This is a genomic window from Sagittula sp. SSi028, from assembly GCF_048553715.1.
Lineage (GTDB): Bacteria > Pseudomonadota > Alphaproteobacteria > Rhodobacterales > Rhodobacteraceae > Sagittula.
Genome location: NZ_JBLZNC010000004.1, coordinates 335,908 through 390,797 on the forward strand (window position 1 = coordinate 335,908; position 54,890 = coordinate 390,797).

Consider the following 54,890-nt stretch of genomic DNA (forward strand, 5'->3'; position numbering starts at 1 on the left):
TGACAGCGCAGAACGCGTATTTCTGCATCGTGGCATTGCCGCGCGCCAGTTTCAGCGCACATTTGTTTTGGCGGATCACGTCGAAGTCGGTGAAGCTGTGATGGAGAACGGCCTGTTGCACGTCGATCTGACACAGAGCCTGCCGGACGCCGTGGTGCAGACCATCAAGATCAGGAAAGGATAAGCAAATGCATGTTCAATACGACTTTTCCAAGCTGATGGACGAAGGCCGAACCGTTTACGTGCGCTCCGTCCGGGCAGAGGATCTGCCCGAAGATGTGCAGGAACAGGTGGGCGAACAGGATACTTTGTATGCCGTACACCGTGCCGATGGCGAAAGGTTGGCACTGGTCTTGGACCGCAAGCTGGCCTTTGATCTGGCACGGCAGAACGATTTTGCCCCTGTGACGGTGCACTGACACCAACGACCCCGCCAGCGACTTTGGCGGGGTTTTCTTTGGCCCGCTAATGTGCGGCGGAAACAGTTTGGTCGTCGGTGGCTATGGGACCGGTCGAGATCATATGCAGCAACAGCCGCGCCTCTGTTGCGCCAAGTACAGGCCATCCGGCCCGAAGACGCTGCCGCCCTGAATACACGCTTTCCAATCTGATCCGGTCGCTTTGCGGCAGCATTCGGCGCGCCCATGGTCCTGCCTGAAAGGTCTCGCACCACAGGCCGGGACAGCGCAGCGCTGTATGGCGCCGGGTCATGAGGTGGACGTAGTTTATAGTCGCCTGTCTGCGTTGCCGTACCTGTGGCAGGTGCAGCAGGTGGCGCGCGGCAAGCAGCACGTGCTGGCTGCCAAACAAAAGCTGCGCCATTGGACTGGTCACCATCACGCGATGCAGCGGGGACAGCCGGATCACAGCGCGCGCACCCAGCACCCCGCTGGGGATCACCACAGGGGCGTTTATGCTGTTATGGGCGGCCACGCGGCGCTGCGCCGTCCAGATCAAAGGGCGTGGCCCCTGATAGGTCATGACCTGATCACCGTCGGAGAGGCTGTCCGCCCGCCGCCACCCATCCGGTGTCTGGATCGGTGTCTCCGGCGCGAAACACAGCATCCGGTCGACGGCATTGATCTGCGTTCCCGAATATTCCACACCGTTGAACGTGCCCAACCGCGCCGCCGTGATGTCGGCAGGGTACCAGCCGTCCTGTATATCGCTGTTGTGCAGCCGCACGCCCCATGCGCCGTTCTCCAGAACCGTCACGATCAGGTTCACCGAATGGTCGACCCCGTTCACGGTGATGGTGGAGTTTGAATAAACGGCGATCTCGTGCCCCTTGTTCAGGACACCGTCGATCACGATCCCCTCGCCGGGGGAGCGCACGCCCGTGTCATCACGGTCCTCATCATAGATGACGCCGTCATTGTCGGCATCGCGCAGCAGGTATTCCTTATATGTCGCCACCGAGAGGACCTGACCGTTCAGCCCGGCATCAAGGTTATCCTGATTGCTGGTGGAAAACCCTGCAAGCGGCCCGGGTTGTAGCCAACCCCAAGTGAGATGTTCAGCCATTTCCACCTCCGATGGTTGAAGGGAAGGCATAAGGTCAATTTGTGAAGATTGCCTTTGAACATTCTTTAAAATGCGAAAGGGCCGGACACTCGGTCCGGCCCCTTGCCAAAATGTGATGGGTGATGCGCTTATTCGGCGGCGATCAGCCCCATGCTTTCCAGCTTCAGGATGACCTGATGGGCGCAGTTGTCGACGTCGACGTTTTCGGTTTCGACCGACAGTTCCGGGTTCGCAGGCACATCATAGGGATCGGAGATGCCGGTGAATTCCTTGATCTTGCCTTCGCGCGCCAGCTTGTACAGGCCTTTGCGGTCGCGACGTTCGCATTCCTCGATCGACGTGGCCACGTGGACCTCGACGAATGCGCCGAACTGCTCGATGTCCTCACGCACCGCGCGACGGGTGGTTGCATAGGGCGCGATGGGCGCGCAGATCGCGATGCCGCCGTTCTTGGTGATCTCGGACGCCACATAGCCGATGCGGCGAATGTTCAGGTCACGGTGCTCCTTCGAGAAGCCAAGCTCGCTCGACAGGTTTTTGCGCACGATGTCACCGTCCAGCAGCGTCACGGGACGGCCGCCCATTTCCATCAGCTTGACCATAAGGGCGTTCGCAATGGTGGATTTGCCGGAGCCGGAGAAACCGGTGAAGAACACGGTAAAGCCCTGCTGCGAGCGCGGCGGCTTGGTGCGGCGCAGTTCCTTGACCACCTCGGGGAAGGAGAACCATTCCGGGATTTCCAGACCTTCGGCCAGACGGCGGCGCAGTTCGGTGCCGGAGATGTTCAGGATGGTCACGTCATCCTTGTCAGCGATTTCATCTGCGGGTTCGTACTGGGCGCGTTCCTGCACGTAGACCATGTGCTTGAAGTCGACCATTTCGCAGCCGATTTCGGACTGGTGCGCACGATACAGCTCTTGCGCGTCATAGGGGCCGTAGAAGTCCTCACCGGCAGAGTTCTTGCCGGGGCCGGCGTGGTCGCGGCCAACGATGAAGTGGGTGCAGCCGTGGTTGGCGCGGATCAGACCGTGCCAGACGGCCTCGCGCGGGCCTGCCATACGCATGGCAAGGTTCAGCAGCGACATGGTGGTGGTGGACTGGGGGTATTTGTCCAGAACCGCCTCGTAGCAGCGCACGCGGGTAAAGTGGTCCACATCGCCCGGTTTGGTCATGCCGACAACCGGGTGGATCAGCAGGTTGGCCTGTGCCTCTTTCGCGGCGCGGAAGGTCAGTTCCTGATGCGCGCGGTGCAGCGGGTTACGCGTCTGGAACGCAACCACTTTGCGCCAGCCCAGCTTGCGGAAGTATGAACGCAGCTCATTGGGTGTGTCGCGGCGGGCGCGGAAGTCATAGTGCACGGGCTGCTGGATGCCGGTCACGGGACCGCCCAGATACACGTTGCCCGCGGTGTTGTGCAGGTAGTTGACCGCCGGATGCGCGCTGTCGTCGGCACCGAACACTTTCTCGGCTTCACGCGACTTGTTGGGGACCCATTTGTCGGTCACGGTCATCGTGCCGAGGATCACGCCCTCTTGGTCGCGCAGCGCGATGTCCTGACCGATCTCGATCTTATCAGCAAAGTCTTCCTTAACGTCGAGCGTGATCGGCATCGGCCACAGGGTGCCGTCTGCGAGACGCATGTTTTCCACGACGCCGTTGTAATCCTCTTCCGACAGGAAGCCCTTGAGCGGGTTGAACCCGCCGTTCATCAGCAGTTCCAGATCGCAAATCTGGCGCGGGGTCAGATCGTGCGAGGTCAGGTCAGCGGCTTCGACCTTCAGTTTCTGGGCGCTGTCGTAGGACACGTACAGCTCGGGGATGGGGGCAAGGTTGGATTGCATCAGCGTGCTCCTGTATTTCAGTGGCATGAGGTCGCCCACAGAGCCGGTCAGCTCTGCGTGCAGCGCCGCATATTCGGCGAATTTCCGTGCGAGAAAGGACTGAACGAGCCGTTCCTTGGTCTCGCGGCCTGTCTCTGTCAGCGCGTAGGCGAACCGCTGGCGGCGATCATTGCCCTTGCGTTCGGACACAACAATAAGCCCGGCGTCCGTCGCGGCGCGCAGCTGAGCATTCAGCCGCCCGAGCGATACGCCCATAGCCTCTGCGATGGCGCGTTGGCTTGCGTCCGGTGCCCGGTCCAGCTGCCGCAACAGCACAAACAGCTGGTCGTCATCGGACGCAGCGGCTTTGGCCGTCAAGGTTTCGGGATCGGAGGGCATCAGAAGACTCGTTATGTGTTCACGCGTGAACACATGTCACCTTTCCCAAGGTCAGGAAACCTTTTTCTGCCCCGATGGGCCATTTTTTGCCTTCTGCGCGATGGCGTGACCCAAAAAACGCATATGGCCGGACGATCCCTTTGGATCACCCGGCCATGAAAGGTCGCATTTTATATGGATCAGTCTTCGCCGTCGCCCAGCAGGCCCCAGCCGTCCGGTTCGAACCCGTGGGACAGCGCAATGCGTGTGGCGACTTCCTCGCCCAGCCAGATGCCATCTGCCGAGATGATCTGTTCGAACAGAGTGGCCACGAGGTAGGGGCCATTGGCCTCTCCGTCGTCTTCCACCCATTCGCAATCGTAGCCTTCATCGGCCAGCGCCTTGGCCAGCGGCTGCCAGTCGCTTTTGGCGGCCGGAACGAGGAAGTAATCCACATCAGCGAACTCAGGCAGGCCGTGGGCCGCTTGCAATTCGGCATAGGTGGCGCGGGTCTCGGCGCGCTGGGCGTCGTAATCATGGGACATATCGGGCCTCTGATCCTGCTGGTCCAAATCTATCCGCGTGGTAGCGGGGATCACGTCCCTTGGCCAGAGGGGTGGTGGTGTGGCACGCCCCGCAGCCAGAGTGCAGCCAGTCCCGTAGGCAGCAGCAAGATCCACTGCGGCAGGATCAACAACGCCGACAGGCCGCCCATCCACAGGGCTGTCACCACAAAGATCACGCCGCCGCCAATCCAAAGCCAAGCCAAACAGATACGTGCCGCGCCGTCCCGGGCAAAGACCCATGCGGAGACCGCCAGAAACAGGCCAAGGATATGCCAACAGGCCGCCATGGTGCCACGCACCATCAACGGCAATGTGCCAGAGGTGACGGGCAGCAGCGTGTCAAAGGTGCCGACGAAGATGTGGACACCAGCGGTGAGCGCGGCAAGCGCGGCGGGGAGCAAGGGCAGCAGGCGAAGCATCGGGGTCTCACATCACAACGGGTTTGATACGACGCTCTACCATTGCGCGAGTTTGCACAACTGGACTGTGTGTCGCGGGCCGTACCACTGCGCACAAAAAAGGGGCCGGATGCGATCCAGCCCCTTTTGTCATGTCTGGTAAACCGCTGCGGTCAGTGACCAGCTTCGACGGGCGCGCCGTAGCCCAGTGGCTCGGTCTCGTCCTTGTCGGGGGTGGCGGGATCGTCCAGCCCTTGTTCGGCCAGCCAACGCTCGGCTTCCAGCGCGGCCATGCAGCCCATGCCGGCGCTTGTCACAGCTTGGCGGTATTTGTGGTCGGTCAAATCGCCTGCCGCAAAGATACCGGGGATCGAGGTTTCGGTGCTGTCGGGTTTGGTCACAACATAGCCGCCCATGTGGGTTTCCAGCACGTCTTTGACCAGCTCGTTGGCCGGAGCGTGGCCGATGGCGACAAACACACCTGCGCAGTCAATCTCAGAGGTTTCGCCGGTCTGTACGTTCTTCACGCGCACGCCTGTTACACCCTTGGGCATGTCGGTGCCCAGAACCTCGTCCAATTGGTGATGCCACAGGGTTTCGACCTTGGGGTGTTTGAACAGGCGGTCCTGCAGGATCTTTTCGGCGCGTAGCTCGTCGCGGCGATGGATCAGCGTCACCTTGGAGGCGAAGTTGGTCAGGAACAGCGCTTCCTCGACGGCGGTGTTGCCGCCACCGATCACAACGATTTCCTTGCCACGGTAGAAGAAGCCGTCGCAGGTCGCGCAGGCGGATACGCCAAAACCTTTGAACGCCTCTTCCGAGTCCAGCCCCAGCCATTTGGCGCGCGCGCCGGTGGCCAGAATGATCGAATCGGCGGTGTAGGTTGCGCCGCTGTCACCGTGGGCCACAAAGGGGCGCACGTCGAAGTCGATCTTGGTGATGATGTCACCGATGATTTCGGTGCCCATGGCGCGGGCGTGCGCCTCCATGTTGACCATCAGGTCGGGGCCCTGAATTTCGGTGTGGCCGGGCCAGTTTTCAACCTCGGTCGTCGTGGTCAGCTGGCCGCCGGGTTCGATCCCCTGCACCAGCAGCGGATTCAGCATGGCCCGCGAGGCATACACGCCAGCGGTGTATCCGGCAGGGCCGGAGCCGATGATAAGAACCTTGGTGTGGCGGGTATCGGGCATGGTCTGACTCCGGTCGTTCGCGTTTGGCCCTTGCATATAACCACTGCGCCGCGCTGTGCAATGCACGGCGGCGTGGGGTGGTTGCGGAGCTGTGACCGAAACTGCGGCAACGGGGTTAAGAAAGTTACGCATTTGCGAAATATTATTGCGCGCACCATGCGTAGCGATATAATTAATCGGAAATGCATGGGGTCCGTCGACCCGTGACGCTGCGTTGAATAATCCGTGACCTTGCGACTGTATCAGTTGTCGCGCCGATCACGCCAAGTGTTTGGAGAACCATATGCCGTTGCACCGGCTCGATCCGATTGATCGAAAAATCCTGTCCGAGCTGCAGGCCGATGGCCGAATGACCAATGTTGAACTGGCAAAACGCGTCGGGATTTCTGCGCCTCCCTGCCTGCGGCGTGTGCGTGTGCTCGAAGAGCAAGGATATATCCAAGGCTATCATGCGGATGTGGACAGTCGCGCGCTGGGCTTTGAGGTGCAGGTCTTTGTGATGGTCGGTCTGCAAAGTCAGGCCGAATCGGACTTGTCCGCCTTTGAGGGGCGCTGCCGTGATTGGCCGTTGGTCCGCGAATGTCATATGCTGAATGGCGAGGTGGATTTCATCCTGAAATGCGTCGCGCCGGATCTGTCGACGTTCCAGAGCTTCCTGACAGGGGATTTGTTGACCGCGCCGAATGTGGCATCGGTCAAGACGTCGCTGGTGATCCGTGGCGCCAAGGACGAGCCGGGCGTGCCCTTTGACGTGCTGGAAGATCGGTTGAGCCGCAGCGCCTGACCACGCTGCGGCCACCGCTTAGCTGTTTGTCAGCTTGTCGATCATCTCGCGCGATGTGCGCATGGCGCAAGTCTCGCCAAAATCGCCCAGCGTTTCGAGATGCGGGAACAACGCCATGAACAGGGCGCGGGTTTTTGCGCCGAACTGCTGGCTGGCGTCGTTGCCGGGATGGAATGTCTCGACCTCGACGCCGCCCACCTTCAGCGTGGTGTGGCGGCGCACCATCACATGGTACATCTCGACAGTTCCTGCCGGTGTGATGTCCAGATACCGGTCCCCGTCGATATAGTCGGTCAGCGGCGCCAGAACCGTTTCATTGCCAAGCAGCGATTTCAGTTTCGGATGGCGGACGACCATGCGCGCGGCGGGCCCGAACAAAAGATCCATCGGCGGCTGGCCCAGCCCCATTGCGCCTGATGTCACACGGGTCAGAGAGGTGAGAGAGGTGGCATCATCCGCGCGGTTCGGGATGTAGCTGGTCGACCCGATCCATGTCACAGGTTCCGGCCCCATGGCGGTCTGGATATAGTCGCCAGGCATCAGATCCTCGATCGCGACGGGGCCAGAGACCGTGTCGATCAGCGTGCCGCGCGCCAAAGCAGCGGCGCAGTTTTCAAACAGCGGCGTGGCCGGGGCGACGATCTGGTCAAATTCGGGCAGCAGGTCGGGGCGGAGGTAGGCAATTTCATACCGCCGCATCAATGTGGGGCTGGTGGTGTCACGGACGGCACTGGCAGGTGGCGTACCGGCATAAGACGCGGGAGCAAAACCGCGGTGGAGACTGGTCATGTGAACCCCTTATAGGTTGGTCACATCCGTGTTGGCCCCCACCAACAACGACAGAAGGACGATAATAAATTCGTCATCGTTGGTTCTGAAATAGCCCCAATCGGGGTGGTTCGTCAAAATTGAATCCAAAAACATACTGTTGACGGATCTAATACTCTGCGCGGCCGGCGACTGTTCCGTTTGCTGGAACGATGGCGCAGAAACGCACACAGGCGGGGTGTGGTGCCCCGCCTGTGTGCATCTGTGGTCTGAATTCTCGCGCTCAGGCGCGTTTCAAAGTTGGTGTCGTGTTGGGTTTGCGCGCCGCAATTGTGGCTTTGCGGGTGGACCCGCGTTCCCATGGCAAACGGGTTGTATCGCTCGCCTTGGCGGTGGCTACGATGGATTTTACAAAACGCGTTTTCATGCCGCTGGTCCTTCTGGTCCGAATGCTGGGGCGGTGGCCGCCTTGCCTTGGAACAGAAGATGGCGTCGGAATCAGGCGGACTTGTGACCTGATTGGGATAATACCGCAGCCATATCGTGATTGTTTCCGGTCATCGCTTACAGGCGAATCGCCGAGATCAACCGCCCGTAATCGGCCTCTTTGGCGTGGGTGGCGCGGCGGAATGAATAGAACCTGTCCGGGTCGGAGTAGGTGCAGTGACGGGTCCATTCGGCGGCAACACCGGCGGCGCGCAGCTTGTGCAGCCCATAGGCGGGCAGGTCGAACAGCATGCGATCGCCTGTTCCATTGGCGAAAAAGCGGCTGTTGTCCGGATCCTCTTGCATAAAGTTGTCCAGAAATTCCGGCCCGACCTCATAAGCGCCTTGGCTGATCGAGGGGCCGATGACCGCCACGATACAATCGCGTTCGGCCCCAAGGTCGGTCATGGCGTCTATCGTGGCCTCCAGCACGCCATCCCGCGCCCCGCGCCAGCCTGCATGGGCCGCGCCGATGACGCCGTTTTCCACATCGGCAAACAGCACCGGCTGGCAATCGGCGGTCAGAATGCCCAAGGCCACACCGGGCGTGGCCGTGACCAAGGCGTCCGCCTGCGGTTTCGGATCGGCTGCACCGTCCGCCACAGTCACCGCGCGGGCCGAATGGACCTGATGCACCGTGGCCAGATTGGACGGGGCCACGCCCATCGCATCGGCCACGCGGGCGCGGTTGATCGCCACGATATCGCGTTGGTCGGACGATCCGGTGCCGCAGTTCAGACCGGCAAACACCCCGGAGGAGGCACCGCCGCGTCGGGTAAAGAACCCGTGGCGCATCGGGGACAGGCTGTCGGATGTGATGATCTCAAGCGTCATGTGCAGCAAATTCAATCATATCGGGGTCATAAGGATCCAGTGCAGGGGGCGCAGTTTGCGTTGCCGGAAACAGGCCGAGCACTTTGAACAGTGATCCCATTTCAGATGGGTGCGTCAACCGGCGATGTGCGGCGATGTGGGTTTCCAGCGCATCGCCTTGCAGCCGGGTGGCAAGCGCTTGGGCGCGCGGCGTGATGCCGAGCCTCTCCAGAAAGACGCCCTGCGCGGTGGCGGCGCTATGGGCTGCGGGCTGCGCGGCCTGCGCCAAGGCCTCGAAATCCACATGGGCGGTCAGATCAGCCTGTCCCGGTTCTGCGAACGGATCGACGCTGCTGTGATTCTGCACCGCCTGAAAGGTGTCGCCGATGCTGCGCCAGCCGCCGTAGTCTACAATAAGCGCCGCGCCGCCATGGGTCGCGATCCGCACGCCGATGTCTTGCGCAATGGCCTGCGCGGGGGCGCAGGTCTCGACGATCTGGCCGGGGCGGGTGCCGTCCAGCCGGTGATCCAGAGCCTCGACCGGGGCGGGGTCGGTTAACCCGATGGCCAGACGCCCGTCATGCAGCCCGACCACACGTTCCTGCCAGCCGTTTTCGTGCCGTTGGAATTGGCGGATCGGCAAGGCGTCAAAGAACTCATTGGCCACAAGAAACAGCGGCCCCTCGGGCAGGGTGTCAAACCCGTTGTGGAAGATCGGGTCCGGAAGGCGGGCCTGCTGCTGCGCACGCAAGCTGGGCGAGGTTTCGATCAGATGCAGTTGCGCTGCCGCGTGAAAGCCCTGCACCTGTGCGGTGGCCCGCAGGATATCGGCCATCAGGGTGCCACGGCCGGGGCCGGCCTCGGCCAGAATAAACGGGCCGGGGGCGCCTTGGTCCAGCCACGCTTGCGCGAGGCACAGGCCGATCAGCTCGCCAAACATCTGGCTGATTTCCGGCGCGGTGGTGAAATCGCCGCGCGCGCCAAGCGGGTCTCGACGCATGTAGTAGCCGTGTTCCGGATGGGACAGGCAGGCCGACATATATTCGGCCAAGGTCATCGGACCCGTCCGCGCGATCTGGTGGCGCAGAATGTCAGCCAGCGGAGAGGTCATACGCGCCGCGACCTTATGAGGAACAGCAGCCCTGCAGCGATCATCGCCGTGCTGAGCAATTGGCCCTGCGTGATGCCTGCGCCGGCGAATTCGATGGCATAGCCGACGGAATCAGTGGCCGAGGTGAACTGTTCATCCGGCTGTCGGAAGAATTCCACAAAGATGCGGGCCGCCGCATAGCCGATAAAGAACACAGCCGCGATGGTGCCCGGGCGGCGCAGCGCGCCACGTGCTGCGAGAATCAGCAACACCACGCCAAGCAGCAGCCCCTCCAGCCCTGCCTCGTAAAGCTGAGAGGGATGGCGGGCGCAGAGCTCTCCCACTGCTTGGCCGCAGTTTTGCGCCGCAGGGCCGGGAAAGATCACGCCCCATGGCGCATCGGTCGGACGGCCCCAAAGTTCAGCGTTGATGAAATTCGCCACGCGGCCCAGCAGCAATCCCGGCGGTGTCGCCAGCGCGAGCATGTCGGCGGTCGACAAAACGGGGGCGCGGTTGCGCAGACACCAGATCCACGCCGCCACAACGACGCCGATCAATCCTCCGTGAAAGGCCATGCCGCCTTGCCAAACCATCAGGATTTCCGCCGGATGGGCGAGGTAATAGCCCGCGTTGTAGAAGAACACGTAGCCCAGCCGCCCACCGAGAATCACCCCGAGGATGATCCATGTCAGCAGGTCTTCGATCTGGGCGGGGCTGGCGGGGGGCTGCTCGGCGGGCCAAAGCCGGGGGCGTTTGACGGCAGCCACAGCGATGCGCCAGCCGATCAGCAGGCCCGCGATATAGGCCAGCGCGTACCAGCGCAGGGCAAAGTCCATGCCAAAGAGCGTGATGGAAAACAGCTCTGACGAAAGGTCGGGAAAGGGGATGGCGGCGATCATATGTCCTGATGCCTCTGGATTAAGGGAAAGGTCAACCTTGAGGGTTGTTGCATTGCGCCCCATATAGAAGACGAAATGCAACGTCGGAGTGACCCCCATGCAGACCCGCAACAAGGTTTTTGACGACCTCTCGCAGCTGATGACCAATGCCATGGGCGTCGCGCAAGGGGCAAAGGATGAAGCGGAAACCGCCCTGAAGGGGATGGTGGACCGCTGGCTCGCGGATCGTGATTTTGTCACGCGTGAAGAATTTGATGCCGTGCGCGGCATGGCGCAGAAGGCCCGCGAAGAAAACGAGGCGCTGAAAGCGCGTCTCGACGCGCTGGAGGCTGCGTCCAAGTAAGCTGTTGCGCTGAGCTTTGCTCAGCGCCGTGGGGGGCGGGCGCGGGTCTGACGACCCGCGCCCGCCCCTGGCGTTCCAACGTACCGGAGTCTGCCAAGCGTGAAACCGGTTTGACTTTGCCCGCCCGAGCAGGTGTCTGTGTTTGCGCAAACAGCTGTGAGGGGGCGACATGTATATCGGGTTGGATCTGGGGACGTCCGGGCTGCGGGCCGTTTTGGTGGCCGACGACGGACGCCTGATCGCCAGTGGCGCAGAAAGCTATGCGACACAGCAACCCCATCCCGGTTGGTCCGAGCAAGACCCGGGGTTGTGGACCTCCGCCGTTGATGCGGTCTTGAGCCAGATGGCCGCGCAGCACCCGAGCGCGATGGCCCAGGTGCGTGGCATGGGCGTTTCCGGTCACATGCACGGGGCCGTGTGTCTGGATACGAGGGGCGCTATATTGCGCCCTTGTATCCTGTGGAATGACAGCCGTGCCGGGGTCGAGGCCGCAGAGCTGGACGCGCGGCAGGGAGTGCGGGAGACGTCCGGCAATATCGTCTTTCCCGGCTTCACCGCGCCGAAACTGATGTGGATGGCGCGGCATGAGCCGCAGCTGTTCGAGGCATGTGCGAAGGTGTTGCTGCCCGCTGGCTATATGAATTTCCACCTCACCGGCGAATACTTTGCCGATATGTCCGATGCGGCGGGGACCGCGTGGCTGGATACCGGCGGGCGCGATTGGTCAGAGACACTGCTGGACGCCTGCGGGCTGACGCGCGCACAGATGCCGCGTCTGATCGAGGGGTGCGAGGTCGGTGGCACCCTGCGCCCGGATCTGGCGGCGCGATGGGGCATGTCGGATCAGGTCGCCGTGGTCGGCGGGGCGGGAGATAACGCGGCCTCTGCCTGTGGGGTGGGCGCACTGGGCGAGGGGACGGGCTTTGTCTCGCTCGGCACGTCCGGCGTGGTGCTGACGGGGCGCGACAGCTATGCGCCCGCCCCCGCAAGTGCTGTGCACAGTTTCTGCCATGCGGTGCCTGATCGCTGGTACCAGATGGGGGTGATCCTGTCGGCCACGGATTCGCTGAATTGGCTGAGCCGTGTGACCGGGGCCGCGCCGGCCACACTGGCCAAGGATTTGCCGGACCAGATCAACGGGCCGGGGCGGCTTCGGTTTATGCCTTATCTGTCGGGAGAACGGACGCCACATAACGACCCACAGGTGCGGGGTGGATTTCTTAATATAGAACAGGGCACGGACCGCGCGGCGATGACACAGGCGGTGATGGAAGGCGTGGCCTTTGCCTTGGGCGATTGTGCGCAGGCGCTGCGCGGCACCGGAGCCCAGTTAAATAGTTTGCTGGCGATTGGTGGCGGTACCGCCTCGCGTTACTGGCTGCAAACCATCGCTACCGTTCTGGATGTCACGCTGGAGCTGCCGGAGGCGGGTGATTTTGGGGCGGCGCTTGGCGCCGCGCGGCTGGCGATGGTGGGCACAGGCGCGGGATCTGTCGAGGATATCATGCAGCCGCCCAAGGTGGCCGAGCGCATTGCCCCACGGTCGGATCTGGTAGCGGCTTATCGGGAGGCGCACGCGGCCTTTGCCGCCTGCTATCCCATGCTGCGTGAGGTGTCCTGAGACCTGCGGCGTCGGGGCAATAGCCCCGACCTACGAGCGGGCAGGAACGATCTGCTGAACGATGCCCACGCCCAGCAGGTAGACAGAGGTCACAACCAGACCCCAGTGCGCCCAGCTTTCGGGGTGGAATTCGACCCAAGCGGCCCACCCTGCGAAGAAGGTCCATGCCAGCGCGACGGGCAGGGACAAGGCGCGCCAACGCGCCGTGCGCACCGGATGGATGAATTTCAGCGGCAAGAACATCGCCACAGTCAGCGCCACGACCAGCCCGAGAATGACCCAGAAATCCGGCTTTACCGCGAAGAGCACAAGGATCAGCATGTTCCAGCAACCCGGAAAGCCCTGAAACGAATTGTCGGTCGTTTTCATCCGGCTGTCGGCGAAATACATCGCGCTGGAAAAGGTGATCAGAATGATCGACGCCCAGCCGGTCCAGCCGGGCAGCAGCCCGCTTTGAAACAGGGCAAAGGCCGGAATGAACACATAGGTCAGATAGTCGATGATCAGATCCAACAGCACACCGTCAAAGCGCGGTGCATTGGATTTCACGTCGTATTTGCGCGCAAGCGGGCCATCCACGCCATCCACAGCAAATGCCACCACCAGCCACAAAAACATCACGGGCCAGTTTTCCTGAACCGCTGCCAGCAAAGCCAGCATGGCGAAAACCGCGCCAGTGGCGGTCAGCAGATGCACCAAAAGCGCGCGGGTCTGGGGGGAGGCGATGGTCATGCGCTCTGTCATGGCGGAAAACCGATGCAATGGCAATTCAGCCGATGGTTGCCCCGGCGTCGGGCTTTATGCCCTGTGCGTTATTCCGCCTGTGGCGGTTGCCGCATCAACTGCGCAAGGCCGTCCAGCTCTGAGCCCAAGCCCGACCGGATGTGTTCGGCGGCGCGCAGCCGGGCGGCGTCCGGTTTGTTCTGGTTCAGCTTGAAAGTGCTGGACACAGTGTCGATGCGTAATTCGAAGGGCAGGATCATGCGCAGAAACCGGGCCTTGGTGTCGGCAGTCATTTTGTCCATGGTCCAAGGGGTTTTGCCGGGAATGTCATCCTCAAACGCGGCGGATTGGCGGGCCAGCATATCGGGCAGGCGGTCCGCTGGCAGCCTGTGCAAAACGCCCGTTAGATGCACCGCTGCATAGTTCCACGTGGGCACCTGATCCTCGATCCCGTACCAGTCGGGCGACACGTAGCCATCGGGGCCACTGACCACCAGTGTCACCGGAAGGTGTTCCTTGCAGGCGCGGGCAATCGGGTTGGGCCGGGCCATGTGCAGCTCTGCCATATCGCCGTCACCGTTCAACAGAAACGGAAGATGGGAAACCAAAGGCGGCCCATCGGGGGACGAGGCCGTAAGCACACCAAAGCTGCGCCCGCGCGCAAAGGCGATGGCCTGCGCGTCAGAGGCTTGCCGGAAAGACGGATTGCTGTGCATATCGGTGCTCCCATGACCTGACGGCTATGGGTGGCACATGAAATCTGACGGGTAAAGCCTTCAGGTGCTGCCTGCAGTCCCCAGAAGTTGCGTGTCGGTCTGGCCGTGGATGGTGGCGCTGATGATCTGGCCAACGTCCTGCGGTGCGTCGAACAGCACTTCGGTGAACTGTTCGGTGCGGCCCAGTTCGGGGGATTCCATCAACACGCGATGGGCCGCTCCTTGCTGAGAGGCAAGGTGACGTGTGACCGCGCGGGCCCCCTCGGCACGCAAACGTGCCGCGCGTTCCTTGATCGTGGGACCGTCGACGCGGTTCGGGATCTTGGCCGCAGGGGTGCCGGGGCGGGCCGAGTAGGGGAACACATGCAGCCATGTCAGGTTGCACGCCTCGACCAGCGACAGGCTGTCGGCGAAATGTTCCTCGGTCTCGGTGGGGAAGCCTGCAATGATATCTGCCCCGAAGGTGATGCCGGGCCGCAGTTTGCGGGCCTCTTCGGTAAAGGCGATGGCATCGTCGCGCAGATGACGGCGCTTCATCCGTTTCAGGATCAGGTCCGAGCCGTGTTGCAGCGACAGGTGCAGATGCGGCATCAAGCGCGGCTCCGTCGCGATGGCCTGCATCAGATTGTCGTCCGCCTCGATCGAGTCGATGGAGGAGATGCGCAGGCGCGGCACATCGGTGAGCTTCAGAATGCGCATGACCAGATCGCCAAGACGCGGCTCTCCGGGAAGATCGGCCCCCCATGAGGTCAGATCCACGCCGGTGAGCACGACCTCGTTATAGCCCTCTTGGACCAGCCGCTTGATCTGATCGATCACAACCCCTGCGGGCACAGAGCGCGAGTTGCCACGGCCGTAGGGGATGATGCAGAAGGTGCAGCGGTGATCGCAGCCGTTTTGCACCTGCACATAGGCGCGCGACCGCGTGCCGAACCCGTCAATCAGATGGGCCGCTGTTTCCTGCACCGACATGATGTCGTTGACCATGACACGTTCGGTGTCACCGATGAAATTCGGGGTCAGGCGGGTCCATGTCTGGGGGTCGAGCTTTTCGGTGTTGCCGATGACATGGCTCACTTCGTCCATGGCGGCAAAACTGTCGGGATCGATCTGCGCGGCGCAGCCGGTGACGATCAGCGGCGCATCGGGATTGTCACGGCGCAGGCGGCGGATCTCCTTGCGGGCTTTGGCCACGGCCTCGGATGTGACGGCGCAGGTGTTGACGATCATGGCGTCGGTCAGACCGGCCTCGGTGGCGAGCCGCTTCATCGCCTCGGTCTCGTAGGCGTTCAACCGGCAGCCGAGCGTGGTGAATTTGGGTGCGTCGGTCATGCCAGCCACTCCGCCGTCAGCACGCCGGTAAAGACATGCGCGGTGGGGCCTGTCATCCAGACACCGTCGTCGCGCCAGTCGATGTGCAAGGTGCCGCCGTCAAGGTCGATGCGTACGCTGCGCCCGGTCAGGCCGCGACGTGCCGCCGCCACCGCCGTTGCACAGGACGATGACCCTGACGCCAGCGTCAGCCCGGCACCGCGCTCCCAAACCCGCATCCGCAGATGATTGTCCCCCACGACCGAGGCCACCTGCACATTGGTGCGCTCCGGATACAGCGGGTGATGTTCGATGTCGGGGCCAAAGCGGGGCAGATCGACCGCTTCGGCATCGTCCACAAAGAACGTGCAATGCGGGTTGCCCATGGAGGTGGCGACAGGATCGCCGTCGATGGGCAGATGCAGCGTGTCCACATCGCGCGCCAAGGGAATCTGCGCCCATTCGGTGACGGGATGGCCCATGTTGACGGACACAAGGCCATTGCCTGCGTCGATGGCCTCTAGCGGACCGTGGCTTGTGGTCAGGGTCAGCGCCTTTTGTCCGGTCTCCTGCATCAGAAACCGTGCGATGCAGCGGGTGGCATTGCCGCAGGCCGCTGACGACGAGCCGTCCGAGTTCAGAAACACCAGATGCGCATCGGCGGTCTTGGTTGTCTCGATCAGGGCCAGTTGGTCGAACCCCACGCCCATGTGGCGGTCGGCCAGACGGGTGGCCAGCTCTGGCGACACCGAAACGGCGCGCGCACGGCAATCGATCACGACAAAGTCGTTCCCCAGCCCGTGCATTTTCATAAAGGGCAAACCGGTATCGCGTGTGTGTTCCATCCGCGCGCATATACGCCTGTGAAGGCCTTTGTGCCAGAGGGGCAAACCCAGAGTTTACCGCAGCGCATAGCGGCCTGTCCTGTGCTGCGGGACGGTTTGTTGTGGGTGGGGTGACGCGGCTGGATACGAATCTGGTTAATGCCTGTTCCCACGGGGCCGATGGGCAGGGAAACTGCCCGCCTCGGGGTGTTTGGTTGTTTTAATTAATTAAAATCAATGACTTGTGTAAAAATAACGATTGGATGACAAAAAGCGGGAAAATCGGGTTGACGGTCTGGGCCGTAACTCTTAGACACCGCTCCACAGACAGCGTGGGCCGTTAGCTCAGTTGGTAGAGCAACTGACTTTTAATCAGTGGGTCGTAGGTTCGAATCCTACACGGCTCACCACTGAACCTCCAGAAAGATACCTGATTTGGGTATGTGGTGCGTTCAGGGGTGTCATATCTCGCTTGTACGAATCAGACGTATCATCTCCCGACCGGCGGGATGAATTCAGCGCAGGCGGGCTTCGCGGCTGTGTCCACTGCCTTGGGTCCATTGGATGGCACGTGTCCCGCTGTGTGCGGTGATCTGTGCCGGTGGCCTGACATAGGCGCGCTCGGTCGCTGCGATGCCGGTGAACTCGTCTTTGAGGCTTTCCGCTTCGTCCAGTGATGTTGCACTGCGGGCCGGAATGTCGCGCAGATCACCTTCGACCACCCGTGTCAGCAGCGCGATATAATCGCTCAATTCGTCGCGTTTGGCGCGCATTGTTTTGATGCGCGCCGTCAGCAGATTGGCCTGCCTGTCGGTCAGCCCGTTTTCCAGAATGTGATCAAACACTTCCAACGCGGGCAGCAGCAACTCATGCAGGACAGGGGCGGCAACCGTTTCGACCGAATCCATTGGTGTTGCGTTCGGGCGATAGCCGTTGGCGAAAACGGCACTTACATCTCCGGCGGTCTGCACAAAACGGATGCTGGCCGCAGCCGATCCGTTTGGACCAATACGGGTCAGAACCCGCAACCCTTTCATTTCCAGCCCCGGCAATGTCGCGGCAAAGTCCGACTCGCTGTGCACGGTCGTTTCCTGAGCGTCCCAGAGGCGGCTATGCAGGATCTCTGCGATCGCGGGAGCAAGGGCGGTGTCCAACGCTTTCGGCGAATCCATAGCCATACGTGTCGACATGTGGCCTGACCGAAAACGGGCGTAGGAGAATTTCCAAGGGCCATCAGGCCCGTCGCGCGTAAGCCAGAATTCCAATCCGCCGGTTTCAGAATGCGTTGGATGAGACATTGACGTGGCTCCGGACGTGAAAAGCACGCTACGGTTAACGTGTCGCAGCGATTGTTAAGTCAACGTAAACCTGAAATGGTGAAAATTGGATTAACGCGCATAACGCTCGTTGAGAATTTGATAACGAGGGCAGTATGGACGCGCAGAAAGACGGCGACAGTCAGGTCCAGATCGTTGTGGGCATCGCCGCATCGGCCGGCGGGCTAGAGGCGATGTCGCTTCTGGCGCAGCATTTGCCGATGGATCTGAATTGCGCCTATGTTCTGGCGCAGCATATGTCGCCGCATCACGCCAGCGTCCTGCCCACGCTGATTTCCAGAGAGACACGGCTGAACGTCAAGCAGGTCGATGGCGATATGCCGCTGGAGCCGAACACAATCTACGTGCCTGTGCCGCGTACGGATATCGAAGTGAGGGCGGGGAGCGTCCATCAATGTGAACCGTCCGGCGCGCATGCAGAGCCCAAACCCTCGGCGGATCGGCTGTTCCGCTCCATCGCAGAGCATTACGGTGAATGCAGTGTGGGCGTCGTGCTGTCGGGCACCGGCAGCGACGGGACATATGGTGTACAGGCCATCCGCGAGGCGGGGGGCATCAATATCGCGCAGGACAGCTCCAGCGCGAAATACGAGACCATGCCGTCCTCTGCCGTGGAAAGCGGGTCCATTGATCTGGTGCTGTCGCCGCGCCAGATCGGCGAGCAGCTGCGCAACATTCTCAAACGTCCGCGCGATTTCTCCAAGCTGCAGGCCCTGATCGAACAGCCCAAGGTCTATGACGATATCTTCCGTCTGTTGCAGGCCCAGACCAAGGTCAACTTTCGCCATTATAAGGAAACAACCGTCAGCCGCCGTATCCAGCGCCGGATGATTGCCATGGGGTTCGAGGATTACGGCGATTACGTCGAATTCTGCCGCAGCAACGCTGAAGAGCTCAATGCCCTGTTCCGGGATCTTCTGATCTCTGTCACGCGGTTCTTTCGCGACGCGGACCAGTTCGACGCCCTGCGCACGGCACTTGCCGATTATATCGCGCGCGTGGATCGCCGCCCGATTCGCGTCTGGGTTCCGGGATGTGCTTCTGGCGAAGAGGCTTACTCCATCGCCTTTATCCTATGCGATCTTCTGGGCGTGTCCCCCAAAGATGCCGAGCGTAACGTGCAGGTCTTTGCCACCGATCTGGATGTGGCGGCCTTGGCGCGGGCGCGAGCTGGGGTCTATCCGGCCTCCAGCGCCAATGGCATCCCCGAGGAATACCTTGGCCGGTTCACCACCCGTAGCGACAATCTGTTGCGCGTGCGCCCCGAGGTGCGCAAGCTGGTCCTGTTCTCGCAACACAACGTGTTCCAGGACCCGCCGTTTTCGGAAATCGATCTCGTCAGCTTCCGCAACACGATGATCTATTTCGAGAACAGCCTGCAGGATAAGGTCATGTCGCGCATTCTGTATGCGCTGCGTCCCGAGGGGCTGCTGTTTCTGGGCACCTCTGAAAACGTGGGCGAGCTGGAGCCCTATTTCGAGAATGTCGCCGAACGCACCCGTTTGTTCAGAAAGCGGGGCAGCAACTCGTTTGATCGCGATGCGCTGGTCCGCTTTGGTCTGCGCCCACGCACCCGTTCGGATCGGGGCAAAGGTCGGACATCGACGGCCAGCAAGGGTGAAGACGAAAACGATAACCTGTTCGAGGCGCTGGCCAATGCGGTCGCGCCCTTGGGCTTTCTTGCCAATGAACAAAAAGATCTGGTGCGCATCTATGGCGACATCAGCGCCTTCACCCGCGTCACGGACGAGGTGCGCGGTAGGCTGACCACCAACACCCTGATCAAGGAACTGGCGCAGGATGCCGCCAGCCTTATTCCGCTGTGTTTGAAATACGGCACCGCGCGGGATGGTCTGTGGCGCAATATCGAAGGCCACGGATTCAACCGCGTGCGGCTGCATGGCTATCCGGTGAAGCCTGCGCACGGCAAAAACAGCCATGTGCTTGTCGGGATCGAGGCGGAGCAGATTGAAAGCCCCGTGGCCGAGGTGGGCGTGGGCGAGGAAGCCGCTGGCTATATCACCTACGTCGAGAATGAGCTGGCTGATGCCCGCGAAGCGCTGCAGATCACGATGGAGGAGCTGCAAACCTCGAACGAGGAACTGCAATCCACCAACGAGGAACTGCAATCCACCAATGAGGAATTGCAGTCCACGAACGAAGAACTGGAGACCTCGAACGAGGAGTTACAGTCCACCAACGAAGAGCTGATCACCGTCAACGAAGAACTGCTGATCAATACCGATGAGCTGAACAAGCTGGTGGTGGAACAGGCGGCGATGCTGGAATGCATGCCGGTGCCACTGCTGGCGGTTGATCCGATGATGAACATCAAAAGCGCGTCGCATCGGGCGATCGAGCTGTTCGGCCTGTCATCGCGTGGCGCGCATTTTGGACATATCAGCCAGTTGCATCTGCCGTGGGCCGAATTCCCCGACCTGACCGAGATCTGCACCAATGTGCTGTCCCGGCAGGTGCCCGAAGTGGTGGAGTTCGCTCAGGGTGAGGGGGTGAACAGGCTGCGGGTTGCACCCTATTTCGTGCAGAACAACGATCTGATGGGTCTGATCGTCGTGCTGGAAATCGCGATCTGACGTGTGGTGCAGGGGCGGGGCATCCTGCCCCCGCACGATGTTTTCAATCAGCTTTTGCGCGGCTTGCGGCGCGGGGTCGTGTCCCCGCCACGGGCCCGCACGCTGACCGACGCGTTCGACATGTCGGGGCGCGGCTTGCCCTTGGCCGCGGGTTTGCCGCCGGCCGGTTTGCCGGAGGGTTTGCCGCCGGTGGGTTTGGGCCCCTTGTCGTAGGGCTTGCCAAAGCTTTTGCCTGCGGGTTTGCCACGCGGTTTGTCGCCATCTTTAGCGTAAGGTTTGCCCGCCGGTTTGCCAAAGGTTTTGCGCGGCGCGTCGTCGCGGCGCGGGCGTTCGCTACGGCTATCAGACCCTGCACCTGCTGCGGGGGCAGGACGCGGCTTGCGGTCAGGGCGGTCGCCTTCGGGGCGGTCCTTGCGCGCAGGGCGTGCGTCGTCGCGGGGTTTGCGGTCCGGACGCGGCCCTTTGCTGTCGCTCGAGAAGCTGCGTTTGAGACCGGAAGGCTTGCCGCCGGGGCGTCCACCGGGTTTGCCGCCCGGCTTGCCACGCGGACCGCTGGCCAGATCGGGGGCTCCGTCCATCGCGCGCAGCTTGATGTCTTTTTCCAGAATGCCCTGACCGTCCACGCTGTTGAGAACGCTGGCCAGCGCGGGCTCTGCGATTTCCACGAAGGTTTCGGTCTGGTCGACCTTGATCCGGCCGATCTGTGCCTTGTCGATGTTGCTGACGCGCAGGATCAACGGCAGCAGCCAGCGTGGCTCCGCGCCTTCGTTGCGTCCGACCGACAGGGCCACCCATTTCGACGGGCCAAAGGCCGCGCGATCAGGGCGCTCGCCGCGTTCCGCACGCGGGGCGGGCGTGCCCAGCTCCTCGGGGGCGGACAGCTGTGCCTCGTACAGGCGCAGGCACGCGGCTGCGATGGCCTCGGGCGTGTGGGTTTCCAGAAGTTGCGCGGCAAAGGAGCGCTCTTCGTCGCTCAGCTCTTCTGTCCAGGCGGGGTCTGCCATCAGACGCGCCTGATCTTTCTCGCGGATCTCTTCGGGTGAGGGGGCCGCGCCCCATTCTGCCGAGATCTTGGCCCACTTCAGGATGCGCTGCGCCTTTTTGACATCGCGGTCCGTCACGACCAGCGCAGAGGTCCCCTTGCGTCCGGCGCGGCCTGTCCGCCCAGAGCGGTGCAGCAGCGCCTCTGTGTTGGTGGGCAGATCGGCGTGGATCACCAGATCAAGGTTCGGCAGGTCGATGCCGCGCGCGGCCACATCGGTGGCTACGCAGACCTTGGCCCGACCGTCGCGCAACGCCTGCAGCGCATGGCTGCGCTCGTCCTGTGACAGTTCACCCGACAGCGACACCACGGCAAAGCCACGGTTGGCCAGACGTGTGGTCAGCCGTGCCACAGCGGCGCGTGTATTGGCAAAAACGATGGCCGTGGGCGAATCGTTAAACCGCAACAGGTTGATGATCGCGTGTTCCGCGTCATGCGGCGTGACCTGAATGGCGCGGTATTCGATATCGCTGTGCTGTTCGCCTTTGACCTGCGTGGTGATGCGTTCCGCATCGCGCTGGTAGCTTTCGGCAAGGCGGGCAATGGCCGGCGGCACGGTCGCCGAAAACAGCAGCGTCCGGCGGGTGTCGGGCGCCTCTGACAGCATGAATTCCAGATCTTCGCGAAAGCCGAGGTCCAGCATTTCATCGGCTTCGTCAAGAACGATGGCGCGGATGCCTGACAGGTCCAACGCGTCGCGTTCGATGTGATCACGCAGACGACCCGGGGTGCCGACAACAATATGCGCGCCGCGTTCCAGCGCGCGACGTTCCTTGCGGGCGTCCATGCCGCCGATGCAGGAGATGACCCATGCGCCGGTTTTTTCATAAAGCCACGACAGTTCGCGCTGCACCTGCAGGGCCAGTTCGCGCGTGGGTGCCACCACAAGGGCCATCGGCGCGGCGGGCGGCGGCAGGGTGCCGTCTTCGGACAGAAGGGTCGGCGCGATCGCAAGGCCAAAGCCCACAGTCTTGCCCGAACCTGTCCGCGCGGACACCAAAAGGTCGCGCTCGGCGAGCTCGGGTGCGGACACTGCGGTCTGGACATCGGTCAACGTGGAATAGCCGCGCTCGTTCAGCGCTTCGTGGAGGGGGGTCAGCATAAAGGGAGTTCCATCAGGTGTGCGCGCAGAAGAGATCGGGCGGCAGAAAGGCGCGGCATAGCGCAACATGCGGGCTTTGTCCACGTTTGATTGCTTTGCATGCTATGCGTCTGGCGCAAGTGCGGTTGATCTTTGGCGCCGGGCGGCGGACAACATGCCCAAGGCCAAGCGGCAGGGGGCGGGATGCAGATCTACATCGGCGTGGATGGTGGCGGCAGCGGCTGTCGTGCGGCAGTGGGCTTGGGCGATGCTGCACCGGTGGGTTTTGGCGCGGCGGGTCCAGCCAATGTCTTCAGTGATTTCGACGGCGCGATTGGCAATGTGCGCAGCGCGATAGGTCAGGCCGTGGCACAGGCCGGGGTTGCCCCTAACGCGTCGGCCACGGCGCGGGTGCATCTTGGGCTGGCCGGTGTTCTGGATGCGGCCATGGCGCAGCGGGTGGCGCAGGCGCTGGGCGGGGATCCGCGTGTGACCGATGACCGCCCGACGATGCTGGCGGGCGCTTTGGGCGGCGGGGAAGGTGCCTTGGCCGCGATTGGAACGGGCAGCTTTGTTGCGCGACGGTGCGGCGGTGATCTGCGCGCGGTTGGCGGTTGGGGGCTGGTCCTGTCGGATGAGGCCTCTGGCGCGTGGCTTGGGCGGGCCTTGCTGGCCGAGACTCTGGCGGCACAGGATGGCATGGTCGGGGCCACGGCGCTGACCCGGGACACGCTGGCGCATTTCGGCACGCCGTCAGACGTCGTGGCCTTCGCCGCCTCTGCCGCGCCCCATGCCTTTGCTGTGTTTGCACCGTCTGTGGTTGCAGCGGCGCAGGCAGGGGATGTGACGGCTGTGCGGCTGATGACCCGAGGGGCAGATTGGATCGAACAGGCGTTGCTGGCCACGGGCGCTGATCCGGCAGAGCCGCTTTGCCTGACGGGGGGTCTTGGTACGGCTTACGTGGATTACCTGACAAAGCCTTGGCATCTGGCGGACCCAATTGGCACGGCTTTGGACGGGGCATTGATATTGGCGAGAGAGCAATGATGCAGGCGATCAAGGGGCAGGTGTTCGACGGCCAGCGGCTGTGGGCCGAGCGGGTTTTGTTTCTGGATGCGCAGGGGCGGATTCTGGACGATGTCGCGGGCCACGACACACCGGTTGCCTACGTCGAGGGCGTGCTGATGCCCGGATTTGTCGACCTGCAAGTCAATGGCGGTGATGGCGTGATGTTGGGGGAAGCGCTGAGCCCCGACGGGGTGGCACGAATTGCTGCGGCCCATCAGCGGCTCGGCTGCGCCGGTATCCTGCCCACGCTGATCACGGATAGGCCCGCGCAGGTGACGGCTGCCATTGCGGCGGTGGCCGGGGCAATCGCCCAAGGCGCGTCCGGCGTGTTGGGTCTGCACCTTGAGGGGCCGCATCTGGACCCTGTCCGCAAGGGGGCCCATGACGCAACGCTGATCCGTCCGATGACCGATGCGGATTGCGCAGAACTTGTCGCCGCGGCTGCGATCTTGCCGAACCTCAAAGTGACGCTTGCACCGGAAAATGTAGGGTTGGCGCAGATCCGGCGTCTGGCCGATGCGGGTGTGATCGTATCGCTTGGCCACAGCGATTGCAGCTACGAGACGGCCCGCGCGGCGTTCGATGCCGGGGCCAGTTGTGTCACGCATCTGTTCAACGCCATGAGCGGGCTGGGTCACCGTGCGCCGGGTCTGGTGGGTGCGGCACTGGACAGTGATGTGGCCGTCGGTGTGATTGCGGATGGCGAACATGTGCATCCGGCGGCCTTGCGGGCGGCGTTGAATGCCAAACAGCGCGGCGCGATCTTTGCGGTGTCCGACGCCATGGCGGTGGCGGGGTCGGATCTGGACAGTTTTGACCTTGGCGGACGGCGGGTTCTACGCGGCGCGGGGCGTTTGACGCTGGCGGATGGCACGCTCGCCGGGGCGGATCTGACGTTAGCGCGGGCTGCGACAGGGCTGACCGAGATGGGTCAGCCGTTGGAGCGGGCCTTGGCCATGGTAAGCTCTGTCCCGGCGTCTGTGCTGCGCGATCCGATGGGCTGCGGACGTTTGCGGGCGGGCGTGCGCGTGCTGCACCTGAATGCGGGTGAGGCCTGCTGGCTGGGTCAGGACAGGTAGCCGCGCAGGCCGCTCAGCATATCCAGACAGGCCGACAGCTCGCTGCGGGCCACGAATTCATCCGCACGATGCGCCTGCTCGATCGAGCCGGGGCCGCAGACCACACATTGCGTGCCGAGCGACTGGAACAGCCCCGCCTCGGTGCCGAAACTGACCACATCGCAGCCATTGGCCCCGGTCAGGGCGCAGGCGATTTCGGCCATACGGTTGCGCGGCTCCGGCATCAGGCCTGCGACTTCGCCAATGACTTCACGCAGAATGCCGGCCTTGGGGTTGCGGCGTTGCATCTCTGCCAGCAACTCGGCCCCGTGACGGTCGATTTCGGTCAATACCTCGACCGCATCGCGGGGTGTCACGGGCCGCATTTCCCATTCCACCTGTGCCTGACCGGCGATCACATTGCGTGCGCTGCCCGCGTCAATCCGGCCGATGTTGATTGTGCTCCACGGCGGATCAAACGGGCTGTCGGCGGGTGCCTGCCCGCGCAATTGCTGCTCCAGCGACAACAGTTTGGTCGCGTAGCGCGTGGCATAGCCTGCGGCGTTGACACCGCGATCAGGGGCAGAGGCATGGCCTTCGACGCCATGGAAATGCGTGGTGTATTCGCAGCATCCCTTGTGCCCGTCGATCACCCGCATCAGCGTCGGCTCCCCCAGCAGAGCCATGGCGGGCCGCACCCCGCGCTGGTGAAGCACATCGACCAAAGCACGCGCCCCGTAACAGCCGACCTCTTCGTCATAGGTCAGCGCAATACAGACGGGCTCCTTCAGGGGCCAGTTGGCGATCTGCGGTGCGATGGCCAGAACACAGGCGATAAAGCCCTTCATGTCGCAAGTGCCGCGCCCGTACAGCCGGTCGTCGCGCGCGACCATGACAAAGGGATCGGAGGTCCAGTCAGGCTCTTCCGCAGGGACGACGTCGGAATGTCCCGACAGCACCAGCCCGCCGTCGGTGTCCGGCCCGAAACTGGCCCATAGGTTCGCCTTGCTCCCTGTGTCGTCGACCATAACCTCGCAGCGCGCGCCGAAACCGGACAGATAATCCGCCGCCCAATCGATCAGCGCGCGATTGCTGTCGGATGACACCGTGGGATAGGCGATCAGGGTGGCCAGCAGGTCTTCGGCGCTGCGCAACAAGGTCATGGGATGCTCTCCTTTTCATCAGCCGTGGCACTGGCGCGGGCAAAGGTCAATCACTGCGCTGGCCAAGGTGCGCGGCCTCGTCTAGGGTGCCTGCATCCTTGGCAATAAAGGCATTGCGCGCTGCTGTCAGGATGACGGAGCCTTTGGCCCCCGATGATCGCGCGGACCTCTGGCTATATCCATCACCTGCGGCGCGCAGCCGCATCCAGAGGAGGCATCATGCTGACCAACGACCAACTCGCCCAATGGGACCGCGAGAGCTTTTTCCACCCGTCGACACATCTGGCCCAGCACGCCCGTGGCGAAACCGCGACACGGGTGATCACCGGCGGCAAGGGCTGTCATATCACCGACCGCGACGGCAACCGGATGTTGGATGCCTTTGCCGGGCTGTACTGCGTCAACGTGGGCTATGGCCGCCCCGAGATTGCCGAGGCCATCGCCGAACAGGCGCGGGAGCTGGCCTATTATCATGCCTATGTGGGTCACGGGACAGAGGCGTCGATCACGCTGGCCAAGATGATCCTTGATCGCGCGCCCGCCAATATGTCCAAGGTCTACTTTGGCCTGTCGGGCTCGGACGCGAATGAAACCAACATCAAGCTGGTCTGGTACTACAACAACATCCTTGGCCGGCCTGAGAAGAAAAAGATCATCTCGCGCTGGCGTGGCTACCATGGGTCAGGGCTGATGACCGGATCGTTGACCGGGCTGGATCTGTTCCACCGCAAGTTTGATCTGCCGCTGGCACAGGTGATTCACACGGACGCGCCCTATTACTATCGCCGCGGCGATGCCTCGATGACCGAGGCGCAGTTCAGTGCGCAGTGCGCCGCCGAGCTGGAGGCGCTGATTGAACGGGAAGGGGCCGACACCATTGCCGCTTTCATCGGAGAGCCGGTTCTGGGCACAGGGGGCATCGTGCCGCCACCCGAAGGCTATTGGGAGGCGATCCAGGCCGTTCTGCAAAAGCACGATATCCTGCTCATCGCCGATGAGGTCGTGACCGGCTTTGGGCGGCTGGGCACCATGTTCGGATCGGATCATTACGGCATCAAGCCGGATCTGATCACCATCGCCAAAGGGCTGACCTCTGCCTATGCGCCGCTGTCGGGATCGATTGTCGGGGACCGGATGTGGCGGGTGCTGGAGCAGGGCACGGATGAGAACGGGCCGATTGGCCACGGCTGGACCTATTCGGCCCATCCCATCGGTGCTGCCGCCGGCGTGGCCAACCTGAAGTTGATCGACTCGCTGGAGCTTGTGCAGAACGCAGGCGAAACCGGTGCCTATCTGAACCGCGCGATGGCGGATGCGCTGGGCGATCATCCGCATGTGGGAGAGGTGCGTGGCGAGGGGATGCTGTGCGCCGTCGAGCTTGTCGAACAGCAGGACACGCGGCAGGCGTTTGACCCCGCGCGCAAGGTCGGGCCGCAGATTGCAGCGGCGCTGGCCGCACGCGGTGTGATCGCCCGTGCCATGCCGCAGGGGGATATTCTGGGCTTTGCGCCGCCGCTGTGTCTGACCCGTGCCGAGGCGGATGAAATTGCCACCAAAACGGCGGAGTCCCTGCGCGAGGTTCTTGGCTGAATTGGCGGGAACCTGCGGGCCGGTTGATCGCCGGCCCGAATTTATTTTGCCTTAGTCCAAAATAATTTTCAGACCGGAGTTGACTTTTTACTAGCTGCGCGTGCGCCGTTAATATTCTGATTGTTATAAGAAATTTTATCTTCCGGCTTGCGTTTTGTACGGATATTTACCTAGCGTCACAAAGGTGACAGGAAGTTTTCTGCCAATTGTAGTGAACCTTTTGTGGAGGCTGCGCGTAGTACCTGCAAATCTCCAATCAAGGGGATGCACGGCACAGTGGGAGTTTCCATGGCACTCGACGGCTTCAACGATCAAACCCTTTCCCGCCGGGCCATGAAGGCCGAATTGCTCGACGCTGAGACCGAGCTGGCATTGGCCTACGCATGGCGTGACCACGGCGATGAACAAGCGCTCCACCGGCTGATCCAGGCCTACATGCGCCTCGCGATCTCCATGGCCGCCAAGTTCAAACGGTACGGCGCGCCGATGAACGATCTGATCCAAGAGGCCGGTCTGGGTCTTATGAAAGCCGCAGACAAATTCGACCCCGATCGCGGTGTACGCTTTTCAACCTATGCGGTATGGTGGATCAAGGCGTCGATCCAGGACTACGTGATGCGCAACTGGTCTATGGTCCGCACGGGATCAACGTCGTCGCAAAAAGCGTTGTTCTTTAACATGCGCCGCGTGCAGGCCCGGTTGGAGCGGGAGGCACAGACAGCGGGCGAAAAGCTGGACGGGCATCAGCTGCGTCATATGATCGCCACCGAAATCGGTGTGCCGCTGCGCGATGTCGAGATGATGGAAGGTCGCCTGTCCGGCTCAGATTTCTCGCTGAACGCGACGCAATCTGTCGAAGACGAAGGGCGCGAGTGGATCGACACGCTTGAAGACGACAGCGCACAAAGCGCGGAACTGGTCGAGAATTCCCACGACACGGAATGCCTGCGCGATTGGTTGGTGCAGGCCATGGGCTCGCTCAACGAACGTGAACGGTTCATTATCCGCGAACGCAAGCTGCGCGAAGATGTGCGGACGCTGGAAAGCCTTGGCAACGAGCTGGGCCTTTCCAAGGAGCGTGTGCGCCAGCTTGAGGCAGCGGCCTTCGGCAAGATGCGAAAGGCGCTTGAGGCGCAAAGCGCAGAAGTGCAACACTTCCTCGCATGATCTATGCGCTGACCTTGTTGCTGACCCTATTCATGACCCCCGCAGCCATGGCTGACGGGGGTTTTGACATATCGCAACTGGATGGCGCGGACGTCGTGTTTCTGGGCGAAGTGCATGACAACCCCGCCCATCACCGTCGACAGGCAGAGGTGGTCGCAGCGCTGCAGCCCCGCGCCATTGTGTGGGAAATGCTGACCGGCGTGCGCGCTTCGGCGATCACGCCAGAATTGCTGGGCAGCGAGCGCGTCCTAGGTGCATTTCTGTATTGGGAGGAGAACGGCTGGCCGGATTTTGCCCTGTATTATCCCATCTTTGCCGCCGCCCCGGAGGCGCAGCATTTTGGAGCCGCGCTTCCGCGTGACGAAGCGCGCGAGGTCATGGGGCGTCCGCTGGCAGAGGTGTTTGGCACAAATGCGCAGATGTTCGGCGTCGATCAGCCCTTGCCCGCGGCCGAGCAGCAGGCCCGTGAAGCGCTGCAGATGGCGGCGCATTGCGACGCTTTGCCAGCCGAGATGCTGCCCGTGATGGTGGACATTCAGCGTCTGCGGGACGCGCGTCTCGCGGCGGTCGTGCGAGAGGCCGTGACGGTCAACGGGGCGCCGGTGGTGGTGATCACGGGGAACGGCCATGCGCGTACGGATTGGGGCGCGCCTGCGGTTCTCGGCAGTGCTATGCCGGATCTGACGATCCTGTCGCTGGGGCAGGGCGAAGATGGCCGCCAACCCGAGGGCACATTTGATGTGTTGGTAGACGCGCCCGCCGTGGAACGACCCGACCCATGCGATGCGTTCCGGTAACCTACGCGGAGTGATCCACGCTGCCGCTGCGTTCCTCGGCGCGCAGAGCGGCAAGGTCGGCTTGCGCCTGTGCCCGCGTGGCATCTGCCAAGGCAGCCACCTTGCGATCCGCGCTGGAGGGTTCGGCTGGCGCAAGCGCGGCAGCCTTGACCTGCTGCATCTTGTCGATTGTCGCCTCCGGGTCCCCCGCAACGGGTGAGACATCAATCGGCACCTCGCCCCCGATGGCGTAGCGTTTTCCATCCGGCCCGATTTGGTAGGTGTAGCTGGCACTGCCTGCGTAGGCCCCGCCCACCGCCATATGCGCCTGTTCATGTGCGCGCACCTCGCGGTCGCGCGCGGCAAGGTCCTTGATCATCTGCTGTTCGGCCTGCGTGGGCGTCAAACTGTCCGTCGGGGTGACGGTTGTGTCCTTGGCCCGGGCTTGTGCATCGGCTGTGCGCGCCTCTGCCAGTTTGGCGTGATACGTGGCCATCAACGGGGCCAGTGCCGCCCAGCCCGATTTCTGTTCACTGTCATGAAGCTGCATCGTCTGCTTTCCTTTCGTGACGCCGCAAGGGTAGGATGCAAACGTTAAGGGGCGGCTAATCTGCGCCTCGGGCTCACGAAGACGGGAAGACCGCTATGACGCTGGCTGGCAAGCGCATCCTTTTGATCATCGGCGGCGGCATTGCGGCCTACAAAAGTCTCGATCTGATCCGGCGTCTGCGGGAACGGGGCGCGTCGGTCAGCCCCGTGATGACCCGCGCCGCGGAGCAATTCGTCACACCGCTGAGCGTCTCCGCGCTTGCCGGAGAGGAGGTGCATCGGGATCTGTTCGACCTGACCAAAGAGGCCGAGATGGGCCACATCCAGCTGTCCCGCGTGGCCGATCTGGTGGTCGTGGCACCGGCGACGGCGGATCTGATGGCCAAGATGGCGGCGGGTCAGGCCAGCGATCTGGCCACGACCCTTCTGATGGCGACGGATACGCCGGTCATGATCGCGCCCGCGATGAATGTGCGCATGTGGGATCACCCGGCGACGCAACGCAATCTGTCGACGCTGACCGGTGACGGCATTTCCGTGGTCGGGCCAAATGACGGTGACATGGCCTGTGGCGAGTATGGGCCGGGCAGAATGGCGGAGCCGCTTGAAATTGTCGCCGCAGTCGAGCGTGCCTTGGCGTCTGGGCCGCTGGTGGGGCGGCGGATTCTTGTGACCTCCGGCCCGACGCATGAGCCCATTGATCCGGTGCGCTATATCGCCAATCGGTCGTCCGGCGCGCAGGGCACGGCGATTGCGCAGGCGTTGCGCGATCTTGGCGCGGACGTGGTTTTTGTCACCGGCCCTGCAGACGTGGCGCGCCCCGAAGGGGTCGAGGTGATCGAGGTCGAAAGCGCACAACAGATGTATGATGCGGTCATGGGGTGCCTGCCGGTGGACGTGGGGGTGTTTGCCGCGGCCGTGGCGGACTGGCGGGTCAAAAGCGCCTCTGGATCGAAGATCAAGAAACAGGCGGGGGCTTTGCCAGTGCTGGAATTCGCCGAAAACCCTGACATCCTGGCAACGGTGTCGCAGATGGGCGAGGGCCGCCCCGGTCTTGTGGTTGGCTTCGCTGCGGAAACCGATGATGTGGTGGCTCATGCGACCGCCAAACGCGCGCGCAAGAGGTGTGACTGGATTGTTGCCAATGACGTCTCACCGGACACCGGCATTATGGGCGGCTCCGAAAACAGTGTGATCCTGATTTCCGCAGCCGGGGCCGAGCATTGGCCACGTGCTCCCAAGCAGGAGGTGGCGCGGAAGCTGGCCGCGCGGATTGCGGATGCGCTGGGCGGCGACGCGCGTTGAGAGGGTGGATTTAGGTATTTTTCCAAGGAAAAGACGGGTGCGGGGCTATATCAACGCGGGCCGTGGCGAAACAGGAGAGGATCATGGTTGAAATCGTCTTTGCCTGGGAGGACGGGGCGGACCGTGCTTTGGGATTGCCGGTTTATGCCAGCGCGGGGGCGGCCGGGGCCGATGTGCGGGCGAACCTGCCCGACCGTGGCGAGATCCGGCTTGCCCCCGGTGCGCGGGTGTTGGTGCCCACGGGGCTGCGGCTTGCTATTCCGCAAGGGTTTGAAGTGCAGATCAGGCCGCGGTCCGGGCTGGCGTTGAAACACGGGATCACCCTGCCCAACGCGCCGGGCACGATTGATTGTGATTATCGCGGGCCTTTGGGCGTTATTTTGATGAACGCCGGAGAGGCCGAGTTTGTCGTCGGGCATGGCGACCGTATTGCGCAAATGGTTGTGGCGCCTGTGGTGCAGGTGGCGATGCGTGTGGCCGATGATCTGGACGAGACCGCACGTGGGGCAGGCGGGTTCGGGTCGACCGGTGTACGTGGAGACGTGTCCCGATGATGCTGGTCTTGGTGATCGCTGCGCTGATTTGGTGGGGGGGCGCCTATGTGGGTGTCTCGCGCGCGGCGCGCGCTGGCGCTTTGGCCGGGCTTTATGGCGTGGTGCTTCTTGTCCATGCGCTTTTGCCTGAGGGGCATGTGCTGCGTGGCGTAGTTGGGGGCAGTCTGGCGGGGTGGCTGATCCTTGGCGGGGTAGGCGTTTTGATTGCCGGGTATTCAGCGCTGTTGCGGCGGCTGCGGCGGCAGGTGGATGATGCGGCACCGCCGCCCGCCCAGCCGGATGCGGGCACATTCGCGGAAGGCGAGTTGGACCGTTACGCCCGTCACATCGTTCTGCGCGAGATCGGAGGCATGGGGCAGCGGCGTCTGAAACAGGCCCGTGTTCTGGTTGTCGGGGCCGGTGGGCTGGGATCGCCAGCCTTGTTGTATCTGGCGGCGGGGGGTGTCGGGACCATCGGGGTTGTCGATGACGACGTGGTGGATCACGGCAATCTGCAGCGACAGATCATTCATAACGACGCAGGCATTGGTTCGGCCAAGGTGTTTTCGGCCAAGGCTGCGATGGAGGCGTTGAACCCTTATGTGGTGGTGCGGCCTTATCGGAGGCGGCTGGACGAAAGCAGTGTGGCGGCTTTGGTGGAGGAGTATGATGTCGTTCTGGATGGAACGGACAATTTCGAGACCCGCTATCTGGTGAATGCTGCCTGCGTGGCGGCGGGTAAGCCGCTGATTTCCGGCGCGCTGAGCCAGTGGGAAGGGCAGCTGTCGGTGTTTGATCCGGCGCATGATGCGCCCTGTTATCAATGTATCTTTCCGCAGGCGCCTGCGGCGGAGCTTGCGCCCTCTTGCGCCGAGGCGGGTGTTCTGGGTCCTTTGCCGGGTGTGGTGGGTGCGATGATGGCGGCAGAATGTATCAAGGTGCTGGCCGGTGCAGGGCAGGTGTTGCGCGGCGAGATGATGATCTACGACGCGCTTTGGGGTGAAAGCCGCAAGATTGGCCTGTCGCGACGTGCCGATTGTCCGACCTGTGGTGGGGTGGCGGTACAGAAACCCGCATCGGGGTGATTGAAGCCACGGGGGATGCGCCATAGCTTTGTCTCAAATAGGAGACAGATTATGACCAACCCCCTGCTGGCCTCTTGGGACACGCCCTTTGGTATCGCGCCGTTTGACCAGATCAGCGACGATGATTTCGGTCCCGCCTTCGATACGGCAATGGCCGAACACCTTGCCGAGATCGACGCGATTGCATCGAATGCGGAGGCCCCGACCTTTGCCAATACCATCGAGGCCATGATGGGCGCGGGGGCGGCCTTGGATCAGGTCGCCGGTGTGTTCTTTAATCTGGCGGGATCGGACAGCAATCCGGCGCGCGAGGCCTTGATGCGTGATATTGCCCCGAAGCTGTCGGCGCATTCCTCGGCGATTTATTCAAATGCGGATTTGTTCGCGCGGGTGCAGGCGGTGTGGGACGCGCGCGAGACCTTGGACTTGAGCGATGAACAGGCGCGTGTCCTGATGCTGACGCACCGTGGTTTCGTGCGTGCGGGTGCTGCATTGAGCGGCGCGGAAGGGGCGCGGATGACCGCCGTGAAGGGGCGTCTGGCAGAGCTGGGCACGGCCTTTACCCAGAATGTTCTGGCGGATGAAAGATCATGGTCGATGGAGCTGTCGGAGGCGGATCTGACGGGGCTTCCGGGCTTTGTTGTCTCTGCCCTGCGCGGTGCTGGCGAAGAACGCGGTACGGGTCCTTGTGTGACGCTGTCGCGATCTGTCATCACGCCTTTCTTACAGTTTTGTCCGGACCGGGATCTGCGGCGCCGCGCCTTTGCCGCATGGGCCGCGCGTGGGGCCAACGGGGGCGAGACAGACAACCGCGACATAGCGGCGGAGACGCTACGTCTGCGTGAAGAGCGGGCCAATCTGTTGGGCTACGCCGATTTTTCCGCTTTCAAGCTGGAAACCGAGATGGCCGGAGATGCCGGTCGGGTGCGTGATCTGCTGATGCAGGTCTGGGCCCCGGCGCGGGAGGCTGCCTTGGCCGATCAAGCAGTGCTTGAGGGCATGTTGACGGCTGACGGCTATGAGGCCCCGCTGGAGCCATGGGATTGGCGTTATTACTCAGAGAAGCGGCGTCAGGCCGAACACGATCTGGACGAGGCCGAGGTCAAGCCGTACTTCCAGCTGGATCGCATGATCGAAGCCTCCTTTGCCTGCGCCGAGCGGTTGTTCGGTCTGGGCTTTGCACCACTGGATGTACCGTTGTACCACCCCGATTGCCGCGCATGGGAGGTGACCCGCAACGGTCAGACCATCGCGGTCTTTATCGGCGATTACTTTGCGCGTGGATCGAAGCGGTCCGGGGCGTGGTGTTCCGCGATGCGGGCGCAGCGGAAATTCCCCGACGCGCAGATCCCGATCGTGGTGATCGTGTGCAATTTTGCCAAGGGCGATCCGGCGCTGCTGTCCTACGATGATGCGCGCACCTTGTTTCATGAATTTGGCCATGCGTTGCACCAGATGCTGTCTGATGTGACCTATGAGATGGTGTCGGGCACGTCGGTGGCGCGTGACTTTGTCGAACTGCCCAGCCAGCTTTACGAACATTGGCTGGAGGTGCCCGAAGTGCTGGCGGAGTTTGCCACCCATGCCGACACCGGCGCGGCGATGCCGCAGGCGCTGCTGGACAAGGTGCTGGCCGCGGCGACCTATGACATGGGGTTCCAGACCGTGGAATATATCGCCTCTGCCATGGTCGATCTGGAATTCCACAGCGGTCCTGCACCGGCCGATCCGATGCAGAAACAGGCCGAGGTTCTGGAACAGCTTGGCCTGCCGCGTGCGATCACGATGCGCCACGCCACGCCGCATTTCGCGCATGTCTTTGCCGGTGACGGATATTCCAGCGGCTACTACAGCTACATGTGGTCCGAGGTCATGGATGCCGATGCCTTTGCCGCCTTCGAGGAGACCGGCGATGCCTTTGATCCCGAGATGGCAAAACGGCTGGAGGATTTCATCCTGTCGCAAGGCGGATCGGACGAGGCAGAGGCGCTGTACACCGGCTTCCGTGGCCGCATGCCGGGGGTCGAGGCGTTGTTGAAAGGGCGCGGTCTGGCGGCCTGAAACGCTCATACCGAAAAAAGCGACGCAGCCCTGTGATCGGGCTGCGTCATGTTCGATGGGTCAGAACGGGGCGCGTTCCAGCGCGTAGCCTTCGGCTTCGAGCAGGGCGAGAACGCCGGTCTCTCCGGCGAGATGGGCTGCACCAAAGGCCGCGACCACGGTGCCTTCGGTGTCTGCCAAAGCCTGCTCCAGCGCGGTGATCCATGCGGTGTTGCGCGCCGTCAAAAGCGCGTCGTTCATGGAGTCAAAGACCGCTTCGTTTTCCGCGTCGTCCAAGGGGGTCACCCGTGGCGAGACGACTTCCAGCACCAGTTGCCCCAAGGCGTGATCCTCGGTGAAATAGGTGGCCAGAAGCGTCTCGAAGAGGTCTTCGTTCACATCCGATGGCGCAAGGGCCGCGCGGATCATCGACAGTTGCGTCTCCATCGGGATCTCCGCGAACAGCCGGATCGCGGTGTCATAGGGCTCCAGCGATGCTGTGGCCACGCCTGCATCCTCGGCGATCTGTTCCAGCCGGTGGTCGAGCCCGTTCATCTCTGCGACCTGACTGGCCATGCAGGCGGGCATCGACAGCAGAACCGACACATACCACGGCTTCATCCGCGCCCCCATGAAAGGCGGCATGCCCCGCGCCTCCAATGCGTTGGACAGTTGCACCCAGTCCGCCTGATCCAGCAGATCCGGCAGGCTTTGACCGTCGAGCAGGAACAGCGACGGATCGCTGGCAATCTGTGCTTCGAGCGTGGCAGAATCCTCGGCATTCATTTCCAGCAGCAGCAGGCTCGCGTCCTGAATAATGGGGGCGAGGCGTTCTGCAGGTCCGTCCAGCCGGTCGTCTGACAGGTGGACCGTGCCGATCAGATGCAGCCGTTCCTCCCCACGCGTGGCGATCCAATGGTTGCCGGTGGGGTAGGGGGTCTGCGCCAGACGTTGCGCCACTTCGGCCTGTTCGGCCTCGGTCAACTGGCTGCGAATGTCCGTGCCGGTGCATTGGGCCTGCCCGGCTGTGGCAAGGCCGCACAGGGCTGCGAGCAGGATAAACAAACGGGTCATGACGTCTCCTTGGCTTTCGGGGGCACTCTTTCCAAAACCGCGGCGCTGGACAAGAGCCCGCAAGCAGGGACAAAAAGGCGCATGAAGCGGGAAAGCGAATTATACGGGCCGGTTAAAGCGGTGCTGGAGGCTCAGGGCTATCGTGTCAAAGGCGAGGTCGGCGCGGCGGATCTGGTCGCCCTGCGCGAGGGGGATGACATGCCGGTCATCGTCGAGCTGAAGCTGCGGATCACGCTGTCGCTGTATCATCAGGCCTGCGCCCGACTGCGGATCACGGACCATGTCTATATCGCGGTGCCCAAGCCGTCGGGCCGCACGGCGCGGCGCGCGCTCAAGGATAATCTGGCCATGTGTCGCCGGCTGGCGCTGGGGTTTATCGTGGTGCTACCGGACGGGCGTGCCGAGGTGCTCTGCGATCCCGCGCCCTATGCGCCGCGCAAGGACAAGCGCAAGGCCGCCCGCCTGTTGCGAGAGTTTCACGCGCTGCGCGGTGATCCGAACGAAGGCGGGGCCACGCGCCACGGTATTGTCACAGCCTACCGGCAAGATGCGCTGGTCTGTGCGGCGCATCTGTTGGAACACGGGGCAAGTCGGGGGCGCGACGTCGCCAAGGCCACCGGCATCACGCGCGCCACAACCGTTATGCGCGACAATCATTACGGCTGGTTCGACAAGGTCGCGACCGGAGTCTATGCGTTGAATGACGCAGGCCGCGCGGGGCTGGTTCACTGGGCCGGCTCGTGGGAGGCAGAGCCCGCCGCAGCCGACTGACGTTTGGCCCGCGCGTTCAGCCGTTCGCGGTGCAAGGTATACAGCCCTGACGCCACGATGATCGCGCAGCCGACAAAGGTCCAGCCATCGGGCAGGTCTCCGAAGACGACAAAGCCGTAGAATGTGCTCCAGATGATCAGGGAATATTGCATTGGCGCCACGACGCTGGCTTGGGCAATATCAAGGGCGCGGATCACCAGAACCTCACCCAGACCGGCGGTCACCGCAAGTCCCACCGCTACGGCCCACAGCGTTGGTGAGTGCAGGTTCTGCCAGACAAAGGGCAGGGTGACCGACAGGATCAGCGTCGCGGTGATCGAGGTATAGGCCACGGTGGTGGGCACGGAATCGAGCCCCGCCAGACTGCGCGACAGCACCTGTCGTGTCGAAAAGAACAGCGCGGCCACCACGATGAACAAAATGGCGGGGTGAAATACGCCCATGCCGGGACGGATCACCACCAGCATGCCGACAAAGCCGACCGCCACCGCTGCCCAACGGCGCGGGCCAACGGGTTCGCGCAGCACGATTGCCCCCAGCAGGGTGACCAGGAACGGCGCGATAAAGGTCACCGCCGTCGCATCTGCCAGCGGCACATGGCGCACGGCTAGAACGAAAAACACCGCCGATCCGATGGCTGTCAGCCCGCGAGCGATCTGTAAAAACGGCAGGCGGGAGCGCAGGATATGCGGACCCTTGAGCGCGAGCAGGATGACAACGCCCACGAACAGCCCGAATTGGCGAAACCACACGACCTGCGCGGGGTGAAGGTGTTCGGCCAGCACTTTGGCCTGCACGTCACAGGCCGCAAAGGCAAAGAACCCCGCCGACATCAACATCAGCCCACGGATGTTGTCAGGTTCGGGAACGGGCTTGCCCTCTTGGATGGGTGTTGTGCGTAGGGTGGGCATGGTCTGGCTTTCTGCTGAACGCGCAAAGCATAGGGGCGGACCCACACGCCATACAAGCGCAAAGCTGCCTTCGGCAGATAGATGACACGAGCACTCATTGCGGGGTGGTCCGGGGCGCGCGCGTATCTTTTGGGCAGGGTTGGCGGCTTTTCTTGAGGATAGACGTTATTTTTCTGACTTTCTGCGGCGGAAAGGCGCAGAGATCGCGTAACAGTACATGAACGGCACGCATGACAGGAGCATTCGCGGTGCGCAAATTCTGGCAGGACGCCCCACTGTTGACGGCCGCCATGGTGGTGGCGCTGCTTGTGGCCGGGTTCTTTGCCGTCCAGTTGGTGCTCAATGCCATCTACTGGAACGACCCTCGCCATCAGGACATGGACATTGCCCCGTGGATGACGCCGCGCTTTGTGGCCATGTCGTGGGGCGTGCCGGTGCCTGTTGTCCGATCCGCATTGGATCTGCCGCCGCCTGACGGCAAGCCGCAACCGCTGCAACGCATCGCGCAGGAACGCGGCATCGCTGTCGAAGACCTCGCACAGGATCTCGAAGCCGCCATCCTGCAGTACCGCGAGGGCCGTGGAGATGAGTGATACCGTCTTTACCCTTGTTTCCGAATACGGGCTGTGGATGGTCGGTGTGTCGGCGTATCTGTCCTGTCTTCTGGTGCCGATCCCTACGGCACTGGTGATGCTGGCAGCGGGGGCGTTTTCCGCCTCGGGGGATCTGGTGGTCTGGCAGGTCTGGCTGGTGGCGTGGCTTGCGGCGCTGGCGGGGGACAACACGGGCTATCAGATCGGGCGCATGGGGGGCGTGCCGTTGATCCGCATGTTGGGCCTGCGCACTGGCAAGACCGAGCTGATCTCGCGCGGGGAGCAGGCCGTCGACCGCCACGGCGGCCTGGGCGTGTTCTTTTCCACCTGGCTGGTGGCGCCCCTGGGGCCTTGGGTCAATCTGATCGCAGGGGCGATGCGATTGCCGCGCGCCAAGTTCGCGGTCTGGGACACCGCAGGTGAGACGATCTGGGTCAGCTTTTACGTGGCACTTGGTTACCTGTTTGGTGGCCAGATTGACGTGGTGTCCGAAACCGTCAGTGACTGGGCTGGACTGGTCGCAGCCCTTGCAGTCGCGATTGGATTGTTCGCGCTCTTGGCGGCACGCCAGCGCCGCCGACGTCAGATGGCCAGCGCGTCGTAACTGTCGCGCAGCAGGCGGGCCGACGCCGCCAGATCATGGCGTTCCCCCTCGGACAGATCGGGCATCAATTCTGAGCTCACCCCTGCACGCCCAACCACGCGCGGCAGCGAGCAGCACACCTGTGGGACGTCCAGCACATCGGACAGGGTGGAGACCGTCAGTACCGTTTGTTCGTCCTGCGCAATGGCGGCCACGATCCGCGCCAGACCGGCGCCGATCCCGTACCATGTCGCGCCCTTGCCTTCGATGATGGTGTAGGCCGCACGGCGCACGCCCGTATCGATGCGCTGGCGAAGGCTGTCGGTCAAAGGGGCGCGCATCTGGGCTGCAAAACTGTCCAGCCCGACAGAGCCCGCGCGGGCAGAGGACCAGCCAAGCACCTCGCTGTCGCCATGCTCGCCCAGCACATAGGCGTGAACAGACCGCGGCGCGATGCCCAGATGCTGCCCCAGCAGCCAGCGGAACCGCGCCGTATCAAGGATCGTGCCCGATCCGATCACCCGTCCCGCGGGCAGACCCGACAGCTTTTGCGTGACCTGTGTCATAATGTCGACGGGGTTGGAGGCGACCAGCAGAATGGCATCGGGCGCATAGCGTATGACGCGTGCCACGACATCCGCAAACACCTGCGCGTTGCGTGACAGCAGTTGCAATCGCGTCTCTCCGGGCTTTTGCGAAACCCCGCAGGCGAGGATGACAACCGATGCACCTTCTAGGTCGGCGTATTCCCCTGCCATAATATGTGCGGGCGCGGCAAAGGGGACAGCGTGGGCGATGTCTTCGGCCTCGGCGCGGGCACGGGCTGCGTCCAGATCGACCATCACAATGGACGAGGCCACACCTTGTTGCACACAGGAAAAGGCCGCTGCCGATCCCACCATGCCTGCTCCGACGATGCCAAGTTTCATAACCGCCCCCGATTGCTGTCTCGCTTTGGCAAGATAGCGCATCCGGCGGTCGCGCGCGCCTGTTTTCGACGCATGGGCGGGCGAGACGGGGTGAGAAGCTGAGCGGTGGCTCAAATTCCGGCAGGGGCACCTTAGGTTCAAGGCCAGGCAGCGCTGTCCGAAAGTGTAGAAAATTTCACGCGCCCGTGTTGACACGACTCGCTGCGCTCCTTACCTCCCTTGCCGTTAGCACTCTCTGCGGATGAGTGCTAACGGCTCGCTCGATGACGAGGGGCCAGAGTTGTAACTTTGAGTCAGGAGACCTCAGAGATGGCATTCAAACCGCTTCATGACCGCGTTTTGGTTCGTCGCACAGAATCGGACGAAAAGACCTCCGGCGGGCTGATCATCCCCGACAGCGCCAAAGAAAAGCCGGCGGAAGGCGTGGTTGTCGCGTGTGGCGAAGGCGCACGTAAAGACAGCGGCGAACTGATCGCAATGGCTGTGAGCGAAGGCGACAAAGTCCTCTTCGGCAAGTGGTCCGGCACCGAAGTCACCGTCGAAGGTGAAGAGCTGCTGATCATGAAGGAAAGCGACATCCTCGGCATCATCAGCTGAGGGCACGGTGGGTTGTAAACCCACCCTACGTCCAGCGGCCTTACCGGCCCATTCCTGATAGACCCAAACAACAGTTTTAGGAGACTACAATGTCTGCAAAAGACGTGAAGTTCGATACCGACGCCCGCAACAAGATGCTCAAAGGCGTGAACATCCTCGCCGACGCGGTGAAGGTGACCCTCGGCCCCAAAGGCCGTAACGTTGTGCTCGACAAATCCTTTGGCGCACCGCGCATCACCAAGGACGGCGTGTCCGTGGCGAAGGAAATCGAACTGGAAGACAAGTTCGAGAACATGGGCGCACAGATGGTGAAGGAAGTTGCTTCCCGCACCAACGACGAAGCGGGCGACGGCACCACCACCGCGACCGTTCTGGCCCAAGCCATCGTCAAGGAAGGCCTGAAGGCCGTTGCCGCGGGCATGAACCCGATGGACCTGAAACGCGGCATCGATCTGGCGACCACCAAAGTCGTCGAAGCGATCAAGGCAGCAGCACGTCCCGTGAACGACTCCGCTGAAGTCGCTCAGGTTGGCACCATCTCCGCCAACGGCGAAGCTGAAATCGGTCGTCAGATCGCGGACGCGATGCAGAAGGTCGGCAACGAGGGTGTGATCACCGTCGAAGAGAACAAAGGCCTCGAAACCGAGACCACCGTTGTGGAAGGCATGCAGTTCGATCGCGGCTACCTGTCGCCCTACTTCGTGACCAACCCCGACAAGATGATTGCAGAGCTCGACGACTGCATGATCCTGCTGCACGAGAAGAAACTGTCCTCGCTGCAGCCGCTGGTTCCGCTGCTCGAGCAGGTGATCCAGTCGCAAAAGCCGCTGCTGATCATCGCAGAAGACGTCGAAGGCGAAGCGCTGGCGACCCTCGTGGTCAACAAGCTGCGTGGCGGCCTGAAGATCGCAGCCGTCAAAGCACCGGGCTTCGGTGACCGTCGCAAGGCCATGCTGCAGGACATCGCGATCCTGACCGGCGGCCAGGTGATCTCTGAAGATCTGGGCATGAAGCTCGAGAACGTCACTATGGACATGCTGGGCACGGCGAAAACCGTGAACATCTCCAAGGACGAGACCACCATCGTGGACGGTCACGGCGAGAAGGCAGAGATCGAGGCACGTGTTGCTCAGATCCGCACCCAGATCGAAGAGACCACCTCGGACTACGACCGTGAGAAGCTGCAGGAACGTGTTGCCAAGCTGGCAGGCGGTGTTGCTGTGATCCGCGTCGGCGGCATGACCGAAGTCGAAGTGAAAGAGCGCAAGGACCGTGTGGACGATGCTCTGAACGCGACCCGCGCAGCCGTGCAGGAAGGCATCGTCGTTGGCGGTGGTGTTGCTCTGGTTCAGGCAGGCAAGTCTCTGGAAGGCGTCGAAGGTGCCAACGCGGACCAGAACCGCGGCATCGCGATCATCCGCGCCGCTCTCGAAGCACCGCTGCGCCAGATCGCGCAGAACGCCGGTGTGGACGGCTCTGTTGTGGCAGGCAAGGTGCGTGAATCCACCGACCTGAAGTTTGGCTACAATGCTCAGACCGACGAATATGGCGACATGTTCTCCTTCGGCGTGATCGACCCGGCCAAAGTGACCCGTACCGCTCTGGAAGACGCGGCATCGGTTGCTGGTCTGCTGATCACTACCGAAGCGATGGTGGCCGACAAGCCCGCCAAAGAAGGCGCGCCCGCAGGTGGCGGCATGCCCGACATGGGCGGCATGGGCGGCATGATGTAATCTGCCCCCTGTTTGGGAAATATGTCCTTCGGGAGAGACAAAGGCGCCCTCGGGCGCCTTTGTTGCGTTTTGGCGATGCTGTGACGCATCGAATTGTTATCGTCGTTCGGTGCAGATTGCATTACGCTACGGCAAGAATGGGGCGGAGAAGATGAGCAGACGCGACAGGCGCAAAGCGATGGAATTGCGATTACCGGATGATCTGCGCCTGAGATTGGTTGCGACCACCGACCAGCATCTGCCGCTGGCCTATCTGGCGCGTCAGGCTTTGCGGCAGGCGTTTGAACGGGGACATGGCTGGGAGACAGCGATACAGCCCGGTGATTCACGCCCCATCCTGTTGCAACTGACGACCGAGGAACAGGCCCAGCTGGCCAGATGGGCCGATCAGGCGGACAGTCAGGAGGTCGCGATCCTGTCGCTGATCGCGACCGTCGTTTAAGGCAAATCTAAGGCAGCCTTGTGTGGCTTTCAGGGGATAACCCTGTGGGAAAGCCGGAACTGTGGTGCGGCTGCATAGGTGGCGCTGTGGGTAACTTTTGCGGCTTCCTGCGTGGCTTGTTGGCCGATGTGGAATCAGTGTCTATCCACCGCATGGATATGGCTCTGGAAGAGGCTTTGTGGGCGCAGGACTTGCCCCGTGTGGCAGGCGTGGATGAAGTGGGCCGTGGCCCGCTTGCCGGTCCTGTGGTGGCCGCTGCCGTGGTGCTGAACCGCGAATCAATCCCCGAGGGGTTAAACGATTCGAAAAAGCTCAGCGCCAAGCGGCGGGCCTTTCTCGCGCCGCTGCTGTGGCAATCTGCCGAGGTCTCGATCGGGGTCGCCACGGTGGAGGAGATTGACCAGATCAATATCCTGCAGGCCAGCCTGTTGGCCATGCGACGCGCCGTAGAAGGGCTGCAAAGCGCCCCGTCGCATGTGCTGGTGGACGGCAACCGGATCCCCCCCGGATTGCCCTGCGATGCGACCGCTGTTGTGGGGGGCGATGGCAAATCGGCCTCCATCGCGGCGGCGTCAATTGTGGCAAAAATCTGGCGCGATGATGTCATGAAGGAGGCCGCGACACAGTGGCCGGGTTATGGTTGGGAAACAAACGCCGGGTACCCGACGAAGTGTCACAAATCTGCCCTCCGAAATCTTGGGGTGACCCCTTTCCATAGACGATCCTTCAAACCGGTACGCGATATCTTGTGACAAGTTTAAATCGCAAGGCCGTGATAACTTTAAATAATTGACCCTGAATCATTTTCGAATCAGATTCGATGCCAACGAACGAGCGTGAAAACACGCCGGGGACTGAGGCAGAGAATGACAACCATGACACGAGCGAAGAGCGCCCCCGCGCTCCCGATCAATACAATTATGTCCGGCGACTGTATCGAAGTAATGAACAGTCTGCCCGAGGCATCCGTCGACCTGATTTTCGCGGATCCGCCATATAATTTGCAGCTGAAGGGCGATCTGCATCGCCCCGACAATTCCAAGGTCGATGCCGTCGATGATCATTGGGACCAATTCAACAGTTTTGCCGCGTACGACAGCTTTACCCGAGACTGGCTGAAAGCGGCGCGCCGGTTGCTCAAGCCTGACGGGGCTATTTGGGTAATCGGCTCTTATCACAACATTTTTCGGGTCGGTGCCGCGCTACAGGACGCAGGCTACTGGATCTTGAACGATGTTGTTTGGCGCAAATCGAACCCGATGCCGAACTTCCGTGGCAAGCGGTTTACCAACGCCCATGAAACGATGATCTGGGCGTCGAAGTCCGAAGGCGCGAAATACACCTTTAACTACGAGGCGCTCAAATCCCTGAACGAGGGCGTGCAGATGCGCTCTGACTGGGTTTTGCCGATCTGCAACGGCAACGAGCGGTTGAAGGATGAAAACGGCGACAAGGCGCATCCGACACAAAAACCGCAAAGCCTGCTTCACCGCGTGATTGTAGGGGCCACAAACCCCGGTGATGTGGTGCTCGACCCGTTTTTTGGCACGGGTACCACAGGTGCCGTCGCCAAAATGCTGGGACGTGATTTCATCGGTATCGAGCGTGAGGAAGCCTACCGCAAGGTGGCTCAGAAGCGGATCGCAGACATTCGTCCGTTTGATAGCTCTGCACTGCAAGTGAGCCAATCGAAGCGTGCCGAACCGCGTGTCCCGTTTGGTCAACTGGTCGAACGTGGCATGCTGCGTCCGGGTGAAATGTTGATGAACGCCCGTGGCCAGCAAGCCAAAGTGCGCGCCGATGGCACCCTTGTTGGTGACGGCGTAACCGGCTCGATCCACCAGGTTGGTGCCAAGCTTGAGGGCGCGCCATCCTGCAACGGCTGGACCTACTGGCATTTCCAGCGCGAAGGGAAAACGGTCCCGATCGACGTGCTGCGCCAACAGGTTCGCGCGGATATGCAGTAACCGGATAGTCTTAAGACTTTCACAACAACAGACACCGCCGGTGCCCTGAGCCGTTTGACGTGCTCGGGCACCACACCTCACCCCGTCTGCCTGGCAGACGGGGCTTTTTGGTTTGATCCGTGGTGTTCCGGGCGTTTGCCGCGAAGGCTGCGATAAATTGCACGGAAAATTTCTTCTGATGCGAGGCTTTGTTTACCTCCTGTGACTAGGGTCGCCGGGCAATGGAATTGGTCGGCTCAGGGGGCCGGCAGAATAAAGGTGAAACATGTCCAGATTTTCGATCCGCTGGCAGATCATGTGTCTGGCAGTTCTGTTTATCGCCTGCCTGGTATTTCTGTCCGGGTTTTCCTGGCTGACGAATCGGACGTCGACGGAGACTTTTTACAGGTTCGAACGCGCGGCGCTGCAGAACAACAGCCTGAACCGCATCAAGGAACGGATTGAACAGGGCACGGCTGATCTGCTTCATTTTTCTTCCGGGCGCGTCGGGGCTTTGGAGCAGTTCGTGCAGAACCTTTCGGCCATTCATACCGAATTGGATGATGCGGTAGACACCTTCTACGATCAGCCGGAAACACTTGCAGCACTGCAAGACGCTCAGACGGTTGTTCAGGATTTGATCCGTTTTTCTGGTGACTTAGAAGAGGTGGCCCTGTTCGAGCGCAAAGTTACGGTCGATGCCAATTACATGCCGGATATCGATTGGCTACGCGATCATATCGCTGAGTTGCAGGACGACAGCGCCGCCGGTTTGCGTGAATTGACCCAGTCCGCGATGGATGGTTTGGCGCGCTCATCGACCTTGCTGTTGTCGACCAGCGCCCTCGTCATTTCCTTTGGTATATTGGCGGCGTTCATCTTTGGGCAGTTACTGTCACGCCCGGTTCAGCGTGCAGCGGCTGCGGTCTCTCACTTGCGGGATAAGGATTTTGAAACCGAAATTCCCGATACGAACCGCCGAGACGAGGTCGGTGCAATCGCTGTCGGGCTGGAAGAGTTGCGCGCCAATCTTCAAGCTGCGGAAGCGGCAGAGCAAATCGTTCATGCTGAAAATGAGCGTCGTGTCGGGTTGCTGCAAGAACTGGGGAAATCCATGGCGGATTTGCGAAAGGGCTCATTGGGACGGCGTATGAAGCCGTCACAATGGTCGGACCTTGGACCGAGTTACGTAAAGTTGTGCGAAGATTTCAATCAGCTGTCTTCCTCGCTCAGTCAATTGGTCGACTCACTGCGCAAAAGCGCCAATACGGTGGAAGGCAATGCTACGGAATTGTCCACCATGTCCGACGAGATGGCGCGCCGTGCCGAAGTCCAGGCGGCCACTCTTGAAGAATCGGCTGCAGCCTTGGACGGGCTGGCCGTGGGAATAAAAACAGCGGCAGACCGCGCGGAAGAGGTTGACCGAAAGGTCGTGGATGGCCGCCAGCACGCAGAAGAAGGCGGGCAGGTCATGGCTCAGGCGCTCGAGGCAATGAGTTCAATCGCCAAGTCGTCAGACCAGATCAGCCAGATAATTGGTGTGATTGACGATATCGCATTCCAGACCAATCTTTTGGCGCTGAATGCCGGTGTCGAAGCCGCACGTGCAGGTGAATCTGGCAAGGGGTTCTCGGTCGTCGCCTCCGAGGTGCGCGGACTTGCGCAACGCGCGTCCGAGTCCGCCAATGAAATCAAATCGTTGGTCTTAGGAAGTGTGACACAAGTCGAAGACGGCGAAAGATTGGTACAACAGACCAGCCATACGCTGAATCAGATCGTAGGTAATGTGACCGAGGTGTCAGAGATGGTATCGGAAATCGCCACTCTATCTAGGGAGCAGGCGGGCGGTGTCGAAGAGATCAACGTGGGTATCGCCGAGCTCGATAAGGTGACGCAGCAAAATGCGGCGATGGTGGGTGAAACGAGCACCGCAAGCCAGCAACTCACAGTCGAAGCCACACGTCTAAGCGACGTTCTGAACCGTTTCACCGGAGGCAAAGGCGACCCAACGCAGAGCTCCGGTCCTGCGGGTGTGCCGGAATTGTTCACACAGGCACCGCCGACGCAGCCTGCTCCCGTAGCAGTGAAACCGGCGGCGCAGGCAGCAAATTGGCAAGACGATGCCAAAGCAGTGGCACCTACGCAGCCCCATACTCCCGCAGCCAAACCGGCAAAACCTGCCGCAGCAGTAGCTGGAGAGCCGTCCGGCGGTGACGATGCTTGGGACGACTTCTAAAAAGTTACCCGATGCGCCCGCCTTGGTCGCCGATTTGTCCGCGATGCAACAGCAAATGGTCCAGCAGAACGCAGGCCATCATCGCCTCGCCAACGGGAACGGCGCGAATGCCGACACAGGGGTCATGCCGGCCCTTGGTGATGATATCAGTGGCCTGACCTGATTTTGTGATCGTTTGCCGCGGGCGCAAGATAGAAGAGGTCGGTTTCACGGCGAAACGCACGACCACATCCTGCCCGGTGGAAATGCCGCCCAAAACGCCCCCGGCATGGTTCGAGGAATAGGTCGGCTGGCCATCATTGCCCAAGAATATCTCGTCGGCGTTCTCTTCACCGGTCAGCTCGGCCGCTGCCATGCCTTCGCCGATTTCAACGCCCTTTACTGCGTTGATCGACATCATTGCTGCAGCAAGGTCGGTGTCGAGTTTACCGTAGATCGGCGCTCCAAGCCCTGCGGGGACTCCGCGGGCGACCACTTCGATCACGGCACCCACCGAATTGCCGGTCTTGCGAAGGCCATCAAGGTAGTCGGCCCATTCATCTGCCGCTTGTGCGTCGGGGGTCCAAAACGGGTTCTGCGCAATCTGCGCTGCATCAAACCGTTCGCGGTCGATCTTATGCGGCCCGATTTGCGTCATGTACCCCGTGATTTCCACGGCAGGCGCCAATTCAGACAGCGCCGCCCGCGCCAGACCGCCCGCTGCCACACGGGCCGCTGTTTCGCGCGCCGATGAACGACCGCCTCCGCGATAGTCGCGGATACCGTATTTCTGGTAATAGGTGATATCCGCATGACCGGGCCGGAATTTTTCGGCAATATCACCATAATCCTTGGACCGTTGATCGGTATTCTCGATCATCAGTTGGACCGAGGTACCCGTGGTCACGCCTTCGAACACGCCGGACAGAATGCGCACGGCATCAGGCTCGCGGCGTTGCGTGGTAAACTTGTTCTGGCCCGGCTTTCGCTTGTCCAGCCAATGCTGCAAAAGCGCCTCGTCCACGGGGATGCCCGGCGGGACACCATCAACCGTCGCGCCCAAGGCGGGACCGTGGCTTTCACCCCAGGTGGTGACGCGGAACAGGTGGCCAAATGTATTCAGGCTCATGGGCGGCTCTCCTTTGCGACCCGTGGTCTAGGCCAGCATGGCCATGCGCTCAAGGGGTTTCGGCTTGTCTCTGGCGCGGCGGCCCCCTAATCTCGCGCCACCTCGGGGTGGCAGGCGGTGTCCTGTCTGAGATTTGCGCAACGCATAAACCCGTTGAACCTGAACCGGTTAACACCGGCGGAGGGAAGGTGACCACAGGCTTGACCGCCCGTGTGACGCTCCCCCTCGCCGCAAATACAGGAGTGTGCCATGAAGGCATCGATATTTGCCGCGGGATTGTGTTTGGCGACCGCTGCGGCGGCGCAGGATCCAGTCCTGACAGTTTACGCCCCCGATTATTTCACCAGCGAATGGGGGCCGGGGCCGAAAATCGAAGAGCTGTTCGAGGCTGACTGCGCCTGTGATCTGCAATTCAAACCGGGAGAGCTGTTACCGCGACTGATGCTGGAGGGTGAGCGCACCGAGGCGGATGTTGTGATCGGCCTGAACTCGGACGTGACGAAGACCGCGCGCGACAGCGGCTTGTTCGCGCCGCATGGTGTAGACCTATCGGGGTTAACCTTGCCCATCGCTTGGGAAGATGACACCTTCCTGCCGTTCAACTACAGCCACACAGCTTTCGTCTATGACGCAACAAAGACCGAAGCACCGGAGTCCTTTGATGCGCTGTTGAATGCGCCGGATGATCTGCGGTTGGTGATCCAAGACCCGCGCACCTCCATTTCCGGCCTTGCACTGGTGTTGTGGGTGCAGGCGGTTTACGGCGACGGCGCGCAGGCTGCTTGGAAAAAACTGGCACCCAAGATCGTCACCGTCACCAAAGGCTGGTCCGAAAGCTACGGTTTGTTCACCGATGGCGAGGCGGACATGGTGCTAAGCTATACGACGTCGCCGGCCTACCACCTGATTGCCGAAGAGGACGATACCAAGAAGGCCGCCATTTTCCCCGAAGGGCATTATTTCATGGTCGAACTTGCGGCCAAGGTTGCAAACAGCGACCAGCCGGAACTGGCGCAGTCGTTCATGGATTTCATTTTGGGGGATGATTTCCAATCCATGATCGCGACGGGCAACTGGTCGATCCCTGCTGCACAGGACCCCGCGAATTGGCCAGAGGGGTTCCAGCAGCTCGACCTGCCGGAAAATGTTCTGTTCTACGATGAAGACACAGCCGCCGCCCTGCGAGATGAGGCCATCGAGGCATGGCGCGCCGCGCTCTCGCAATAACGGCAGGGCTGGCGCTGACGCTTTTGACGCTGGGGCCGGTGAGTGTCATGCTCGTTCGGGCCGGGGGGTTGACCGCCCTCGGGCCCGGCGATTGGCAGGCGTTGCGCTTTACTGTCTGGCAGGCGGCTTTGTCTGCCGTGTTCAGCGTGGGGCTAGCCATTCCCGTCGCCCGAGCGTTGACGCGCCAAAGATTTCCGGGGCGGGCGATTCTGGTCACGCTGATGGGCGCGCCCTTCATTCTGCCGGTAATCGTTGCGGTCATGGGGCTGATTGCGGTTTTTGGTCGCTCGGGCGTGGTGAATGATCTTCTGGCGCTGCTGGGCCTGTCCCGCATTGATGTCTACGGGTTGCACGGGGTCGTTCTGGCCCATGTGTTTTTCAACCTGCCACTTGCCGTGCGCATGTTGCTGAATGGCTGGCAGGCGCAACCGACGGAACCTGTGCGCCTCGCCGCGTCCTTGGGTCTGGGGCGGTGGGCGATGTGGCGGGTGATCGATTGGCCCGTGATTGCGCGGGTCGCACCGGGCGCCTTGGTGGTGATCTTTGTGATCTGTTTGACGTCTTTTGCGGTGGCGCTGACTTTGGGTGGGGGGCCGCGTGCCACGACGGTTGAACTGGCGATCTATCAGGCGATGCGGTTTGATTTTGACTTTGGCCGTGCGGCGACGCTGGGTCTGTTGCAAGTGGCCTTGGGGATCGGGGCCGGTGTGGTGGCGCTGACGGTGGCGCCGCATGGCGGGTTTGGCATGGGGCTGGACCGTGATGTGATGCGGCGCGACGGCCACGGGGTCACACGGGGTCTGGATACGGTATGGATCGGGCTTAGCGCCGCGTTTCTGCTTGTGCCGCTGGGGGCAATCATTGCCAAGGGGCTGTCGGGGTTGCCCTTGCTGGGCGCGGACACGCTGCGGGCGGCGGGGCATTCCTTGGCCGTGGCGGCAGTGTCGACCGCACTGTGCATGGTGTGGGCAGCGGCGCTTGCCAATCGGCGCGGAGAGCTGTTGGCACTGCTCGCCATCACCGTGTCGCCTCTGGTTTTGGGGACAGGGCTGTTCTTGCTGCTGCGCCCATTTGTGAACCCCTTTGTGATGGCGCTGCCAGTCACCGCTTTGGTCAATGCCTTGATGGGGCTGCCGTTTGCCCTGCGGATTATCACCCCACAGGCAGAGGCGGTCGCGGCAGATTACGGGCGGCTTCGGGCGTCCTTGGGCATGACCGACTGGGCATGGTTCAGGTTGGTGTGGCTGCCGCGGCTGCAACGGCCAATTGGCTTTGCGGCGGGCCTGGTGGCGGCGCTGGCCATGGGGGATCTTGGGGTGATCGCCCTGTTCGCTGATCCTGATCGCGCCACCTTGCCCTTGCAAGTCTATCGTCTGATGGGGTCTTACCAGATGGAGGCCGCGTCCGCGGCGGCGGTCTTGTTGCTGGGGCTCAGCCTTGGCGCCTTTGTGTTGTTCGACCGGGGAGGCCGGCTTGCTAAAGCTTGAAGACGCGACCATGTCCATGGGGCAGGCTGTCCTGCGCGCCGATCTGGCACTGGGGCCGGGAAGGCGGGTGGCAGTTCTGGGGCCCTCAGGCGCGGGGAAATCGACGCTTCTGGATGGGATCGCAGGCTTTCGGCCGCTGGCGTCCGGACAGATCAGCTGGACGGGGCGCGACCTGACAGCCGCAGGGCCTGAACAAAGGCCTGTGTCGATCCTGTTTCAGGATGGCAACCTGTTTCCGCATTTGGATCTGGCCCGCAATCTGGGGCTGGCCCTGCGGCCTGATGGGCGCAAACCGGGCCGGGAAGAGCTGCCACGCATCGAAGGAGCGCTAAAGCGTGTCGGACTGGAAGGAATGGCGCGTCGCAAACCGGGCACCCTGTCGGGTGGCCAGCAAAGCCGCGCCGCACTGGCGCGCGTTTTGCTGATGGCCCGCCCGGTTTTGTTGCTGGACGAACCCTTTGCCGCGCTTGGGCCGGGGCTGAAGGCCGATATGCTGGGTTTGGTGCGCGAAGTGGCGGACAGTCTGGGCGCGCTGACCATTATGGTCACCCATGCGCCCGAAGATGCGCGCCAGTTTGCGCAAGAGATCGTGCTGGTCGCAGATGGCGTGGTGCATCCGCCCGTGCCGACCAAGGCGTTCTTTGACGTGCCGCCCAAAGCGTTCCGCACCTATATGGGGCAGGGGGGCTAGCCCCGACCCCACAGCAGCTTAAGGCAAAAGAAAAGCCCCACCGAAAGGCGGGGCTTTTGCTGTGTTAGGGTCCGGAGCCGGATCAGGCGTCTTTCTTGCCTTTGACCGGGGCCCACAGGCGCTTGTTCACGACGTAAAGCAGTGCCGACAGCACCAGCAGGAAGAACACGCCGACAAAACCGGCTTGCTTGCGTTCCATCATCTTGGGCTCTGCGGCCCACATCAGGAAGGCCGCAACGTCTTCTGCTTCGTGGTGCAGCGAGTTGGAGTGACCATCGTCGAACTCGGTGTCTTCGCCGTACAGCGGCTGTGCCATGCCGATCCAGGAGCCCGGAACGGTGTGGTTGCCGTCTTCGTCAAGGCAGGATGCGGGGTAGCCGCCTGCCGTGAACACGGTGTTGTAGCTGCCGTCGAAATCCTCGGGCGCGCATTCAGGGGCTTCTTCGTAGCCGATCAGCAGCGAGGCGATATATTCCGCGCCGCCCATGCCCTTGAGGAACTGGTTGATGCCCAGACCGTAGGGGCCGTGAAAGCCCGCACGTTTCTTGGCCATCAGCGACAGGTCAGGCGCGTTGGCCGAGGTGACTTCCGGGAAGTGATCGGTGGGCACCGCCGGGCGGAAATCGCCGTCACCGCCTGCCAGCTCGGGGTCCCAGACCTCGAACTGAGACGCGTAGGCAAAGACTTCGTCTTCGTTATAGCCCAGAGCCTGCAGGTCGCGGATCGGCACGTACATCAGGCCGTGACATGCGGCGCAGACTTCGGTGTAGATCTTCAGACCACGCTGAAGCTGGTTCTGGTCGTAGGTGCCAAACGGGCCCTCGAAGGAGAAGGCAAAGTCCTCGACGTGGGCCTCGCCACCGGCCGCATATGCGCCGGTGGTCAGGCCAACGGCCGTCAGGGCCGCGAGGGTGAGTTTCTTGAACATCTCTTGCGATCCTTGTTGCTTATTCCGCCGGAGAGACAACGGTTTTGGAACCGCCGGTCTTCGACTTGTGCGCTTCGAAGTCTTCTTCGATCGTTGCCGGACGCGGCAGCGGTTTTTCAAAGACGCCGAGCAGCGGCAGGATGACGAGGAAGTAGGCGAACCAATAGGCCGAGGCGATCAGCGAGAAGGTCGCATAGGGTTCCTCGGCGGGCATGGCGCCCAGCCACATCAGGGCCATGAAGTCGAATGCCAGCAGCCAGAACCACCACTTGAACATCGGACGGTAACGGCCCGAACGCACGCGGGAGGTGTCCAGCCAAGGCGCCAGCGCCATGGCGAGGATCGCACCGAACATCGCCAGAACACCAAAGAACTTGGCGTCGATGATGCCGCCGGTCACGAAGGACGCGATCTGAACAACCCAGACTTCAGAGGTGAAGGCACGCAGGATCGCGTAGAACGGCAGGAAGTACCATTCCGGCACGATGTGTGCAGGCGTCGCCAGCGGGTTCGCCTCGATGTAGTTATCGGGGTGGCCAAGGTAGTTCGGCATAAAGCCCACGATCGCAAAGAACACCGCCAGGATCACGGCAAGCGCGAAGAGGTCCTTGATCACGTAGTAGGGCCAGAACGGAACGGTGTCTTTGTCTGCCTCTGCCTTCGAGGTGCGGCGCACTTCGACACCGGTCGGGTTGTTGTTGCCCGTGGTGTGGAAGGCCCAGATGTGCACGATCACCAGACCGGCAATCACGAAGGGCAGCAGATAGTGCAGCGAGAAGAAGCGGTTCAGCGTCGCGTTGTCCACCGCCGGTCCACCCAGCAGCCATGTCTGGATCGCTTCACCGATGCCCGGAATAGCGCCGAACAGGCCGGTGATCACGGTCGCGCCCCAGAAGGACATCTGACCCCAAGGCAGAACGTAGCCCATAAAGGCGGTGCCCATCATCAGCAGGTAGATCAGCATACCGATGATCCATGTGATTTCGCGCGGGGCCTTGTACGACCCGTAGTAGAGACCACGGAAGATGTGCAGGTACACAGCGACAAAGAACAGCGACGCGCCGTTCATGTGCAGGTAACGGATGAAGTGTCCGCCATTCACGTTACGCATGATGTGCTCGACCGAGGCAAAGGCCAGATCGACATGCGGCGTGTAGTGCATCACCAATATGATGCCGGTGACGATCTGCAGTGCAAGGCAGAAGGTCAGGATGATGCCCCAGATCCACATCCAGTTGAGGTTCTTGGGGGTGGGCATCATGATTGTGTCATAGAGCAGGCCGACGATGGGCAGACGCGTATGCGCCCACTTCTCGATGCCGGTCTTCGGCTCGTACTGATCGTGCGGGATTCCAGCCATGTTATGCGCTCCTTAACCCAGCAGGATGGTGTTGGCGTCGACCCAGGAGGTCGGCGGGACGGGCAGGTTTTCCGGCGCGGGGCCTTTGCGGATGCGGCCTGCGAGGTCGTAGTGTGACCCGTGGCAGGGGCAGAACCAGCCGCCAAAATCGCCCGCGTCGCCCAGCGGCACACAGCCAAGGTGCGTACAAACGCCCATCTGGACCAGCCAGCTGCCTTCGGCCTCTTCCGAGCCGTCGGGGTTCGGAATGGTGCGGTTTGCGTCGGTGGCGGGGGCCGATCCGTCGATGTTGTCGTTCCGCGCGAGCGGGTCAACAACGCTGACACCGTTTGCGAATTCTTCGTCCTGGGCCTGGGCCTTGGCGATCTCGTCTTCGGTCCGGTGGCGGATAAAGACAGGCTTGCCCAACCATTTGACCGTCAGCTGGGTGCCCGGTGCTACACCGGAAATATCCACACGAATGGTGGACAGCGCCCGCACATCGGCAGAGGGGTTCATCTGGTTGACCAGCGGCCAAATCGCCGCGCCCGCGGTGACGGCCCCGGCGCCGGCTGCGGCGTAGTAGAGGAAGTCCCTGCGGGTGGCATCATGATCGTCAGCGTGTGACACGATTGTCGCTCCCTAAGTTCGGGGCCCGAGGAAGCGCCCTCCGGCCGAGATACGTCAAAACGCACGGGCGAGTCTTTGCCGACTCTCCCGCGCGCTTTCTGAGGCGTATCTACCCGCCGGTTTTGTTGTGGTAAAGCGTACAAAAGACACAGTTTGATGGTCGTGCGGATGTGTCGCGGTTGAAACCCACCTTTTAGCGGACTACGTGCGCCACAAACAGCAGGAGTGCTTCGGGTGAAAAACGTGATTTTGGGGGCAGCCATCGTGGCAGGCCTGACCACCGCCGCCGCCGCCGAAACCGAACTTTCGTTCTACACCGGGTGGCAGACCTTGCCGCACAGCCGTATCTCGGGCGAGCTGCCCAATGGCGGTGGCGACTATGACGAGCTGGTCGGCTGGAAGGGCGACAGCTTTGCCGCACCGCCTTATTATGGCGCGCGCGCCATGTGGTGGCAGCCGTCGGGGCTGGGTTTCGGCGTCGAATACACTCACACCAAGGCCTATGCTGATGATGACACGTTGGACACGCTGGGCTTTTCGCAGCTTGAATTCACCGATGGCCACAACGTGCTGACCGCCAATGTGCACAAGCGTTGGGAAGACCGCTGGGGCAACATCACGCCTTACGTCGGTGGTGGTCTGGGCATTGCCTTTCCACATGTGGATGCCGATCACGAATCCGGTTCAAACACCTATGGCTTTCAGGTCACAGGTCCCGCGGTTCGTCTGACCGCAGGTGCCTCCATGCCGATCAACGACCGCTTCTCTGTGTTCGGGGAATACCAGTTCACCTATTCCACGAACGAGGGCGATTTCGAGGATGGCGGCAGCTTTGACACCGACATTAAGACAAATGCGCTGAACATCGGTGTTTCGCTGAACTTCTAAGCGCAGTCGAACCGGAACAAACGCCGCTCCCTCCGGGGGCGGCGTTTTCGTTGGTCAATCCGGTTTTGTGGCCAGCATGGCGGGGCGCTGCGCCATTTTGTCGTACCACGCCGCCAGATCATTGCGACCAATGCG

General features: G+C 62.0%; 54 protein-coding genes, 1 tRNA gene and 1 riboswitch (2 of these 56 only partly in view). Of the genes, 29 read left to right on the top strand and 26 right to left on the bottom strand.

Going from position 1 to position 54,890, the window contains the following annotated elements; all coding sequences use genetic code 11:
• Positions 1 to 184 carry the end of an Hsp20 family protein gene (locus ACN5AZ_RS10250; RefSeq protein WP_419428778.1) on the top strand. It extends 227 nt beyond the left edge of the window, so the window shows 184 of its 411 coding nt (coding positions 228-411); its start codon lies off the left edge, out of view; it ends in the stop codon at positions 182 to 184.
• Positions 185 to 188: 4 nt separating this feature from the next.
• Complete coding sequence (locus ACN5AZ_RS10255; RefSeq protein ID WP_419428779.1) at positions 189 to 419, top strand: DUF1150 family protein; 231 nt, start codon at positions 189 to 191, stop codon at positions 417 to 419.
• Positions 420 to 465: 46 nt separating this feature from the next.
• Here ACN5AZ_RS10255 and ACN5AZ_RS10260 read toward each other — a convergent pair whose 3' ends face one another.
• The 5 genes from ACN5AZ_RS10260 to trxB all read right to left on the bottom strand — a co-directional run bounded on the left by ACN5AZ_RS10260 (position 466) and on the right by trxB (position 5,876).
• Positions 466 to 1,524, bottom strand: a complete 1,059-nt coding sequence (locus tag ACN5AZ_RS10260) for a Hint domain-containing protein (RefSeq protein ID WP_419428780.1) — start codon at positions 1,522 to 1,524, stop codon at positions 466 to 468.
• A gap of 128 nt (positions 1,525 to 1,652) precedes the next feature.
• The gene (locus tag ACN5AZ_RS10265; protein ID WP_419428781.1) at positions 1,653 to 3,743 is read right to left on the bottom strand and encodes a bifunctional sulfate adenylyltransferase/adenylylsulfate kinase; all 2,091 of its coding nucleotides are present in this window, start codon (positions 3,741 to 3,743) and stop codon (positions 1,653 to 1,655) included.
• A 179-nt stretch (positions 3,744 to 3,922) separates the two neighbouring features.
• Positions 3,923 to 4,267 (bottom strand): ribonuclease E inhibitor RraB, encoded by a 345-nt coding sequence (locus ACN5AZ_RS10270; protein ID WP_419428782.1) that lies wholly within the window; start codon positions 4,265 to 4,267, stop codon positions 3,923 to 3,925.
• Positions 4,268 to 4,317: 50 nt separating this feature from the next.
• Entirely contained in the window at positions 4,318 to 4,707 is a 390-nt protein-coding gene (locus ACN5AZ_RS10275; protein ID WP_419428783.1) for a hypothetical protein, read from the bottom strand.
• Between the two features lie 152 nt (positions 4,708 to 4,859).
• Complete coding sequence (gene trxB / locus ACN5AZ_RS10280) at positions 4,860 to 5,876, bottom strand: thioredoxin-disulfide reductase (protein ID WP_419428784.1); 1,017 nt, start codon at positions 5,874 to 5,876, stop codon at positions 4,860 to 4,862.
• A gap of 283 nt (positions 5,877 to 6,159) precedes the next feature.
• Here trxB and ACN5AZ_RS10285 point away from each other — a divergent pair, with 283 nt between their 5' ends.
• Positions 6,160 to 6,660, top strand: a complete 501-nt coding sequence (locus tag ACN5AZ_RS10285) for an Lrp/AsnC family transcriptional regulator (protein WP_419428785.1) — start codon at positions 6,160 to 6,162, stop codon at positions 6,658 to 6,660.
• Positions 6,661 to 6,678: 18 nt separating this feature from the next.
• Here the strand turns inward: ACN5AZ_RS10285 and ACN5AZ_RS10290 are convergent, their stop codons facing one another.
• From ACN5AZ_RS10290 to lgt, 5 genes are all read right to left on the bottom strand, one after another.
• Positions 6,679 to 7,449 carry a Hint domain-containing protein gene (locus ACN5AZ_RS10290; protein ID WP_419428786.1) on the bottom strand — a complete coding sequence of 257 codons (771 nt, stop codon included), beginning with the start codon at positions 7,447 to 7,449 and terminating at the stop codon, positions 6,679 to 6,681.
• Positions 7,450 to 7,711: 262 nt separating this feature from the next.
• Entirely contained in the window at positions 7,712 to 7,855 is a 144-nt protein-coding gene (locus tag ACN5AZ_RS10295) for a hypothetical protein (protein WP_419428787.1), read from the bottom strand.
• A 137-nt stretch (positions 7,856 to 7,992) separates the two neighbouring features.
• Entirely contained in the window at positions 7,993 to 8,748 is a 756-nt protein-coding gene (gene pgeF, locus ACN5AZ_RS10300; RefSeq protein WP_419428788.1) for a peptidoglycan editing factor PgeF, read from the bottom strand.
• Positions 8,738 to 9,838 (bottom strand): class I SAM-dependent methyltransferase, encoded by a 1,101-nt coding sequence (locus ACN5AZ_RS10305; RefSeq protein WP_419428789.1) that lies wholly within the window; start codon positions 9,836 to 9,838, stop codon positions 8,738 to 8,740. Before ACN5AZ_RS10305 ends, pgeF begins: the two co-directional genes overlap by 11 nt.
• Complete coding sequence (gene lgt / locus ACN5AZ_RS10310; protein ID WP_419428790.1) at positions 9,835 to 10,716, bottom strand: prolipoprotein diacylglyceryl transferase; 882 nt, start codon at positions 10,714 to 10,716, stop codon at positions 9,835 to 9,837. The genes ACN5AZ_RS10305 and lgt overlap by 4 nt, the downstream gene beginning before the upstream one ends.
• A gap of 97 nt (positions 10,717 to 10,813) precedes the next feature.
• Here lgt and ACN5AZ_RS10315 point away from each other — a divergent pair, with 97 nt between their 5' ends.
• Positions 10,814 to 11,059 carry an accessory factor UbiK family protein gene (locus ACN5AZ_RS10315; RefSeq protein ID WP_419428791.1) on the top strand — a complete coding sequence of 82 codons (246 nt, stop codon included), beginning with the start codon at positions 10,814 to 10,816 and terminating at the stop codon, positions 11,057 to 11,059.
• A 169-nt stretch (positions 11,060 to 11,228) separates the two neighbouring features.
• The gene (gene xylB, locus ACN5AZ_RS10320; RefSeq protein WP_419428792.1) at positions 11,229 to 12,680 is read left to right on the top strand and encodes a xylulokinase; all 1,452 of its coding nucleotides are present in this window, start codon (positions 11,229 to 11,231) and stop codon (positions 12,678 to 12,680) included.
• Between the two features lie 30 nt (positions 12,681 to 12,710).
• Here the strand turns inward: xylB and ACN5AZ_RS10325 are convergent, their stop codons facing one another.
• From ACN5AZ_RS10325 to dapF, 4 genes are all read right to left on the bottom strand, one after another.
• Positions 12,711 to 13,412, bottom strand: a complete 702-nt coding sequence (locus ACN5AZ_RS10325) for a CDP-alcohol phosphatidyltransferase family protein (RefSeq protein ID WP_419428793.1) — start codon at positions 13,410 to 13,412, stop codon at positions 12,711 to 12,713.
• An 80-nt stretch (positions 13,413 to 13,492) separates the two neighbouring features.
• A complete protein-coding gene (locus tag ACN5AZ_RS10330; protein WP_419428794.1) occupies positions 13,493 to 14,119 on the bottom strand; it encodes an FMN-binding negative transcriptional regulator in 627 nt (208 codons plus the stop codon).
• Between the two features lie 60 nt (positions 14,120 to 14,179).
• Positions 14,180 to 15,451, bottom strand: a complete 1,272-nt coding sequence (mtaB, locus tag ACN5AZ_RS10335; RefSeq protein WP_419428795.1) for a tRNA (N(6)-L-threonylcarbamoyladenosine(37)-C(2))-methylthiotransferase MtaB — start codon at positions 15,449 to 15,451, stop codon at positions 14,180 to 14,182.
• Positions 15,448 to 16,275: a diaminopimelate epimerase gene (gene dapF, locus ACN5AZ_RS10340; protein WP_419428796.1), complete on the bottom strand. Its 828-nt coding sequence runs from the start codon at positions 16,273 to 16,275 to the stop codon at positions 15,448 to 15,450. The genes mtaB and dapF overlap by 4 nt, the downstream gene beginning before the upstream one ends.
• Before the next feature lie 313 nt (positions 16,276 to 16,588).
• Here dapF and ACN5AZ_RS10345 point away from each other — a divergent pair.
• Positions 16,589 to 16,664: transfer RNA gene (locus ACN5AZ_RS10345), tRNA-Lys, on the top strand.
• Between the two features lie 105 nt (positions 16,665 to 16,769).
• Here the strand turns inward: ACN5AZ_RS10345 and ACN5AZ_RS10350 are convergent.
• On the bottom strand, positions 16,770 to 17,444 hold the full coding sequence (locus ACN5AZ_RS10350; protein WP_419428797.1) for a hypothetical protein: 675 nt from the start codon (positions 17,442 to 17,444) through the stop codon (positions 16,770 to 16,772).
• A gap of 242 nt (positions 17,445 to 17,686) precedes the next feature.
• Between ACN5AZ_RS10350 and ACN5AZ_RS10355 the strand changes: the two genes are divergently transcribed.
• On the top strand, positions 17,687 to 20,185 hold the full coding sequence (locus tag ACN5AZ_RS10355) for a chemotaxis protein CheB (protein ID WP_419428798.1): 2,499 nt from the start codon (positions 17,687 to 17,689) through the stop codon (positions 20,183 to 20,185).
• A gap of 47 nt (positions 20,186 to 20,232) precedes the next feature.
• On the opposite strand, the gene ACN5AZ_RS10360 is transcribed toward ACN5AZ_RS10355, so the two are convergent.
• Entirely contained in the window at positions 20,233 to 22,329 is a 2,097-nt protein-coding gene (locus ACN5AZ_RS10360) for a DEAD/DEAH box helicase (protein WP_419428799.1), read from the bottom strand.
• A gap of 183 nt (positions 22,330 to 22,512) precedes the next feature.
• On the opposite strand from ACN5AZ_RS10360, the gene ACN5AZ_RS10365 reads away from it, so the two are divergent.
• Together ACN5AZ_RS10365 and nagA are read left to right on the top strand one after the other, a co-directional pair.
• Positions 22,513 to 23,355 carry a BadF/BadG/BcrA/BcrD ATPase family protein gene (locus ACN5AZ_RS10365; RefSeq protein ID WP_419428800.1) on the top strand — a complete coding sequence of 281 codons (843 nt, stop codon included), beginning with the start codon at positions 22,513 to 22,515 and terminating at the stop codon, positions 23,353 to 23,355.
• The gene (gene nagA / locus ACN5AZ_RS10370; RefSeq protein WP_419428801.1) at positions 23,352 to 24,455 is read left to right on the top strand and encodes an N-acetylglucosamine-6-phosphate deacetylase; all 1,104 of its coding nucleotides are present in this window, start codon (positions 23,352 to 23,354) and stop codon (positions 24,453 to 24,455) included. The genes ACN5AZ_RS10365 and nagA overlap by 4 nt, the downstream gene beginning before the upstream one ends.
• On the opposite strand, the gene argE is transcribed toward nagA, so the two are convergent.
• Positions 24,443 to 25,597: an acetylornithine deacetylase gene (gene argE / locus ACN5AZ_RS10375; RefSeq protein WP_419428802.1), complete on the bottom strand. Its 1,155-nt coding sequence runs from the start codon at positions 25,595 to 25,597 to the stop codon at positions 24,443 to 24,445. The genes nagA and argE overlap by 13 nt on opposite strands.
• Positions 25,598 to 25,816: 219 nt before the next feature.
• On the opposite strand from argE, the gene ACN5AZ_RS10380 reads away from it, so the two are divergent.
• The 3 genes from ACN5AZ_RS10380 (at position 25,817) to ACN5AZ_RS10390 (ending at position 29,151) form a co-directional block, all read left to right on the top strand.
• Positions 25,817 to 27,187, top strand: coding sequence for an aspartate aminotransferase family protein (locus ACN5AZ_RS10380; RefSeq protein WP_419428803.1), 1,371 nt, complete (start codon positions 25,817 to 25,819; stop codon positions 27,185 to 27,187).
• A gap of 288 nt (positions 27,188 to 27,475) precedes the next feature.
• The gene (locus ACN5AZ_RS10385) at positions 27,476 to 28,354 is read left to right on the top strand and encodes an RNA polymerase factor sigma-32 (protein WP_419428804.1); all 879 of its coding nucleotides are present in this window, start codon (positions 27,476 to 27,478) and stop codon (positions 28,352 to 28,354) included.
• A complete protein-coding gene (locus tag ACN5AZ_RS10390; protein WP_419428805.1) occupies positions 28,351 to 29,151 on the top strand; it encodes a ChaN family lipoprotein in 801 nt (266 codons plus the stop codon). The genes ACN5AZ_RS10385 and ACN5AZ_RS10390 overlap by 4 nt, the downstream gene beginning before the upstream one ends.
• 1 nt (position 29,152) lies before the next feature.
• On the opposite strand, the gene ACN5AZ_RS10395 is transcribed toward ACN5AZ_RS10390, so the two are convergent.
• Positions 29,153 to 29,680, bottom strand: coding sequence for a putative metalloprotease CJM1_0395 family protein (locus tag ACN5AZ_RS10395; protein ID WP_419428806.1), 528 nt, complete (start codon positions 29,678 to 29,680; stop codon positions 29,153 to 29,155).
• Between the two features lie 95 nt (positions 29,681 to 29,775).
• On the opposite strand from ACN5AZ_RS10395, the gene coaBC reads away from it, so the two are divergent.
• The 4 genes from coaBC (at position 29,776) to ACN5AZ_RS10415 (ending at position 34,663) form a co-directional block, all read left to right on the top strand.
• Positions 29,776 to 30,984, top strand: a complete 1,209-nt coding sequence (coaBC, locus tag ACN5AZ_RS10400; protein ID WP_419428807.1) for a bifunctional phosphopantothenoylcysteine decarboxylase/phosphopantothenate--cysteine ligase CoaBC — start codon at positions 29,776 to 29,778, stop codon at positions 30,982 to 30,984.
• A gap of 83 nt (positions 30,985 to 31,067) precedes the next feature.
• Positions 31,068 to 31,538 (top strand): dUTP diphosphatase, encoded by a 471-nt coding sequence (gene dut / locus ACN5AZ_RS10405; protein ID WP_419428808.1) that lies wholly within the window; start codon positions 31,068 to 31,070, stop codon positions 31,536 to 31,538.
• A complete protein-coding gene (locus ACN5AZ_RS10410; RefSeq protein ID WP_419428809.1) occupies positions 31,535 to 32,602 on the top strand; it encodes a HesA/MoeB/ThiF family protein in 1,068 nt (355 codons plus the stop codon). The genes dut and ACN5AZ_RS10410 overlap by 4 nt, the downstream gene beginning before the upstream one ends.
• A gap of 51 nt (positions 32,603 to 32,653) precedes the next feature.
• Positions 32,654 to 34,663, top strand: coding sequence for a M3 family metallopeptidase (locus ACN5AZ_RS10415; RefSeq protein ID WP_419428810.1), 2,010 nt, complete (start codon positions 32,654 to 32,656; stop codon positions 34,661 to 34,663).
• Positions 34,664 to 34,723: 60 nt separating this feature from the next.
• On the opposite strand, the gene ACN5AZ_RS10420 is transcribed toward ACN5AZ_RS10415, so the two are convergent.
• Positions 34,724 to 35,716 carry a TraB/GumN family protein gene (locus ACN5AZ_RS10420; RefSeq protein ID WP_419428811.1) on the bottom strand — a complete coding sequence of 331 codons (993 nt, stop codon included), beginning with the start codon at positions 35,714 to 35,716 and terminating at the stop codon, positions 34,724 to 34,726.
• Positions 35,717 to 35,797: 81 nt separating this feature from the next.
• Between ACN5AZ_RS10420 and ACN5AZ_RS10425 the strand changes: the two genes are divergently transcribed.
• Positions 35,798 to 36,487, top strand: coding sequence for a DUF2161 domain-containing phosphodiesterase (locus tag ACN5AZ_RS10425; protein WP_419428812.1), 690 nt, complete (start codon positions 35,798 to 35,800; stop codon positions 36,485 to 36,487).
• On the opposite strand, the gene ACN5AZ_RS10430 is transcribed toward ACN5AZ_RS10425, so the two are convergent.
• Positions 36,442 to 37,398, bottom strand: coding sequence for a DMT family transporter (locus tag ACN5AZ_RS10430; protein ID WP_419428813.1), 957 nt, complete (start codon positions 37,396 to 37,398; stop codon positions 36,442 to 36,444). The two genes, ACN5AZ_RS10425 and ACN5AZ_RS10430, sit on opposite strands and share 46 nt — an antisense overlap.
• Before the next feature lie 230 nt (positions 37,399 to 37,628).
• On the opposite strand from ACN5AZ_RS10430, the gene ACN5AZ_RS10435 reads away from it, so the two are divergent.
• A complete protein-coding gene (locus ACN5AZ_RS10435) occupies positions 37,629 to 37,991 on the top strand; it encodes a hypothetical protein (RefSeq protein ID WP_419428814.1) in 363 nt (120 codons plus the stop codon).
• Entirely contained in the window at positions 37,984 to 38,595 is a 612-nt protein-coding gene (locus ACN5AZ_RS10440; protein ID WP_419428815.1) for a DedA family protein, read from the top strand. Before ACN5AZ_RS10435 ends, ACN5AZ_RS10440 begins: the two co-directional genes overlap by 8 nt.
• Here ACN5AZ_RS10440 and ACN5AZ_RS10445 read toward each other — a convergent pair.
• Complete coding sequence (locus ACN5AZ_RS10445; RefSeq protein WP_419428816.1) at positions 38,574 to 39,503, bottom strand: L-lactate dehydrogenase; 930 nt, start codon at positions 39,501 to 39,503, stop codon at positions 38,574 to 38,576. The two genes, ACN5AZ_RS10440 and ACN5AZ_RS10445, sit on opposite strands and share 22 nt — an antisense overlap.
• Before the next feature lie 309 nt (positions 39,504 to 39,812).
• Between ACN5AZ_RS10445 and ACN5AZ_RS10450 the strand changes: the two genes are divergently transcribed.
• The 6 genes from ACN5AZ_RS10450 (at position 39,813) to ACN5AZ_RS10475 (ending at position 46,457) form a co-directional block, all read left to right on the top strand.
• A complete protein-coding gene (locus ACN5AZ_RS10450; RefSeq protein ID WP_419428817.1) occupies positions 39,813 to 40,100 on the top strand; it encodes a co-chaperone GroES in 288 nt (95 codons plus the stop codon).
• An 89-nt stretch (positions 40,101 to 40,189) separates the two neighbouring features.
• Positions 40,190 to 41,833, top strand: a complete 1,644-nt coding sequence (groL, locus tag ACN5AZ_RS10455; RefSeq protein ID WP_419428818.1) for a chaperonin GroEL — start codon at positions 40,190 to 40,192, stop codon at positions 41,831 to 41,833.
• A gap of 151 nt (positions 41,834 to 41,984) precedes the next feature.
• Positions 41,985 to 42,275, top strand: a complete 291-nt coding sequence (locus ACN5AZ_RS10460; protein ID WP_419428819.1) for a hypothetical protein — start codon at positions 41,985 to 41,987, stop codon at positions 42,273 to 42,275.
• A 152-nt stretch (positions 42,276 to 42,427) separates the two neighbouring features.
• On the top strand, positions 42,428 to 43,027 hold the full coding sequence (locus ACN5AZ_RS10465) for a ribonuclease HII (RefSeq protein WP_419428820.1): 600 nt from the start codon (positions 42,428 to 42,430) through the stop codon (positions 43,025 to 43,027).
• Positions 43,028 to 43,141: 114 nt separating this feature from the next.
• A complete protein-coding gene (locus tag ACN5AZ_RS10470; protein WP_419428821.1) occupies positions 43,142 to 44,242 on the top strand; it encodes a site-specific DNA-methyltransferase in 1,101 nt (366 codons plus the stop codon).
• A gap of 265 nt (positions 44,243 to 44,507) precedes the next feature.
• The gene (locus ACN5AZ_RS10475) at positions 44,508 to 46,457 is read left to right on the top strand and encodes a methyl-accepting chemotaxis protein (protein ID WP_419428822.1); all 1,950 of its coding nucleotides are present in this window, start codon (positions 44,508 to 44,510) and stop codon (positions 46,455 to 46,457) included.
• Between the two features lie 4 nt (positions 46,458 to 46,461).
• Here ACN5AZ_RS10475 and aroC read toward each other — a convergent pair whose 3' ends face one another.
• Positions 46,462 to 47,565, bottom strand: a complete 1,104-nt coding sequence (aroC, locus tag ACN5AZ_RS10480) for a chorismate synthase (RefSeq protein WP_419428823.1) — start codon at positions 47,563 to 47,565, stop codon at positions 46,462 to 46,464.
• A gap of 93 nt (positions 47,566 to 47,658) precedes the next feature.
• Positions 47,659 to 47,768, top strand: a riboswitch (TPP riboswitch).
• A gap of 46 nt (positions 47,769 to 47,814) precedes the next feature.
• Here aroC and thiB point away from each other — a divergent pair.
• Genes thiB through ACN5AZ_RS10495 form a run of 3 tightly spaced genes read left to right on the top strand, consistent with a single transcriptional unit; the run spans position 47,815 to position 50,970 of the window.
• Positions 47,815 to 48,792, top strand: coding sequence for a thiamine ABC transporter substrate binding subunit (thiB, locus tag ACN5AZ_RS10485; RefSeq protein ID WP_419428824.1), 978 nt, complete (start codon positions 47,815 to 47,817; stop codon positions 48,790 to 48,792).
• Positions 48,768 to 50,279: a thiamine/thiamine pyrophosphate ABC transporter permease ThiP gene (locus ACN5AZ_RS10490; RefSeq protein WP_419428825.1), complete on the top strand. Its 1,512-nt coding sequence runs from the start codon at positions 48,768 to 48,770 to the stop codon at positions 50,277 to 50,279. The genes thiB and ACN5AZ_RS10490 overlap by 25 nt, the downstream gene beginning before the upstream one ends.
• A complete protein-coding gene (locus ACN5AZ_RS10495) occupies positions 50,266 to 50,970 on the top strand; it encodes an ATP-binding cassette domain-containing protein (protein WP_419428826.1) in 705 nt (234 codons plus the stop codon). The genes ACN5AZ_RS10490 and ACN5AZ_RS10495 overlap by 14 nt, the downstream gene beginning before the upstream one ends.
• A gap of 82 nt (positions 50,971 to 51,052) precedes the next feature.
• On the opposite strand, the gene ACN5AZ_RS10500 is transcribed toward ACN5AZ_RS10495, so the two are convergent.
• The 3 genes from ACN5AZ_RS10500 to petA are packed head-to-tail and all read right to left on the bottom strand — an operon-like array spanning position 51,053 to position 53,867.
• Positions 51,053 to 51,898, bottom strand: a complete 846-nt coding sequence (locus ACN5AZ_RS10500) for a cytochrome c1 (protein WP_419428827.1) — start codon at positions 51,896 to 51,898, stop codon at positions 51,053 to 51,055.
• 19 nt (positions 51,899 to 51,917) lie between these two features.
• A complete protein-coding gene (petB, locus tag ACN5AZ_RS10505; RefSeq protein WP_419428828.1) occupies positions 51,918 to 53,258 on the bottom strand; it encodes a cytochrome b in 1,341 nt (446 codons plus the stop codon).
• Between the two features lie 12 nt (positions 53,259 to 53,270).
• Positions 53,271 to 53,867, bottom strand: a complete 597-nt coding sequence (gene petA, locus ACN5AZ_RS10510; protein ID WP_419428829.1) for a ubiquinol-cytochrome c reductase iron-sulfur subunit — start codon at positions 53,865 to 53,867, stop codon at positions 53,271 to 53,273.
• Between the two features lie 234 nt (positions 53,868 to 54,101).
• On the opposite strand from petA, the gene ACN5AZ_RS10515 reads away from it, so the two are divergent.
• Entirely contained in the window at positions 54,102 to 54,755 is a 654-nt protein-coding gene (locus ACN5AZ_RS10515) for an outer membrane protein (RefSeq protein ID WP_419428830.1), read from the top strand.
• A gap of 54 nt (positions 54,756 to 54,809) precedes the next feature.
• On the opposite strand, the gene ACN5AZ_RS10520 is transcribed toward ACN5AZ_RS10515, so the two are convergent.
• Positions 54,810 to 54,890, bottom strand: the final stretch of a protein-coding gene (locus tag ACN5AZ_RS10520) for a glutathione S-transferase (protein WP_419428831.1). Its footprint extends 522 nt past the window's final position; the window shows 81 of its 603 coding nt (coding positions 523-603); its start codon lies off the right edge, out of view — the gene reads right to left on this strand; its stop codon occupies positions 54,810 to 54,812.

Bases quoted from the DNA above. Each gene is read 5' to 3' on its own strand.
- ACN5AZ_RS10255 (WP_419428779.1), top strand. From the start codon at position 189: ATGCATGTTCAATACGACTTTTCCAAGCTGATGGACGAAGGCCGAACC.
- ACN5AZ_RS10260 (WP_419428780.1), bottom strand. From the start codon at position 1,524: ATGGCTGAACATCTCACTTGGGGTTGGCTACAACCCGGGCCGCTTGCA.
- ACN5AZ_RS10265 (WP_419428781.1), bottom strand. From the start codon at position 3,743: ATGCCCTCCGATCCCGAAACCTTGACGGCCAAAGCCGCTGCGTCCGAT.
- ACN5AZ_RS10270 (WP_419428782.1), bottom strand. From the start codon at position 4,267: ATGTCCCATGATTACGACGCCCAGCGCGCCGAGACCCGCGCCACCTAT.
- ACN5AZ_RS10275 (WP_419428783.1), bottom strand. From the start codon at position 4,707: ATGCTTCGCCTGCTGCCCTTGCTCCCCGCCGCGCTTGCCGCGCTCACC.
- trxB (WP_419428784.1), bottom strand. From the start codon at position 5,876: ATGCCCGATACCCGCCACACCAAGGTTCTTATCATCGGCTCCGGCCCT.
- ACN5AZ_RS10285 (WP_419428785.1), top strand. From the start codon at position 6,160: ATGCCGTTGCACCGGCTCGATCCGATTGATCGAAAAATCCTGTCCGAG.
- ACN5AZ_RS10290 (WP_419428786.1), bottom strand. From the start codon at position 7,449: ATGACCAGTCTCCACCGCGGTTTTGCTCCCGCGTCTTATGCCGGTACG.
- ACN5AZ_RS10295 (WP_419428787.1), bottom strand. From the start codon at position 7,855: ATGAAAACGCGTTTTGTAAAATCCATCGTAGCCACCGCCAAGGCGAGC.
- pgeF (WP_419428788.1), bottom strand. From the start codon at position 8,748: ATGACGCTTGAGATCATCACATCCGACAGCCTGTCCCCGATGCGCCAC.
- ACN5AZ_RS10305 (WP_419428789.1), bottom strand. From the start codon at position 9,838: ATGACCTCTCCGCTGGCTGACATTCTGCGCCACCAGATCGCGCGGACG.
- lgt (WP_419428790.1), bottom strand. From the start codon at position 10,716: ATGATCGCCGCCATCCCCTTTCCCGACCTTTCGTCAGAGCTGTTTTCC.
- ACN5AZ_RS10315 (WP_419428791.1), top strand. From the start codon at position 10,814: ATGCAGACCCGCAACAAGGTTTTTGACGACCTCTCGCAGCTGATGACC.
- xylB (WP_419428792.1), top strand. From the start codon at position 11,229: ATGTATATCGGGTTGGATCTGGGGACGTCCGGGCTGCGGGCCGTTTTG.
- ACN5AZ_RS10325 (WP_419428793.1), bottom strand. From the start codon at position 13,412: ATGACCATCGCCTCCCCCCAGACCCGCGCGCTTTTGGTGCATCTGCTG.
- ACN5AZ_RS10330 (WP_419428794.1), bottom strand. From the start codon at position 14,119: ATGCACAGCAATCCGTCTTTCCGGCAAGCCTCTGACGCGCAGGCCATC.
- mtaB (WP_419428795.1), bottom strand. From the start codon at position 15,451: ATGACCGACGCACCCAAATTCACCACGCTCGGCTGCCGGTTGAACGCC.
- dapF (WP_419428796.1), bottom strand. From the start codon at position 16,275: ATGGAACACACACGCGATACCGGTTTGCCCTTTATGAAAATGCACGGG.
- ACN5AZ_RS10350 (WP_419428797.1), bottom strand. From the start codon at position 17,444: ATGTCGACACGTATGGCTATGGATTCGCCGAAAGCGTTGGACACCGCC.
- ACN5AZ_RS10355 (WP_419428798.1), top strand. From the start codon at position 17,687: ATGGACGCGCAGAAAGACGGCGACAGTCAGGTCCAGATCGTTGTGGGC.
- ACN5AZ_RS10360 (WP_419428799.1), bottom strand. From the start codon at position 22,329: ATGCTGACCCCCCTCCACGAAGCGCTGAACGAGCGCGGCTATTCCACG.
- ACN5AZ_RS10365 (WP_419428800.1), top strand. From the start codon at position 22,513: ATGCAGATCTACATCGGCGTGGATGGTGGCGGCAGCGGCTGTCGTGCG.
- nagA (WP_419428801.1), top strand. From the start codon at position 23,352: ATGATGCAGGCGATCAAGGGGCAGGTGTTCGACGGCCAGCGGCTGTGG.
- argE (WP_419428802.1), bottom strand. From the start codon at position 25,597: ATGACCTTGTTGCGCAGCGCCGAAGACCTGCTGGCCACCCTGATCGCC.
- ACN5AZ_RS10380 (WP_419428803.1), top strand. From the start codon at position 25,817: ATGCTGACCAACGACCAACTCGCCCAATGGGACCGCGAGAGCTTTTTC.
- ACN5AZ_RS10385 (WP_419428804.1), top strand. From the start codon at position 27,476: ATGGCACTCGACGGCTTCAACGATCAAACCCTTTCCCGCCGGGCCATG.
- ACN5AZ_RS10390 (WP_419428805.1), top strand. From the start codon at position 28,351: ATGATCTATGCGCTGACCTTGTTGCTGACCCTATTCATGACCCCCGCA.
- ACN5AZ_RS10395 (WP_419428806.1), bottom strand. From the start codon at position 29,680: ATGCAGCTTCATGACAGTGAACAGAAATCGGGCTGGGCGGCACTGGCC.
- coaBC (WP_419428807.1), top strand. From the start codon at position 29,776: ATGACGCTGGCTGGCAAGCGCATCCTTTTGATCATCGGCGGCGGCATT.
- dut (WP_419428808.1), top strand. From the start codon at position 31,068: ATGGTTGAAATCGTCTTTGCCTGGGAGGACGGGGCGGACCGTGCTTTG.
- ACN5AZ_RS10410 (WP_419428809.1), top strand. From the start codon at position 31,535: ATGATGCTGGTCTTGGTGATCGCTGCGCTGATTTGGTGGGGGGGCGCC.
- ACN5AZ_RS10415 (WP_419428810.1), top strand. From the start codon at position 32,654: ATGACCAACCCCCTGCTGGCCTCTTGGGACACGCCCTTTGGTATCGCG.
- ACN5AZ_RS10420 (WP_419428811.1), bottom strand. From the start codon at position 35,716: ATGACCCGTTTGTTTATCCTGCTCGCAGCCCTGTGCGGCCTTGCCACA.
- ACN5AZ_RS10425 (WP_419428812.1), top strand. From the start codon at position 35,798: ATGAAGCGGGAAAGCGAATTATACGGGCCGGTTAAAGCGGTGCTGGAG.
- ACN5AZ_RS10430 (WP_419428813.1), bottom strand. From the start codon at position 37,398: ATGCCCACCCTACGCACAACACCCATCCAAGAGGGCAAGCCCGTTCCC.
- ACN5AZ_RS10435 (WP_419428814.1), top strand. From the start codon at position 37,629: ATGACAGGAGCATTCGCGGTGCGCAAATTCTGGCAGGACGCCCCACTG.
- ACN5AZ_RS10440 (WP_419428815.1), top strand. From the start codon at position 37,984: ATGAGTGATACCGTCTTTACCCTTGTTTCCGAATACGGGCTGTGGATG.
- ACN5AZ_RS10445 (WP_419428816.1), bottom strand. From the start codon at position 39,503: ATGAAACTTGGCATCGTCGGAGCAGGCATGGTGGGATCGGCAGCGGCC.
- ACN5AZ_RS10450 (WP_419428817.1), top strand. From the start codon at position 39,813: ATGGCATTCAAACCGCTTCATGACCGCGTTTTGGTTCGTCGCACAGAA.
- groL (WP_419428818.1), top strand. From the start codon at position 40,190: ATGTCTGCAAAAGACGTGAAGTTCGATACCGACGCCCGCAACAAGATG.
- ACN5AZ_RS10460 (WP_419428819.1), top strand. From the start codon at position 41,985: ATGAGCAGACGCGACAGGCGCAAAGCGATGGAATTGCGATTACCGGAT.
- ACN5AZ_RS10465 (WP_419428820.1), top strand. From the start codon at position 42,428: ATGGATATGGCTCTGGAAGAGGCTTTGTGGGCGCAGGACTTGCCCCGT.
- ACN5AZ_RS10470 (WP_419428821.1), top strand. From the start codon at position 43,142: ATGACAACCATGACACGAGCGAAGAGCGCCCCCGCGCTCCCGATCAAT.
- ACN5AZ_RS10475 (WP_419428822.1), top strand. From the start codon at position 44,508: ATGTCCAGATTTTCGATCCGCTGGCAGATCATGTGTCTGGCAGTTCTG.
- aroC (WP_419428823.1), bottom strand. From the start codon at position 47,565: ATGAGCCTGAATACATTTGGCCACCTGTTCCGCGTCACCACCTGGGGT.
- thiB (WP_419428824.1), top strand. From the start codon at position 47,815: ATGAAGGCATCGATATTTGCCGCGGGATTGTGTTTGGCGACCGCTGCG.
- ACN5AZ_RS10490 (WP_419428825.1), top strand. From the start codon at position 48,768: ATGGCGCGCCGCGCTCTCGCAATAACGGCAGGGCTGGCGCTGACGCTT.
- ACN5AZ_RS10500 (WP_419428827.1), bottom strand. From the start codon at position 51,898: ATGTTCAAGAAACTCACCCTCGCGGCCCTGACGGCCGTTGGCCTGACC.
- petB (WP_419428828.1), bottom strand. From the start codon at position 53,258: ATGGCTGGAATCCCGCACGATCAGTACGAGCCGAAGACCGGCATCGAG.